The following is a 40,927-nucleotide window of genomic DNA, read 5'->3' as shown; positions in this document are numbered from 1 at the left end:
AATTATGCTAATGGTGAGATAATAAGTGAGTGTGTAATTTCAAATGAAGAGTGTGAAAAGGAATCTGATAGTGGGAAATACCTTTTGACTACTATAATACCGTTGGTTGATGAGCCAAAAAAAATAGTAAGAAAAGTAACCCAAGAACAATTAAATAATTACTTTGAATACTACAACGAATTTGCTGAGTTTATTGTTGAGTTAAAGCCGATAGATTAATTATTTTCAAATGAAAGCATTATATGTGGAGTGGATTTCACTCCCAAAATGAGATATTACTGTATAATTTATCTGAGCTAAGCATTGAGAATCATGATAATAGGTTTGAGTGCCAATCTTTAACCGTGCTGAAGAGCATTCTTGGGACCGCTTACTTCTAAGCTTCCATTGCTACTGGGCAGAACGACAGGGACAGAATATGAAAAACGAGCATTCCTAAGTCAATTATGAAGTCAATCGACAAGTTCTTAGTTTTATCTATCATTCTGGTTCGCATCATCAATGCAGACTTAAGAAGCGAGGCATTTATTAAGCATTGGTATGGGAGTGCCTAGCATTCACATTGTAGTGTTCGATAGGCGAGTGTTGTAATGCTCTTGTAGATGATGGTGTTTATCTAGTGATAGACTACTCATCCCGTTATGGCGTAGCAACATAGTACATTTCAAATTGTGTACATATGAGTGTACATATCTGGCAGGGTAAAGCTGGATAGCGTCTATAACATCATGTAATTAAACGATATTGTATTTCTTCATGTGATCTGTCGTGTGGGTCACCACTGTAGATAAGGAATTATTAATGCCTGTTATTACCCTTCCTGACGGTAGTCAGCGTCATTTCGATCACCCCGTTTCCCCGATGGATGTCGCGCGCGATATCGGCCCTGGCCTGGCGAAAGCCTGTATCGCCGGCCGCGTCAACGGCGAGCTGGTCGACGCCGGCGATCTGATCGAATCGGATGCGCAGCTGGCCATCATCACCATCAAAGATGAGGACGGCCTGGAAATCATGCGCCACTCCTGTGCTCACCTGCTGGGTCATGCGATCAAGCAGCTGTGGCCGGATACCAAAATGGCGATCGGTCCGGTGATCGACAACGGTTTCTATTATGACGTGGATATCGACCGCACCCTGACGCAGGAAGATCTGGATCTGCTGGAAAAGCGGATGCACGAGTTGGCCGATAAGGATTACGACGTCATCAAGAAGAAGGTCAGCTGGCAAGAAGCCCGCGACACCTTCGCTGAGCGCGGCGAAATCTACAAAGTGGCGATCCTGGATGAGAACATCAGCCATGACGATCGTCCTGGCCTGTACCACCACGAAGAATACGTCGACATGTGCCGCGGCCCGCACGTGCCGAACATGCGTTTCTGCCACCATTTCAAGCTGCAGAAAACCTCCGGCGCTTACTGGCGCGGCGACAGCAAAAACAAAATGCTGCAGCGTATCTACGGCACCGCCTGGGCAGACAAGAAGCAGTTGAACGCCTACCTACAACGTCTGGAAGAAGCGGCCAAGCGCGATCACCGCAAGATCGGCAAACAGCTCGACCTGTATCATATGCAGGAAGAAGCGCCGGGCATGGTGTTCTGGCACAACGACGGTTGGACCATCTTCCGCGAGCTGGAAGCCTTCGTGCGTATGAAGCTCAAAGAGTACCAGTACCAGGAAGTGAAAGGTCCGTTCATGATGGACCGCGTGCTGTGGGAAAAAACCGGCCACTGGGAAAACTACAAAGACGCCATGTTCACCACCGCGTCGGAAAACCGCGAATATTGCATCAAGCCGATGAACTGCCCGGGCCACGTGCAGATCTTCAACCAGGGCCTGAAGTCGTACCGCGATTTACCGCTGCGCATGGGCGAGTTCGGCAGCTGCCACCGCAATGAGCCATCGGGTTCCCTGCACGGCCTGATGCGCGTGCGCGGCTTCACGCAGGATGACGCCCACATCTTCTGTACGGAAGAGCAGGTGCGCGCTGAAGTGAACGAATGCATCCGCATGGTGTATGACGTGTACGGCACTTTCGGCTTCGACAAGATCGCCGTCAAGCTGTCCACTCGCCCGGAAAAACGCATCGGCACCGACGACATGTGGACCCGTGCGGAAGAAGACCTGGCCGCCGCGCTGACAGAGAACGGCATTCCGTTTGAATATCAGCCGGGTGAGGGCGCCTTCTACGGACCGAAAATTGAATTTACCCTGCATGATTGTTTGGATCGCGCATGGCAATGTGGTACCGTGCAGCTCGATTTCTTCTTGCCGGGCCGTTTGGGCGCTTCGTATGTTGGCGAAAACAACGATCGCGTCGTGCCGGTAATGATTCACCGCGCCATTTTGGGCTCCATGGAACGTTTCATCGGTATCCTGACCGAAGAATACGCCGGGTTCTACCCGACCTGGATCGCTCCGGTGCAGGTGGTGGTGATGAATATCACCGACAGCCAGTCTGATTACGTCCAGCAATTGACCAAAAAACTGCAGGATGCAGGCATTCGCGTGAAAGCGGACTTGAGAAATGAGAAGATTGGCTTTAAAATTCGCGAACATACTTTACGTCGAGTCCCTTACATGTTGGTGTGCGGCGACAAAGAGGTCGAAGCAGGCAAAGTTGCCGTTCGTACCCGCCGTGGCAAAGACCTGGGAAGCCTGGACGTAAACGAAGTCGTAGACAAGCTGCTGAAAGAGATTCGCAGCCGTAGTCTTCATCAACTGGAGGAATAAAGTATTAAAGGCGGAAAACGAGTTCAACCGGCGCGTCCTAATCGCATTAACAGAGAAATTCGCGCGCAAGAAGTTCGCCTAACCGGCGTCGATGGCGAGCAGATTGGTATTGTCAGTCTGAATGAAGCTCTTGAAAAAGCTGAGGAAGCGGGCGTTGATTTAGTAGAAATCAGCCCAAATGCCGAACCGCCAGTTTGCCGAATCATGGATTACGGCAAATTCCTCTACGAGAAGAGCAAGTCGACGAAAGAACAGAAGAAGAAGCAAAAAGTTATTCAGGTCAAGGAAATCAAATTCCGTCCTGGCACCGATGATGGCGACTATCAGGTCAAACTACGCAACCTGATTCGCTTTCTGGAAGATGGCGATAAAGCCAAAATCACCCTGCGTTTCCGCGGGCGTGAGATGGCGCACCAGCAGATCGGTATGGAAGTGCTTAACCGCGTCCGTAAAGACCTGTGTGAAGATATGGATCTGGCAGTGGTCGAATCCTTCCCTACGAAGATCGAAGGCCGCCAGATGATTATGGTGCTCGCTCCTAAGAAGAAACAGTAAGGCTTACAAGTAATGGAACCCGCGCGGCGCTTGCGCTGTGTGGGTTTTATTCGCCCAACTGATTCGTTGTTTAACAATGCGAAGTGGATTTAATTAAAATGCCAAAGATTAAAACTGTACGTGGTGCAGCCAAGCGCTTCAAAAAAACCGGCAGCGGTGGTTTTAAGCGTAAACATGCCAACCTGCGTCATATTCTGACCAAAAAAGCAACCAAGCGTAAACGTCACCTGCGTCCGAAAGGCATGGTGTCTAAAAACGATCTGGTCCTGGTTACCGCGTGCCTGCCGTACGCATAAGCCATTTTTTTTGAATTTAGAATAAGACTTTAGGAGAGAGCATATGGCTCGCGTAAAACGTGGTGTAATTGCACGCGCACGTCACAAGAAAATTATGAAGCAGGCGAAAGGCTACTACGGTGCCCGTTCGCGCGTATATCGTGTTGCCTTCCAGGCAGTAATCAAAGCAGGCCAGTATGCTTACCGTGACCGTCGTCAACGTAAGCGTCAGTTCCGTCAGCTGTGGATTGCACGTATCAACGCAGCTGCTCGTCAGAACGGTCTGTCTTACAGCAAGTTCATCAACGGCTTGAAAAAAGCGTCGATCGAAATTGACCGTAAGATCCTGGCTGACATCGCAGTCTTCGACAAAGTGGCCTTCGGCGCACTGGTTGAGAAAGCGAAAGCAGCTCTGGCGTAAGTCAGTAGAAGAGGGAGCTTGCTCCCTCTTTTAATCTTTGTTTTCAGCGACAAATATTGACTTTCATTGTCCGCAGCTATATCACTGGTGGGCAATCATCGACAAGGTACCGCAATCATGCACGCAGCTATTTTTCGTTTCTTTTTTTACTTTAGCGCCTGATTTCAGGAGGCTTTGCGCGTAAGAAAAGAAACGAAAAGTAGCGCCTAAGCCTCCCTCGTGGAGGCTTTTTTGTTTTTGGCCATCGTCCCGCCTTGCAACGCGTTGCGGTGAGTACGGCTGGCGTTCAGCTCAGGTGAGCCGCCCGGCCGGCAACGCATTGAAAAGTCTTTGAAGATTGCTCAAAGGCGTGTTCGAATATAGATAACAATTACTTAGGGCCATCCCGGCCAGAGGAAGAGGAAAGCAATGCCACATCTCGCAGAGCTGGTTGCCAATGCCAAGGCAGCCGTAGAAGATGCCCAGGATGTTGCCGCGTTAGATTTGGTGCGCGTCGAATATTTTGGCAAGAAAGGTCATTTCACCTTGCAGATGCAGTCTCTGCGCGACGTCCCGGCGGAAGATCGTCCGGCGGCCGGCGCGGTGATCAACCAGGCCAAGCAGGAGGTGCAAGACGCCCTGAACGCGCGTAAGAACGCGCTGGAAAGCGCTGCGCTGAACGCGCGCCTGGCGGCTGAAACCATCGACGTCTCCCTGCCGGGCCGTCGCATGGAAAACGGCGGTCTGCATCCGGTAACCCGCACCATCGACCGTATCGAAACCTTCTTTGGCGAGCTGGGCTTCTCCGTTGCCACCGGCCCGGAGATTGAAGACGATTACCACAACTTCGACGCGCTGAACATTCCAGGGCATCACCCGGCGCGCGCCGACCACGATACCTTCTGGTTCGACGCCACGCGCCTGCTGCGCACCCAGACTTCCGGCGTGCAGATCCGCACCATGAAGAACCAGCAGCCGCCGATCCGCATCATTGCGCCGGGCCGCGTTTATCGTAACGACTACGATCAGACGCACACCCCGATGTTCCATCAGATGGAAGGGCTGATCGTCGATAAAGACATCAGTTTCACCAATCTGAAGGGCACGCTGCACGATTTCCTGAACAACTTCTTTGAAGAAGACCTGCAGGTTCGTTTCCGTCCGTCCTACTTCCCGTTCACCGAGCCGTCCGCTGAAGTGGACGTGATGGGCAAGAATGGCAAATGGCTGGAAGTGCTGGGCTGCGGCATGGTGCATCCGAACGTGCTGCGCAACGTGGGCATCGATCCGGAAGTTTACTCCGGTTTCGCCTTCGGTATGGGCATGGAGCGCCTGACGATGCTGCGTTACGGCGTCACCGATCTGCGCGCATTCTTCGAAAACGATCTGCGTTTCCTCAAACAGTTTAAGTAAGGCGGGAATATCACATGAAATTCAGTGAACTCTGGTTGCGCGAGTGGGTAAACCCGGCCATCAGCAGCGAAGCATTATCCGATCAAATCACCATGGCCGGCCTGGAAGTGGACGGCGTGGATCCGGTTGCCGGCGCGTTTAACGGCGTCGTCGTGGGCGAGGTGGTCGAGTGCGGCCAGCACCCGAACGCCGACAAACTGCGCGTCACCAAGGTTAACGTAGGCGGCGAACGCCTGCTCGACATCGTCTGCGGCGCGCCGAACTGCCGTACCGGCCTGAAAGTGGCGGTCGCCACCGTGGGCGCGGTGCTGCCGGGCGACTTCAAAATCAAGGCCGCCAAGCTGCGCGGCGAACCTTCGGAAGGTATGCTGTGCTCGTTCTCCGAGCTGGGCATTTCCGACGATCATGACGGCATCATCGAGCTGCCGCTGGATGCGCCGATCGGCACCGACATCCGCGACTATCTGAAACTGAACGACAACACCATCGAGATCAGCGTCACGCCGAACCGCGCCGACTGCCTGGGCATCATCGGCGTCGCGCGCGACGTGGGCGTACTGAACCAGGTTGCGCTGACCGAGCCGGACATGAGCCCGGTGGCCGCCACCATCGACGCCACGCTGCCGATCCGCGTTGACGCGCCGCAGGCGTGCCCACGCTATCTGGGGCGCGTGGTGAAAGGTATCGACGTCAAGGCGCCAAGCCCGCTGTGGATGCGTGAAAAACTGCGTCGTTGCGGCATCCGTTCTATCGATGCCGTGGTAGACGTCACCAACTATGTGCTGCTGGAGCTTGGCCAGCCGATGCACGCTTTCGATCTGGACCGCATCGACGGCGGCATCGTGGTGCGCATGGCGGAAGAAGGGGAAACCCTGACGCTGCTGGACGGCAACGAAGCCAAACTGAGCGCCGACACCTTAGTGATCGCCGATCATCAAAAAGCGTTGGCGATGGGCGGCATCTTCGGCGGCGAGCATTCCGGCGTCAACGGGGAAACTCAGGACGTGCTGCTGGAATGCGCCTTCTTCAGCCCGCTGTCGATCACCGGCCGTGCACGCCGTCACGGTCTGCACACCGATGCGTCTCACCGCTATGAGCGCGGCGTCGATCCGGCGCTGCAGTACAAAGCGATGGAGCGCGCCACGCGCCTGCTGCTCGACATCTGCGGCGGCCAGGCCGGCCCGGTTATCGACGTGACCCACGAAAACGAACTGCCGAAGCGCGCCACCATCACGCTGCGCCGCGAGAAGCTGGATCGTCTGATCGGCCACGTGGTGCCGAGCGAGCAGGTCAGCGACATTCTGCGCCGCCTGGGCTGCCAGGTGACCGAGCAGGGCGACAGCTGGCAAGCTGTCGCGCCGAGCTGGCGTTTCGATATGGAAATCGAAGAGGATCTGGTGGAAGAAGTGGCGCGCGTTTACGGCTACGACAACATCCCGGATGTGCCGGTGCGCGCCGATCTGGTGATGACCCAGCATCGCGAAGCCGATCTGACGCTCAAGCGCGTGAAGACCATGCTGGTCGATCACGGCTACCAGGAAGCGATCACCTACAGCTTCGTCGATCCGAAAGTGCAGGCGCTGCTGCACCCGAATGAAGAAGCGCTGATCCTGCCGAGCCCGATTTCGGTCGAAATGTCGGCGATGCGCCTGTCGTTGTGGACCGGTTTGCTGTCCGCGGTGGTGTATAACCAGAACCGTCAGCAGACGCGTCTGCGCCTGTTCGAAAGCGGCCTGCGCTTTGTGCCTGATAGTGCGGCAGATCTGGGTATTCGCCAGGACGTCATGCTGGCAGGCGTGATCGCCGGCCATACGCACGATGAGCATTGGGATCTGGCGCGCAAGCCCGTCGACTTCTATGATTTAAAAGGGGATCTGGAGTCTGTCCTCGAACTGACCGGTAAATTATCCGAAATTCAGTTCCGGGCGGAAGCCAATCCGGCCCTGCATCCAGGGCAGAGTGCGGCGATTTATTTGCACGGCGAACGCGTAGGTTTCATCGGTGTGATTCACCCGGAACTTGAACGTAAACTGGATCTTAACGGCCGCACCGTGGTGTTTGAACTGGAGTGGAACAAGCTTGCGAGCCGCGCCGTGCCTCAGGCGCGGGAGATTTCGCGCTTCCCGGCAAACCGCCGTGATATCGCCGTTGTGGTGGCTGAAAACGTCCCCGCAGAAGATATTTTGGCCGAGTGTAAGAAAGTTGGCGCAAATCAGGTAGTTGGCGTAAACTTGTTTGACGTGTACCGTGGCAAGGGCGTGGCAGAAGGTGACAAGAGCCTGGCTATCAGTCTGGTATTGCAGGATACCGCTCGTACACTGGAAGAAGAGGAGATAGCCGCTACCGTTGCAAAATGCGTAGAGGCTCTAAAACAGCGATTCCAAGCATCCTTGAGGGATTGAACCTATGGCGCTTACTAAAGCTGAAATGTCAGAACACCTGTTTGAGAAGCTTGGGCTTAGCAAACGGGACGCCAAAGACCTGGTGGAACTGTTCTTTGAAGAGGTCCGTCGGGCCCTTGAGAATGGCGAACAGGTAAAACTGTCGGGTTTTGGCAACTTTGATCTGCGTGACAAGAACCAACGTCCGGGGCGTAACCCGAAGACCGGCGAAGACATTCCGATTACGGCGCGCCGCGTGGTGACCTTCCGTCCGGGGCAGAAGCTGAAAAGCCGGGTAGAAAACGCCAGCCCGAAAGGGTGAGTGACGTGTGATATCAAAAAAGGCCGCTTGCGCGGCCTTTTTCTTTTTGAGGATAAAATTCAGTTTATTCCTAATGGGCAATGTAAGAATTAAAATCCTGCGTTCAAACGCTACGGCGGAAGTTTATTTAAGCTCGATTTAGGAATATTCTTAAATCTTATTTGGTGAGTGGCATTGTTTTCGCTTCAATAACGGCCGTGATAATGGCCAGGGCCATCGCCACGGTGGCCGCCGCCCCAGTGCGGGCCCCAGCAGCAGGCGCTGAGGCTTGCTGTCAGGGCCACAACGGCCAGCAGGCTGCCTATACGTTTAATCATCTTATTATCCTCCGATGGAAATTCGCTTAATTATAATTGCCGCGCCGTTTGAGAGCCGTCAGTTATTCGTTAAGCCTTGTCAGCGATTATGATAATTAAAGGCGAGGGCAAACAGTGTAGGGATTGTGTAAGGCCGTCGAAAACAATCTGAAAATAGGCATCGGTGAGATAGTGGTTAAATAAACGCGCTGATATAACCACTGCAGCAAGAAAAATAGAGTGAGAAGGCAAAATGAAAAAGATCCTGTTGCTGGTGTGTTTCCCGCTGTTGCTGCCGCTGGCGGCGCAGGCCGATGTCTCTGTCGATATCAATGTGCCGGGCGTTTCTCTGCATCTGGGGGATCAGGACCGTCGCGGCTACTACTGGGATGGTTACGACTGGCGTCCACCGCAGTGGTGGCATGCGCATCAGGGCCGCGGTCTGGGTGAGCGCAATGCGCGCGGCATGTACTGGGACGGCGGCCGCTGGCAGCCATCGCCGCCGCGTGGCTACGATCACCGTGAGCCGGCACGCAGCGGCAATCCGTTCCGCGGCGATCGCGATAATCGCGACCACGAGCGCAATCATGACGATCGCGGTGCCTCCGACCGCCGCGATGACGGCCGCGGCCAGCCTTATCCACCGGGCAACGCCGGCCCGCATCGTTAACCCTGAGTTTATCGGCGGCTGGTTTTGCCATCATCGTTGCGATGACGGGCAAGGCCAGCCGCTGCTTTCCTGCGCCATCATCCACGCAAGGCTTCCCCTTGCGGCGTTAACCCCCTAATATTCGACTCAAACGTCAATTATCCGGCCACGACAGCGGCCGGCAGGGAACCGCCGCGCCATGCCAACCAGTCGTACCTTCACCTTATTGTTGCAACATCAACGCTACCGCGATAAACGCCAGATCGGTCTGTTGGCGCTGGGCGTGGCGGTGGCGTTGCTGTTCAGCCTTTGCGCCGGCGACCAATGGATATGGCCGTCAGAGTGGTTCAGCGATCGGGCGCAACTGTTCGTCTGGCAACTGCGTTTGCCGCGCGCGCTGGCGGTGATGCTGGTCGGTGCCGCCCTGGCGGTGGCGGGCGCGGTAATGCAGGCGCTGTTTGAAAACCCGCTGGCGGAGCCTGGTCTGCTGGGCGTCGCTAACGGCGCCGGCGTAGCGCTGGTGCTGACGGTGTTGTTGGGGCAGGGGTTGTTGCCGGTGGCGCTGATGAGCGCCGCCGCGATAGCCGGTGCGCTGGCGATGACCTTCCTGTTGCTGGGCTTCGCTCGCCGCCGACGTCTGACCAATGCGCGGCTGTTGCTGGTCGGCGTAGCGCTGGGCATCGTGTGCAGCGCGCTGATGACCTGGGCGGTCTATTTCAGCACCAGCCTCGATCTGCGGCAGCTGATGTACTGGATGATGGGCGGTTTCGGCGGGGTCGACTGGCGCCAAAAGTGGCTGGTGCTGGCGCTGCTGCCGGTGCTGCTGTGGTTGTGTGGCCAGGGCAAAGCGCTCAACCTGATGGCGCTGGGCGAGGTACAGGCGCGGCAACTAGGGCTGTCGCTGCATCTGTGGCGTAACCTGCTGGTGCTGGCGATCGGCTGGCTGGTCGGCGTCAGCGTGGCGCTCGCCGGGGTGATTGGCTTCGTTGGGCTGGTGATCCCGCATATCTTGCGGCTTATCGGCCTGACCGACCAACGCTATCTGTTGCCGGCCTGCGCGCTGGCCGGGGCCGGGGTGTTGCTGGTGGCCGATGTGGTTGCCCGCATTGCGCTGCTGGCGGCCGAGCTGCCGATCGGCGTGGTGACCGCCACGCTGGGGGCGCCGCTATTTATCTGGTTACTGACCCGGGCAAAAGGCGTAAGGTAGTTCTCTTCATTCACCTGCCATTAAAAAACCAAAGGATGACAACCGATGAGCAAGCCAATCGACAACCTGCCGTTACAAACCATTGAAAATCAGCCGACCACGCTGGGCGCCTACCGGGATAAGGTGTTGCTGGTGGTCAACGTGGCCTCGGAATGCGGCCTGACCAAACAGTACGAAGGGCTGGAAGCGCTGTACGAAGCCTACCGCGATCAAGGGCTGGAAGTCCTCGGGTTCCCGTCCAATGAATTCCTGGGCCAGGAGCCGGGCAGCAACGAAGAGATCCTGGCGTTTTGCCGTGGCACCTTCGGCGTGCAATTCCCGATGTTCGCCAAGATTGAGGTGAACGGCGAACGCCGTCATCCGCTGTACCAGGCGCTGATTGCCGCACAGCCGGAGGCTGTCGCACCGCAGGGCAGCGAGTTTCTGGCGCGGATGACCAGCAAAGGGCGTGCGCCGAAGCACCCCGGCGATATTCTGTGGAACTTCGAGAAATTCCTGATCGCGCGCGACGGCACGGTGATCCAGCGCTTCTCGCCTGACACTACGCCGGAAGATCCGGCGCTGGTGGCGGCGGTGAAACAAGCGCTGGCAGGATAAGACAGATGCTGCAACTCGTTGAGGTTGGGGTGGCGGGGCGCCTGGCGCCTTTTTCGGCACAGATTGACGGCGGGTTGCAGGTTCACCTGATCGGCCCCAATGGCGCAGGGAAGAGCACCCTGTTGGCGCGGGTGGCGGGTATGCTGCCGGGGCTGGGCGAAATCTGCCTGGACGGACGCGCGTTAGCCGATTATCCGGGGAGCGAGCTGGCGCGCCGACGCGGTTATCTCAGCCAGCAACAGCCGCCGGTGTCGCTGATGCCGGTGTTTCAGTATTTGGCGTTGCACCGGCCTGCCGGCGCGGCGCAAACCGAGGTGGAGCACGCCATCCTCTATCTGTGCCAGCGGTTGAAGCTGGTGGATAAGCTGTCACGCACGTTGACGCAGCTTTCCGGTGGCGAATGGCAGCGGGTGCGGCTGGCGGCGGTGTTGCTGCAGGTGTGGCCCAGCGTCAATCCGCACAGCCGATTGTTGTTGCTGGATGAACCGACCAATAGCCTGGATGTGGCGCAAAAGGTCGCGCTGGATCGCCTGCTGCGCGAATTCTGCCAAAGTGGGCGCAGCGCGCTGGTGTGCGCGCACGATCTGAATCATACCCTGCAGCAGGCCGATCGGGTTTGGTTGCTGCACGCTGGGCAGCTGGTGGCGCAGGGCATCACCCGTGAGGTGATGGCGCCCGACCTGTTGTCGCAGATCTATGAAGTGGATTTTCACCTGCAATGGGTGGGGAACCAGCGTTGGATCATGACGCGCACGGCTTAATTCGTCCCGGCAGCATAAATGTAAACGAAAACTAAACGTAGTGAATATAAATAGCCGGGTAATCATCGGCTATTATTGTTCCACCGCTCATTTTATCGTGGGTTTTATTGAAAAACGTCAATGACGTGCTAGGCTTGATTCGGCAAAAATAAAATAAGTAAATAATTATTAATATATATAATAAATTGATTTTCATAGTAAATTTAAATTAATGATGACGGCACCTATCCATCAGTTCTCCCACTGATGACACGTCTCGTCTTAAGGTTTAGTTAAGCTTGCGGCCTTACATTGTCAGTTAATCCACGGAAACGATTCTTCTCTGGCGTTTAATATTCGTTAAACGAAAGGGATTTACAGTGTCATCAAAAGCAGCTCGATACGTTTGGGGTTAACTATGGATCAATTTTTGCCTTTCTCTCGTCCGGCCATCGGCGATGAAGAAATCGCCGCGGTAGAGAAAGTGTTGCGTTCCGGTTGGATCACCACCGGGCCGCAAAACCAGCAACTGGAAAGTGACTTCTGCTCCACTTTCGGCTGTAAGCACGCCATCGCCGTCAGTTCCGCCACGGCGGGCATGCACATCACGCTGATGGCGCTGGGTATCGGCCCCGGCGACGAAGTCATCACCCCTTCGCAAACCTGGGTCTCCACCCTCAACATGATCGAGTTGCTGGGCGCCACGCCGGTGATGATCGACGTTGACCGTGATACGTTGATGGTCAGCGCCGCCGATGTCGAGGCTGCCATCACCCCGAACACCAAAGCGATTGTTCCGGTGCATTACGCCGGTGCTCCCCTGCAAATGGATGCGCTGCGCGCCGTAGCCGCACGCCATCGCTTGCCGCTGATCGAAGACGCCGCCCACGCGGTCGGCACGCGCTACAACGGCGAATGGGTCGGCGCACGCGGCACGGCGATTTTCTCTTTCCACGCGATTAAAAACGTGACCTGCGCCGAAGGCGGCCTGATCGCCACCGACGACGATGCGCTGGCGGATCGCCTGCGTTGCCTGAAGTTCCACGGTCTGGCCGTCGATGCCTTCGATCGCCAGCAGCTTGGCCGCAAACCGCAGGCCGAAGTGGTGGAGCCGGGTTACAAATACAACCTGTCCGACATTCATGCGGCGATCGCCGTGGTGCAGCTGTCGCGCTTTGCTGAGCTGAACGCGCGCCGTAAGGCGCTGGCACAGCGCTACCTGAGCGCGCTGGAAGGCTCGCCGTTCCAACCGTTGGGCGTGCCGGATTATCCGCATGATCACGCCTGGCACCTGTTTATGGTCCGCGTCGATCCCGCGCGTTGCGGCATCGATCGCGACCAGCTGATGGAGCGCCTGAAAGAGGTTGGCGTCGGCACCGGGCTGCATTTCCGCGCCGCGCATACTCAGAAATTCTACCGTGAGCGTTATCCGCAGCTTTCTTTGCCGAATACCGAATGGAACTCGGCGCGGCTGTGCACCTTACCGCTATTCCCTGATATGACCGACGCCGACGTGGATCGCGTGGTCAATGCCTTGTCTTCTGTTGTGGAGTCTTTACGTGCCTCGCGTTGAACCGATTAAAAAAGTCTCGGTAGTCATCCCGGTATACAACGAGCAGGAAAGCCTGCCGGCGTTGCTGGAGCGGACTACTGCCGCCTGTAAGCAGTTATCTCAACCTTATGAAATCATCCTCGTCGACGATGGCAGCAGCGACAACTCCGCTGACATGCTGACTGCGGCGGCGGAAAAGCCGGACAGCCACGTGATCGCCGTCTTGCTGAACCGCAACTATGGCCAGCACTCGGCCATTATGGCCGGTTTCAATCAGGTGACCGGCGATCTGGTGATTACGCTGGACGCCGATCTGCAGAACCCGCCGGAGGAGATCCCACGGCTGGTCAGCGTGGCGGAAGAGGGCTATGACGTGGTGGGCACCGTGCGCGCCAACCGTCAGGACTCCTGGTTCCGCAAAAGCGCCTCGCGCGTGATCAACATGATGATTCAACGCGCCACCGGCAAGTCGATGGGGGACTATGGCTGCATGCTGCGCGCCTACCGTCGTCATATCGTTGAGGCGATGCTGCACTGCCATGAGCGCAGCACCTTTATCCCGATCCTGGCGAATACCTTCGCCCGCCGCACGACCGAGATCGACGTGCGTCACGCCGAACGCGAGTTTGGCGACTCCAAGTACAGCCTGATGAAGCTGATCAACCTGATGTATGACTTGATCACCTGCCTGACCACCACGCCGCTGCGTTTGCTCAGCGTGGTCGGCAGCATCGTGGCGCTGTCCGGGTTTGTGCTGGCGCTGGTGCTGATAGCGCTGCGTCTGCTGCTCGGCCCTGAATGGGCCGCCGGCGGCGTGTTCACCCTTTTCGCCGTCCTGTTCACCTTTATCGGCGCCCAGTTTGTCGGCATGGGGCTACTGGGTGAATACATCGGCCGCATCTATACCGACGTGCGCGCGCGTCCTCGCTATTTTGTTCAGAAAGTGGTCGGTGCACAGCAGGACCACAATACTCAGGAAGAAGAATGATGAAAGCTATTGTATTTGCTTACCATGATATTGGCTGCGCCGGTCTGAAAGCGCTGACTGAGGCGGGTTATGACGTGCAGGCCGTGTTCACGCACACCGACGACCCTGGCGAGAACAACTTCTTCTCCTCCGTGGCCCGTTTGGGCGCCGAATTGGATCTGCCGGTCTATGCGCCAGAGGACGTAAACCACCCGCTGTGGGTTGACCGCATTCGCGCACTGCAGCCGGACGTGATCTTCTCGTTCTATTACCGCCACATGCTGAGCGACGAGATCCTGTCGCTGGCACCGCAGGGCGGTTTCAATCTGCACGGTTCGCTGCTGCCGCGTTACCGTGGCCGTGCGCCGGTGAACTGGGCGCTGGTGAACGGCGAAACCGAAACCGGCGCCACGCTGCACAAGATGGTGAAACGCCCGGACGCCGGCGACATCGTCGGGCAGCAAAAAGTGGCCATCGCCGACAGCGATACCGCGCTGACGCTGCACAAAAAAGTGCTGGAAGCCGCGCAGATCGTGTTGAAAGAGCAACTGCCGAAGCTGAAGAACGGCACCGCCACCTTCACCAGGCAGGATGAGTCCCAGGCCAGCTACTTCGGCCGCCGCAGCGCGGCGGACGGCGAGATCCTGTGGCACAAATCCGCCAAAGAGATCAACAACCTGGTGCGCGCCGTCACCGAGCCGTACCCGGGGGCGTTCAGCTACCTCGGCCAGCGCCAGCTGATCGTCTGGCGCTCTCGCGTGCTGGATACCCAACACGATAAGCAGCCGGGCACCGTGCTGAGCACCTCGCCGCTGGTCATCGCCTGTGGCGAAGGCGCGCTGGAGATCGTCGCCGGTCAAAACGACAGCGGTCTGTACGTGCAGGGCAGCCGCCTGGCGCAGGAAATGGGCATCGTCACCGACGTGCGTCTGGCCGCCAAGCCGAACGCCGCGATGAAACGCCGCACCCGCGTACTGATCCTCGGGGTCAACGGCTTCATCGGCAACCACCTGACCGAGCGCCTGCTGCGCGACGATCGCTACGACATCTACGGTCTGGATATCGGCTCTGACGCCATCAGCCGCTTCCTCGACAACCCGCGCTTCCACTTCGTGGAAGGCGACATCAGCATCCACTCCGAGTGGATCGAGTATCACATCAAGAAATGCGACGTGGTGCTGCCGCTGGTGGCGATCGCGACGCCGATCGAATACACCCGTAACCCGCTGCGCGTGTTCGAGCTGGACTTCGAAGAGAACCTGAAGATCGTTCGCGACTGCGTGAAATACAACAAGCGCATCATCTTCCCGTCCACCTCTGAAGTGTACGGCATGTGCGACGACAAAGAGTTCGACGAAGACCATTCGCGCCTGATCGTTGGGCCGATCAACAAGCAGCGCTGGATCTATTCGGTCTCCAAACAGCTGCTGGATCGGGTGATCTGGGCTTACGGCGCCAAAGAAGGCCTGAAATTCACGCTGTTCCGTCCGTTCAACTGGATGGGGCCGCGCCTGGATAACCTGGACGCGGCGCGCATCGGTTCTTCCCGCGCCATCACCCAGCTGATCCTCAACCTGGTGGAAGGTTCGCCGATCAAACTGATGGACGGCGGCGCGCAGAAACGTTGCTTCACCGACATCAACGATGGCATCGAAGCGCTGTTCCGCATTATCGAGAACCGCGACGGCCTGTGCGACGGCCAGATCGTCAACATCGGCAACCCGACCAACGAAGCGAGCATCCGCGAACTGGCGGAAATGCTGCTGGAAAGCTTCAACAACCACCCGTTGCGCGACCGCTTCCCGCCGTTTGCCGGCTTCAAGGACGTGGAGAGCAGCAGCTACTACGGTAAAGGGTATCAGGACGTCGAGCACCGCACGCCGAGCATCAAAAATGCTCACCGCCTGCTGGGCTGGCAGCCGACCATCGAGATGAAGCAAACCATCGCCGATACGCTGGACTACTTCCTGCGCACTACCGTTCAGGAAGGGAACGGTGCATGAAGAAAGTCGGTCTGCGGGTTGATGTAGATACCTTCAGCGGCACCCGTGAAGGGGTGCCGCAGTTGCTGGATCTGTTCGAAAAGTACGACATTCAGGCCAGCTTCTTCTTCAGCGTGGGACCGGACAACATGGGGCGCCATCTTTGGCGCCTTTTGCGTCCGAAATTTTTGTGGAAAATGCTGCGTTCGAACGCCGCCTCGCTGTACGGTCTGGACATTCTGCTGGCCGGCACCGCCTGGCCGGGGCGCAACATTTCACGCGCGCTGGGGCCGCTGATGAAGCGCACCGCCGAAGCCGGCCATGAGGTCGGGCTGCACGCCTGGGATCACCAGGGGTGGCAGGCCAGGGTCGGCAAGTGGAGCGAGGCGCAGCTGACCGAACAGGTGCAGCTGGGCGTCGACGCCCTGAGCGCCTGCACCGGCCAGCCGGTGAAATGCTCCGCCGTGGCGGGTTGGCGCGCCGATACGCGCGTGCTGGAGGTCAAACAACGCTTCGGCTTCCATTACAACAGCGATTGCCGCGGCACCCATCCGTTCCGTCCGGTGCTGAGCGACGGGCGCCACGGTACGGTGCAGATCCCGGTGACGCTGCCGACCTTCGATGAAGTGATTGGCAGCGAAGTCAGCATGGCCGACTTCAACGACTATATTCTGCGCGCCATCGAGAACGATCGCGGCGTGCCGGTGTACACCATTCACACCGAAGTGGAAGGCATGTCGCAGGCGGCGATGTTCGAACAGTTATTGCAACGCGCACAGCGGCAGGGCATCGAATTCTGTCCGCTGAGCGCGCTGTTACCGCAAGATTTGGCGTCACTGCCGTTGGGCCGCATCAAGCGCGCTCCTTTCCCCGGCCGCGAAGGTTGGCTGGGCTGTCAAACCGATGTGAAGGACGTTACATGAAGGCGCTAAAAGGATCCTGGGCCATTGTGCTGGCCGTTTTTTTTGCTCTGGTTTACCTGATCCCGCTTAACGGCCGCCTGCTGTGGCAGCCGGATGAGACGCGTTATGCCGAGATCAGCCGTGAAATGCTGCAGCGCGGCGATTGGGTCGTGCCGCACCTGCTGGGGTTGCGCTATTTCGAAAAGCCGGTGGCGGGTTACTGGTTCAATAACATCAGCCAGTGGCTGTTTGGCGAAAACAACTTTGCGGTGCGTTTCGGCTCGGTGTTCAGCACCGGCATGACCGCGCTGCTGGTGTTCGCGCTGGCGATGCTGATGTGGCGCAATGCGCGCCGCGCCAGCCTGGCGGCGCTGATGTTCCTGTCGATGGTGCTGGTGTTCAGCATCGGCACCTACAGCGTGCTGGATCCGATGATCTCGCTGTGGCTGGCGGCGGCGATGGTCAGTTATTACCTGACGCTGAAAGCCACCTCGGTCAAAGGCAAGCTGGGCGCTTACGCGTTGCTGGGCCTGGCCTGCGGCATGGGCTTTATGACCAAGGGCTTCCTGGCGCTGGCGGTGCCGGTGATCGCGGTGATCCCGATCGTCATTCAGCAACGCCGCATCAAGGATCTGCTGTGCTATGGCCCGGTGGCGATCGTGACCGCTACGCTGCTCAGCCTGCCGTGGGCGCTGGCGATCGCGCAACGCGAACCCGATTTCTGGAATTACTTCTTCTGGGTCGAGCATATTCAGCGTTTCGCCGAAGATAACGCCCAGCACAAGGCGCCGTTCTGGTATTACCTGCCGGTCCTGCTGGCGGCGGTGCTGCCGTGGCTGGCGCTGCTGCCTGGCGCGCTGCTCAAGGGTTGGCGCGAGCGCGTACAGCGTCCGGAGCTGTTCTTCCTGCTGAGCTGGGCGCTGATGCCGCTGATCTTCTTCAGCATCGCCAAAGGCAAGCTGCCGACCTACATTCTGCCGTGCATGGCTCCGCTGGCGCTGCTGATGACCGCCTATGCGGAAGACTACGCCGCCACGCTGCGCGCCAGGCTGTTCAAGGCCAACGCCTGGCTGAACGGCCTGTTCGGCCTGATCGGCATCGTGGCGCTGGTGGTGTTGAGCGCCGGTCTGCTGCCGAAGGCACATCTGTTTACTCCGCAGGAGTGGCCGAAACTGGTGCTCGGCCTGATCGCCTTCGGCGGCTGGCTGCTGTTCGCGCTGGTTTCCGTACGCGACAACGGCCGCCAATGGCGCTGGGCGGCGGCTTGCCCGGTGCTGCTGTGCCTGGTGATCGGTTACGCCATCCCGCAACAGGTGACCGATTCCAAACTGCCGCAAAACTTTGCCCGCGCCACGATGGCCGAACTGAGCGACAGCCGCTATGTGTTGAGCGACAGCGTCGGGCTGGCGGCCGGCCTGGCCTGGGAGCTGAAGCGCAGCGACGTGCTGATGTACAGCCAGAAAGGCGAGGTGGCCTATGGTCTGGAGTACCCGGATGCCAAGGGGCACCTGATCAGCGATGCCGACTTCCCGCAGTGGCTGGCGCAGGCGCGCAAGCAGGGGAACGTGTCGCTGGTGCTGCAGCTGTCCCGTGGCGAAGCGCTGCCGCAGGAACTGCCCGCCGCAGACAAGGTGGATCGCATGAACCGCCTGGTGCTGATGTGGTATAAACAGCAACCATGATGGGTTTTCTGTTGGTGATTGTGGTCAGCCTGCTCACCTGTGGTGGGCAGCTGTGCCAGAAACAGGCGGCGCACTGTTGGGAACGGGCGGACGAGGCGCGGCTGAAGCTGACGCTGCGCTGGTTGGCGCTGGCGGTGCTGCTGCTGGGGCTGGGCATGGCGGTGTGGCTCAATGTGCTGCAACGCCTGCCGCTCAGCCTGGCTTACCCGATGCTCAGCCTGAACTTCGTGATGGTGACGCTGGCGGCGCGCTGGCTGTTTCATGAGCCGACGACCGCCCGCCACTGGTGCGGCGTAGCGTCGATTATGTTGGGGATCCTGCTGATGAGCGTGCATTCATGAGGGGCTATGCCTGGGGCGCCGCCAGCGTGTTGCTGGTGACGTTGGCGCAGTTGCTGATGAAGTGGGGCATGGTGCAAATCCCGCTGATGTCGTTCGCCGACGTCTCGTTGGTGCTGATCGGCGGCTACTGGCTGCCGCTGTTGGCGGTGGGCGGCGGCATCTGCGGTTATGCGCTGTCGATGCTGTGTTGGTTCTTTGCGCTGCGCCACCTGCCGTTAAACCGCGCTTATCCTCTGTTGAGCGTCAGTTATGCGCTGGTCTATCTGGCGGCGGTGATCCTGCCGTGGTTCAACGAGTCCGCTACGCTGCTGAAAACGCTGGGCACGCTGTTTATTCTGTTCGGCGTCTGGCTGATTAACAGCAAGTCCGAGACTAAATCGCCGGAATAGGGCCAAAACCGGCGATCCTGTCATTATCTCCCTTATGGCGCTTGCCTTTTTCCCCGTGCGGGAGATAAATTAACGCCAAATAGCGCTCTCCTTACGTGGTGCCGGCTTTGCCTCGCAGGCGGTGTGGTGGTGTACCGGATGGCATAATGCGGCAACGTGTTCAATGAAGGGATATTATGCGGATGCGTGTGTGGTTTTTATTAGCCAGTTTGATCCTCGCCGGGTGCAGCAGCCATGCGCCGCCGCCCAGCGGCCGCCTGGCGGACTCTATCGTGGTGGTGGCCCAGCTCAATGAGCAGCTGCGCCAGTGGTACGGCACGCCATACCGTTACGGCGGCCTGGATCGGGGCGGGGTAGATTGTTCCGGCTTTGTTTACCGCACGTTCCGCGATCGTTTTGACATGCAACTGCCGCGTTCGACCGAAGAACAGACCTCGCTGGGCACCAAGGTCTCACGCGATGAGCTGATGCCGGGCGATCTGGTGTTTTTCAAAACCGGCGGCGGTGAGAACGGCCTGCACGTCGGCATTTACGATACCAACGACCAATTTATCCACGCGTCGACCAGCCGTGGAGTGATCCGCTCCTCGCTCGATAACGTCTACTGGAAGCGGGTGTACTGGCAGGCGCGACGCATTTAGCCTTAACCCATTGATTTGGTGTATCATGGCGGCATCTCATGTTTTGGACGGTGCCTGCCATGAACAGCCTGCGTTTACTGATCTCCGACTCCTACGATCCCTGGTTCAACCTGGCGGTGGAAGAGTGCATCTTCCGCGAAATGACCACGCAAAAAATTCTCTTCCTGTGGCGCAATGCCGAAACGGTGGTGATTGGCCAGTCGCAGAACCCCTGGAAAGAGTGCAACACCCGGCGCATGGAGCAGGACGGCATTCGGCTGGCGCGGCGCAGCAGCGGCGGCGGGGCGGTATTTCACGACCTGGGCAATACCTGTTTCACCTTTATGGCCGGCAAGCCGGGCTACGACAAGAGCGTCTCGACCGACATCATTCTGCAAGCGCTGCGGCAGCTGGGCGTCGCGGCTGGCGCGTCGGGGCGCAACGATCTGGTGATGGAAACCGCCGACGGGCCGCGTAAAATATCCGGCTCGGCCTATCGAGAAACCCAGGATCGCGGTTTCCACCACGGCACGCTGCTGCTAAACGCCGACCTGGAACGGCTGGCGAACTACCTCAATCCGGATCCCAAAAAGCTGCAGGCCAAGGGCATCACCTCGGTGCGTTCACGCGTCGCCAATCTGGCGGAGTTTTTGCCGGGCATCAGCCATGAGCAGGTATGCGACGCCATCGTGCAGGCTTTCTTCGCCCACTATGGCGAAACGGCCGAGCCGGAGATCATTTCGCCGGACGTGTTCCCCGATCTGCCCGATTTTGCCGCGCAGTTCGCCAAACAAAGCAGCTGGGAATGGAATTTCGGCAAGGCGCCGGCGTTCAGCCACTTGCTTAACGAGCGCTTTGTCTGGGGCGGCGTAGACCTGTTCTTCGATGTGGAGAAGGGGGCTATCGTTCGCGCGCAGGTGTTCACCGACAGCCTTAATCCCGCCCCGCTGCAGCGGCTGGCGGATATGCTGGTGGGCTGCCCGTATCGAAGCGAGCCCGTTGCCGCCTGCTGTGATCGACTGATGGCGGACTATCCTCAGCAGGCGGCCGAATTAGCCGAACTGCGGCAATGGCTGAGTGAAACGATCCGTTAGCGAAGGCCTGGTGATGAAGGGATGAGCGTGCTCATCCCTTTTTTTATCGCTGAAATCGACGTTTTGCACGGCGGTAGCGCAGATTTTCTGAAAATCAAGGTGGGCATTTTTTTGCGTTTTCAATGCCGAGAATAACGGGCGGAATTGATGCGTTATTAAATTTAATCAGTCATCGTTAACGGCAGGAAAAATCGGCGTTAAGGCGGGAAGATTATTTTACTTTATTTAAGATTTTTCTTAAATAAAACAAAGGAGATAAGTCAAATTTGGCCGTCAATCCATTCTACTTAAGCCAAATACCTTTTCACATAACGCGTTTGGCGGGCGCCATGGCATAAGTTCGGCTGCTTTTCTTTGCGCCTTTCACGATTGTCGTATAGCTTTAATCTATCAATTAAATGATATTTCATGGGTATTTACATTGATATTTCCGATTAATCCCAGAGGGATTGATCGATAAAATATATTGATATACGATGATACGCTAGCCATTCATCCTGTGGCATTAAAATGAACATCCAACTCGAAGCTGACTTTATTAGTAGCTATGTTTTTCAACCTGTTTACTCAATGGAGGGCGGGCTGTTGGCGGTGGAAATGTTGAGCCGATTCAACAGTCTCGACGGTGATTTAGCCATGCCGGCCGAAATTGGGATTAATTTATTGGCGCCTGAACAAAGGATTGAGTTATTTAATGAGCAACTGAAACTTGCGGAGCAGCATGCGGCTTGGTTTACCGGTAACAACGTGCAGTTGACCATCAATATCGAAGAAACCATCGTTGAGCTTATTCTTTCCGATTCGGCGTTGTGCCAACGGATCGGGCAATATCCTTTTATTGCATTTGAAGTGAGTGAGAGTTTTCCGAATCTTTCGGCCGGGAAGAACAACCCGAGCGTGCGGCGATTAAGCGAAATGTTTACGCTGTGGCTCGATGATTTCGGTTCCGGTAAAGCCACGCTGACCGCGTTGTACGATGGTTTGTTTGACTACGTAAAGATAGACAAGCGTTTTTACTGGCAGCTGTTTACCCATCAGGGATATGACGTGGTCATCGACTCGTTGTTAAAGAATATCAACCTGTTATGTAAAGGCGTGATCGTCGGAGGAATAGAGAAAAAAGAGTATTTTAATAAACTCAGGTACGCCGGTGTTTTAGGTCTGCAAGGTTTTTTATGGCCCAGCGTTGGTGTGGATAATCTGCAAGCTTTGCTGGCGACGCCCAGCGAGTTCATAATTAAGAAGTGATATAAAAAATTACACACAATGAGGTAAATCATGCGCGGAGTGAGGTTACCGTGATTCCGCTACCGTTATTGATCCTCGTTGTTGGGCTGATAACACCGTTTATCAGCCGGCATTAAACCGCGCTTCCTCAGCCAGGCGGAACGCCAAACTCCCCGCATCCGTCCTGACGACAGGCGGATGCGTTCTCCCTGCATTCCTTCGGTGTTAATCCGCTCGTTCAGGCTCTACACTACGCTGAAACGGAGGGCCTATGCCGCAGTTCGATAACGCTTACTACCAACAGTTACCCGGCTTCTACACCGCTCTGAACCCGACGCCGCTCAAGGATGCGCGCCTGCTGTACCACAGCGAGCCGCTGGCGCGCGAGCTGGGGCTGGATGAAAGCTGGTTTACTCAGGATAAAACCCCGATTTGGGCGGGAGAAACGCTGCTGCCGGGCATGCAGCCGCTGGCGCAGGTGTACAGTGGCCACCAGTTTGGCGTGTGGGCCGGGCAGTTGGGCGATGGCCGCGGCATTTTGCTTGGCGAACAGGTTCTGGCGGACGGCAGCCATCGCGACTGGCACCTGAAGGGCGCCGGGCTTACGCCGTATTCGCGCATGGGGGACGGCCGCGCGGTGCTGCGTTCGGTTATCCGCGAGTTTCTGGCCTCTGAGGCGCTGCACCATTTGGGGATCCCCACCACCCGAGCGTTGACCATCGTCACCAGCAGGCAGCCGGTATTCCGCGAGCAGCCGGAACGCGGTGCCATGCTGATGCGGGTGGCGGAAAGCCACGTGCGCTTCGGCCACTTCGAACACTTTTACTACCGTAAACAGCCGGAGCAGGTACGGCAGCTGGCGGATTTCGTCATTGCCCGTCACTGGCCGCAGCTGCAGGATCAGGCCGAGCGTTACCTGTTGTGGTTTACCGACGTGGTCGAACGCACGGCGCGCCTGATCGCCCATTGGCAAACCGTCGGTTTCGCGCACGGCGTGATGAACACCGACAACATGTCGACTCTCGGTATCACCATCGATTACGGCCCTTACGGTTTCCTTGACGACTACCAGCCCGGCTATATCTGCAACCATTCCGATCACCAGGGGCGTTACGCCTTCGACAATCAGCCGGCGGTGGCGTTGTGGAACCTGCATCGTCTGGCGCAGACCCTATCGGGGCTGATGACCACCGAACAGCTGCAGCAGGCGCTGGCGGCGTATGAGCCGGCGCTGATGCGCGCCTATGGCGAACAGATGCGCGCCAAACTCGGCTTCTTCACGCCGACGGCGCAGGACAACGACGTGCTCACCGGTCTGTTGAGCCTGATGGCGCAGGAAGGGCGGGACTATACCCGCACGTTCCGCCTGTTGAGCGAGACCGAACAGCAGCAGGCGCAGTCGCCGCTGCGCGACGAGTTTATCGATCGCGCGGCGTTCGACGCCTGGTATCAGCAGTATCGTCAGCGTTTGCAACAGGAGCAGGTGAGCGATGCGGAGCGGCAACGGGCGATGAAGGCGGTGAATCCGCGGCTGATCCTGCGCAACTATCTGGCGCAGCAGGCGATTGAGGACGCGGAGAAAGACGACGTGGGCCGTTTGCAGCGATTGCATCAGGCCCTGCTGCGGCCGTTCGACGATGTGCCGGAGTATGACGATCTCGCCGCGCTGCCGCCGGACTGGGGCAAGCACCTGGAGATTTCCTGCTCCAGCTGAGATGAAGAAAGGGCGCTTGATAGCGCCCTTAAATTTTTTATTGGCGCAGGTAGACCTGCGGCAGCGACACTTCGGGATGATGCACCACGCCGAGATCGGCCTGATACCAGCGGGTGAGGATCTCCGTTTGCAACACTTCCTGCGGCGTGCCGCTCGCCACCAACCGCCCCTGATGCAACAGCAGGATCCGATCGGCGTACAGCGCGGCCAGATTGAGATCGTGCAGCACGCAGCAGACGCCCAGCGGCTGTTGGCGCGTCAGCGAGCGCAGCAGGCGCAGGGTGTGCTGCTGGTGATACAGATCCAGCGCCGAGGTCGGTTCGTCGAGGAACAGCCAGGCGGGGGACGGCTGCGGTTGCCACAGCTGCGCCAACACCCGCGCCAGCTGCACCCGCTGTTGTTCACCGCCGGACAGCTGGCGGTAGTCGCGCTGCGCCAGCGCCAGGCAGTCGGTTTGCGCCATCACCTGTTGGATCGCCTGATGCTCGTCGCGTTTGCCGTGCGGCGAACGCCCCATGCTGACCACTTCTTCCACGCTGAACGGAAACGCCAAATTGCTGTACTGGCGCATCACGGCCCGGACTTTGGCCAACTGTTGCGGCGCCCAGTGTTCCAGTGGGCGGTCAAGCAGCCGACATTCGCCGCAGTTCGGCGTCAAATAGCCAGTCAGCAAGCGCAGCAGCGTCGATTTGCCGGCGCCGTTAGGGCCGATAATCGCCACCATTTCACCGCCGGCAAGGCTGAGCGAAACGTCGTTGATCAACCGGCGCGTACCGAGGCTGTAACGCAGCTCCCGGGCTGTCAGGCAGGCGGCGTTATCCACCGGCTCGCTCCCGCTGGCGCATCACCAGCCACAAGAAATAGGGACCGCCGATCAGGCTGGTCATCAGCCCCACCGGCATTTCGGCCGGCGCCACCAGCGTGCGCGCCAGCGTATCGCTGACCAGCAGCAGGCAGGCGCCGCCCAGCGCGGAGCAGGGCAGCAGCCAGCGGTGATCGCCGCCGAGGCGCATGCGCACCAGATGCGGCACCACCAGGCCGACAAAGCCGATCACACCGCTCATCGCTACCGCCGCGCCGATCAGCAGGGCGCTCAGCAACAGCAGCTGCAGCTTGGCGCGCTGGACGTTCACCCCGAGGTAGTGGGCCTCTTCGTCCCCCAGCTGCAACAGGTTCAGCCGGCGCGCCTGCAGCAGCGTCAGCAGCGCCGCAGGCAGGATCAGCGAGGCGGAAACCGCCAGGGTCGGCCACTGCGACTGGCTGAGGCTGCCCATCATCCACAGCGAGAACTGGCGCAGCTGTTGATCGCTGCTGACGTAAGAGAGCACGCCGATGGCCGCCATGCACAGGGCGTTGATGGCGATGCCCGCCAGCAGCAGCCGCGACAGATTGCCGTGCCCGCTGCGGCTGATGCCGTAGATCAACAATGACACCAGCAGGCTGCCGAGGAACGCCGCCAGCATATGACCGTACAGCGCGATCGTCATCGGCAACGCCAGCGGCATCACGATGAACAGCGCGACAAACAGCGCGCCGCCGCTGCTGATGCCCAGCAGGCTAGGATCCGCCAGCGGGTTGCGGAACAGCCCTTGCATCACGGCGCCGGATACCGCCAGCGCGCAGCCGATCACCACCGCCAGCAGCACGCGCGGCAGGCGAATGTTCAACCAGATGTGCCAGGCTGCGTCGCTGAAGGGCTCGCGCCATAGGGTGCGAAACGACAGCGTCAGCGCGCCCAGGTTGGCGGCGACCAGCGCCAGCAGCGTCAGCAGCACCAGCAGACCGATGATGGCCAGCTGAGGCGAGGTGCGACAGCGCATTACTTTTGCTCCGCCGCGTGGCGCAGCTTGGCCAGCGCCGCCGGCGTTTCCAGACCGAAGCCCAGCAGCGCCATGTCATCGACGATCAGCACGCGGCGCTGCTTGCCTGCCGGCGTCAACGCCAGGCCCGGCAGCGTCCACAGCTGCTGTTCGCCGCCGAGGGTGCGCACGCCGTCGGTGGTGACCAGCAACAGATCCGGCGCGCTGGCGATGACGCCTTCCTGCGACAGCGGCCGGTAGCGGTCAAAGCCCTGCATGGCGTTTTTCAGACCGGCGGCGGCAATCACCGCGTCGGCGGCGGTGTGTTGCCCGGCGGCCATCGGCGTAATGCCGCCGTGGCTCATCACGAACAGCACCTTGACCGGCAGCGGGGAGGTATCCACCGCCGCCAGCTGTTGTCGATAGCGCTCGCTCAGCTGTTTGCCTTGCTCAACGCGCTGCAGCGCGGCGGCGATCGTAGCGATTTTCTGCGGCACCGCCTGCAGGGTGGTGTCACCCGGCACGCTGACCACGTTGACACCGCTGTCCGCCAGCTGTTTGAGCACCAGCGCCGGCTGTGCCAGCTCGGTCGTCAGCACCAGAGTCGGCTTCAGCGCCAAAATGCCTTCGGCGTTCAGCTGGCGCATGTAGCCGACGTCCGGCAGCTTTTTCACCGCTTCCGGATGCAGACTGGTGCTGTCGCGGGCGATCACCTCGTCGCCGGCGCCGAGCGCGAAGGCGATTTCCGTCACGTCGCCGCCGATCGAGACGATGCGCTGCGCCGCTGCGGCGGTGAGCGGCAGCGCCAGCGACATCATCAACGCCAGGCGGCGGATCAAGGAAGATTTCATGCGGCGATGTCCTTGGCGGCGAGCGCGGCAACCTGCTCGCGCCACTGGGTTTGTTCCGGCTGGCCTTCGGTGCGCTGGCCATACAGCTGCGCAATCTGCGTGCCGTCGGCGGCGAACAGCTCCAGGCTGGTGACGATGCCGTCCTTGGTCGGTTTGCGGGTGATCCAGCTTTCGGCGATGGCGTCTTCAATCAGGTGCAGCGTGAAGCGGCGGTTGAACACGTTGATCCAGCCTTCCTGCGGCATCAAACGTTCGATCTGGCCGGTGAAGATCTGCACGCAGCCGCGGTTGCCGACAAAGATCATGATCTCGTTTTGCTGTTGCTGCGCCGCTTCGAGCAGCTGCGACAGCGCGCTATTGTCCACCTGGTAGGCCAGATCGTTGCCGACGGCGCGGAAGGCCTGTTGGCGCGTCAGCTTGTTGCGGCTCAGCAGCTGGAAGAACTGGTGAACGTCGGTCATCGCGCGCCACTCACCGTCGATTTTGGCATGATCCTGCGTCGTTTCATCGGTGGTTGCCGCCTCGGCGGGCTGCAGCGCCAGCGCCGGGTTTTCTTCGCTCAGGTGGCGCTCCACCAGCGCCATCCAGGCCGGCAGATCGGTTTCCTCGGTGGTGTAGACCTTGTGCAGCGCATCGCCCTGTTGGTCGAAGAACTGAATGCTGTGGCGCACGCCGCGCTTGTTGGTTTCGCTCATGGCGAAGACGCTGGTCCAGTGGTTGAGGAACAGGCGCAGATCCAGCTCGCGTGGGTTGAGGATCAGCCCGGCGTGGCCGTTGAGGTGCTGGTTGCGGTAGCGGCCCATCTGCTCATGCACCGCATAGCTGTTGCGGGTGATGGACTTGGTGACGCCGACCTGCTCAAGCTCGGTCAGCAGGGTGCGCGCGTCGGCCTGCAGGCGGCGGGTGTCGTGGCCGACGCGGGCGTGCGTCAGCTCCGCTTCGCTGACGCCGAGGATCGCCGCCAGATCGCGGGCGTATTTACCGGGGTGATCGATTTTAGCCTGTTGGTAGCGTTCGTATAGGGTGTTGCTCATGCGGGATTCTCCTGCGCTGTAATGCGAACGGCGGACAACCGGGTTGTCCGCCAGATAGTCAAATGATTACCACTGGTAGCTGACCAGCAGTTTGGCGTTGCGGCCATCCTGCGGGACGCCCTGCGGCGAGTAATATTCCTTGTCGAAGGCGTTGCCCAGCACCACGGTGGTGGTCATGCCCTGCAGCCGATCGCGGCCCTTGTAGCTCAGATAGAAGTCGTTGACGCCATAGCCGGCTTGTTCGGCCGTGCCGGTCTCCACGCGCGTCGCGCGTTCGGCGAAGGTGGCGACCCAGCCGGCGGACAGGCCGGTTTCGCCCAGCGGCACGTCCAGCGAACTGGTGACGGTGTCTGGATTGATGCTGCTTAACCAGTCACCGGTTGCTTCATTTTTGCCACGGGTGCGGTTATAAGCCAAATCCCAGCCGAACCATGGTGTTTTATAGCTGAGCGTAGCGTCCCAACCCCAGATTTTGGCGCGATCGATATTGGTCGAGAATGTGGTGCAACTGATGCAATAAGGACCTCGCGAACCGCGTCCCAGTTCCATCGTGACATCGGTGGTGATGTAGTCCTTGGCTTTGGTATCGAAATAGCTGGCTTTGAACTGCAGACTGTCATCGGCCAGCATCAAATCATCGAAACGCAGACCAAACCCGTACTCTTGGGTTTCGTTGGTTTCCGGTTTCAAATTCGGGTTAGGCACCCAATAGTTGGTGATGGTGGTTGGTCCCATTGGAATTGAGAAGTGCTTGGAGTCGTTGTACATCTCACCCATCGTCGGCGCGCGGAACGCCTGAGAATAGGAGCCGAACAGCATCAGCCAGTCGGTAGGCGTAATACTGACAGCACCGCGAGAGGACCATTTGTCCGCATCCACATCGGCATAGCCGTCGCTTGAGCCCTTGTAATTGTCATAGCGGGTGCCGGCGAGCAGAGTGACAGGCAGATCGCGCAGCGTGATTTCATCCTGCAGCCAGCCTGAAGCGAAATTGATTTTTGCGTGTGGGAAACTTTCGGTAGCGCCGCCCGGTGTTTGTTCCTGTTTGTAGGCCTCGGTGCCGTAGGTCAGCAGGTGCGAGGCGAAAGTATCCGCAAACAGGCGCGTTCGGTTTTCGAGTTTGGCGCCTTTCGTGGTTTGTTTGCGTGCTTCATCTTCGCTGCCATTGGCGTGAGCGTTAATTTTTACGTCTGAATAATACACTTTCGCTTCCGCATCCAGCCAATCCTGGCCGGCGGGTTTCAGTTTGTAACTCAGTGCCGCGTCGCGTTGAATCGTCGAACGATCGGTCATTAAGTTTCCACTGGAGCTGGCTGGCGTTTGCGGGTTTTTCGGCTCCTGCGCGCTGTTATTGTAGTAACGAAGATTGCCGCTCAGCGACTGATTGTCGTCGAGCTTCCAGGTGCCTTTGGCCAGCACGTTGCTGATGGTTTCGTCGTTAGGCGCATCGAAGCCGTTGCCCTGACGCAGATCGCCGACGTCGCGAGTGCCGAAAGACAGCAGGCCGTCGAGGTTATCGGTCTTGCCATAGGCGCTGGCGCCCATGCCCAGGCTGTGATCGCCGGTGCCGGCGGTGCCGTAGACGCGGAACCCGCTATCGTGGCCCGGCAGCAGCAGATCGGCGGCATCGACGGTCTCATAAGACACTACACCACCCAACGCGCCGCTACCGTACAGCAACGCGGAGGGGCCGCGCACGACTTCAATGCGTTTCACTAACGCAGGATCCAAAAATGTGCCGTTAATATGGCCGGTATCGGTCCCCTGACGGATGCCGTCGACCAGCGTCAGCACGCCGCGTCGGTCGTAACCGCGCATCATGAGATCCTGCCCATTGCTGCGCCCGGAACCCGTGACGGTAATGCCCGGCACGCGGCGCAGCATATCGGCGGCGGTGCCTGCAGTTTGGCTTTCCGGCGAGTTGCCTTCGATGACCGTGACCATCATCGGCGCTTCAAAGCTGCTGCGTTGGTTGCCGGTGGCGACCACGGTCATGGTCTCGTCGGCGGCTTTGGCTTTTTTAGCCGGCGCCGCGTTGGAAGAGGCCGCGTTGGAAGAGGATGTTGTGCTGGTGTTTTGTGCCAAGGCCACCGTAGGCAGAGCGCAGGCAATCGCCAGACTCAAAGCGGAAAAACGCAGCCGGGTGGAAAATGTCAGAGGCATGGTGCAACTCTCCGTATGTAATAAAACATATCAATAGATTTGCTGGCTGCCTGGATCAAAAGATCGGGGTGGCTGGCGTTTGAGGGTTCTGTGGTTATTTGGTCAGGATCAATTTTCCGGCTTTGGTCTGCCGCAGCTGATAGCGCTGGCCCTGATGGGTAATGAACGCGATGCCGTCGGCGCCGAGCAGCTGTGCGCTGTCGTAGCTGGGCGGCGCGTTTGCGCTGTGCTCGGTCGGGGCCGCGGCGGCGGGGGTAGGCGTGTTGGCAGTATCCATTATCATTGTGCTTATAAAACAGACCATTAAATGGTAATTAATATCAAACTGAGAATCATTATCATGTGAAGGAAAGGTTACATCAAGGAAAATTTTCTTACCGATGGAACCTTTTTGTCGAATGGACATCCGGCGGCGGGCCGAGCGTACCCGGCCCGTGTAAAAGGGGCGTTATTTCAGCAGGGTTTCGATGCGGTCAAACAGACGCTCGGGCTTGGTGATCGGCGCAAAGCGCGTGACGCGCTGGCCGTCGGCGGTGAGCAGGAACTTGGTGAAATTCCATTTGATGCGGCGGCTGCCCAGAATGCCGGGCGCCAGGCGTTTCAGCTCATTGAACAGCGGGTGCGCGCCGGGGCCGTTAACGTCTATCTTGCTGAACAGCGGGAAACTGACGCCGTAGTTGAGGCTGCAAAAGTTGGCGATCTCCAGCGGGCTGCCCGGCTCCTGAGAACCAAACTGGTTGCAGGGGAAGCCGAGCACCACTAGGCCGCGTTCGCGATAGTATTGCCACAAATTTTCCAGCCCGCGGTATTGCGGGGTGAAGCCGCACTTGCTGGCGGTGTTGACCACCAGATAAGCGCGCGCCGGGTAATCGCCCAGCGTTTTTTGCTCGCCCTGCAGCGTGACGCAGGGGATGGATAACAGAGAGTGAATCATGCCGTGGCTCCAGGTGCGTTTCGGCGGGTGCTAAAGCGTTGCAATCAGTATAGATGAGCGGGACAGAAGGGATAAAGCCGGGGCGAGGCCCCGGCCTCTAGTGCGTCAGAAACGGCTATCGACCGCATCCGCCAGCATCGCCAGCAACTGTTCGCTGTCGGACCAGCTCAGGCAAGGATCGGTGATTGACTGGCCATAGGTCAGCGGCTGGCCGGCGACGATCTTCTGCGTGCCTTCCACCAGGAAGCTTTCCGCCATCACGCCGGTGATGGCGGCGGAGCCGGCACGGATCTGTTGGCAGACGTTGTCGGCCACTTCCAGCTGGCGGCGGTGCATTTTCTGGCAGTTGCCGTGGCTGAAGTCGATCACCAGGTGTTCCGGCAGATCGAACTCGCGCAGGCTGTCGCAGGCAGTGGCGATGTCGCTGGCGTGATAGTTCGGCGTTTTGCCGCCGCGCATGATGATGTGGCCGTACGGGTTGCCGCTGGTCTGGTAGATGGTCATTTGGCCATGTTTGTCCGGCGACAGGAACATGTGCCCGGCGCGCGCCGCGCGAATGGCGTCGATGGCGATGCGGGTGTTGCCGTCAGTGCCGTTTTTGAAGCCGACCGGGCAGGAGAGCGCCGAGGCCATTTCACGGTGGATCTGGCTTTCGGTGGTGCGCGCGCCGATGGCGCCCCAGCTGATCAGATCGGCGATGTATTGGCCGACCACCATGTCCAGGAATTCGGTGGCGGTCGGCAGGCCGAGCTGGTTCACTTCCAGCAGCAGGCGGCGCGCCATTTCGATGCCGCGGTTGACCTGGAAGGTGCCGTCCAGCGCCGGATCGGAGATCAGGCCTTTCCAGCCGACGACGGTGCGCGGTTTTTCGAAATAGGTGCGCATCACGATCTCCAGGCGATCCTGGTAGCGTTCGCGCAGGGCGTTCAGCCGGCCAGCGTAATCGACGGCGGCGTCGAGATCGTGGATGGAGCAGGGGCCGATCACCACCAGCAGGCGGCGGTCTTCACCGGTGAGGATTTTTTCAATGCGTTTTCGTGACGCGGTCACGTTGTCGGCGACGGCCGCCGAGATCGGCAGCTTGTCCGCCAACGCTTGCGGCGTGACGAGGCTGTCGATGCGCGCGGTCCGCAGTTCATCTGTTTTGTGCATGTTGTTCCCTGGAAACTGTTCTTCTCTGCGGCAGGAGTGCCGGGAAGTGATGGCGATCACAATAACGCAAAAAGCGCTGAATTCAACCGTAGAGATTGTGTTCTGTTGATCAAAGCCGCGAAAAAAAGCACAAAAAAATCAGCGGCTGCTGAAATAAACGGCAGGTGGCGGGGCGCGGCGACCCCGCGAGGAAAAAGTCAGAACATGCGGCGGCTCATGCCGAGGATGTCGAGGATTTTGGTGGAGATCTCTTCGACCGAATAGTTGGTGGTATTGAGGTAGCGGATCTGATTTTTGCGGAACAGCGCCTCGACTTCGGCGATCTCCATACGGCACTGGCGCAATGAAGCGTAACGGCTGTTTTCACGCCGTTCCTCGCGGATCGCCGCCAGGCGTTCCGGATCGATGGTCAGGCCGAATAATTTATGCTGAAACGGTTTCAGCGAGGCCGGCAGGTGCAAATTGTCCATATCGTCGGCGATAAACGGGTAGTTGGCGGCGCGGATGCCGAACTGCATCGCCAGATAAAGGCTGGTGGGGGTTTTGCCGCAGCGCGACACGCCGAGCAGGATCACCTGCGCCTGATCGAGGTTGCGCAGCGAAATGCCGTCGTCGTGCGCCAGCGTATAGTCGATGGCGGCAATGCGCGCGTCGTACTTGCCGAGGTTGCTGGCGGTCAGACCGTGGGTGCGGTTCGGCACCGGCGTCGGCTCCACTTCCAGCTCGCCCTGCAGCGGGCCGACCAGCGCCTGCACGATATCCTGGCAGAAGCCCTGGCTCTGCACGATCACATCGCGCACTTCCGGCGAGATGATGGAGTAAAACACCAGCGGCCGCACGCCGGTTTCATTATAGATATCATCGATTTGTTGGCGAACTGCGCGAGCGCGCGCCTCGGTTTCGACAAACGGCAGGGTATAGGTGGTCGCCGTGACCGGGAACTGCGACAGCACCGCGTGTCCCAGCACTTCGGCGGTGATCGCCGTACCATCCGAAATATAAAAAACGCTTCTTTCCACCCGAGGCTCCTTACCTGAAAACGGTGTTACTGCTGTCATCACTGTCAATATCATGAGCCGCAGACGATCCGCCGGTAAAGGGGCGAGGGGAAAAATTGTGACGGCGGGGCGGTAAAGCGCCTTGCGGCGGCGCGTGAAGAAAAGCGCGTTTTGCCGGCGGTAAAAATCGCGGCGCGGCGACGCTTTTCGATCCGAAACGTAAATTTGTCGCTATTTTCACCAAAAACGGTAGCGTTTGCGTGGTCATTAAAACAGAAGTTTAAAAAGAGCGTAATTTGTTGAGAACTAAGCTTTTCGTGCGATTGGGAACGGTTCCCAGGCAAATCAGCCGGTTAGGACATTCTCTTAAAAACCACTTTCTTCAGTGGGTTGATCGATTCACCTTTCCATTTTCCCCGGATCAGTGTGCTAGTCTGATTCGGCTCCGTGTTAGCGGCGCCGTAAAGCAAGCGAATTAAATCCGTCTTTACCCTACTGATAGCAATAAGGATTGTCTCGATGTCCAACAATGGCCCAGACTTGCGTAATGTGCTTTGGTACAACCAGCTTGGCATGCACGACGTTGACCGTGTCGGCGGCAAAAACGCCTCCCTCGGTGAAATGATCACCAATCTTTCCGATTTGGGCGTGGCCGTGCCGAACGGTTTTGCCACCACCGCACAGGCGTTTAACGATTTCCTCGAACAAAGCGGTGTTAACCAGCGCATCTATCAGCTACTGGATCAGACCGACGTTGACGACGTTGCACAACTGGCCAAGGCCGGCGCCCAGATCCGCCAATGGGTGATCGACACGCCGTTCCACGCCGAGTTCGAACGCGAAATTCATCAGGCTTACCAACAGCTCGCCGACGGCGAACCGGAAGCTTCCTTCGCGGTGCGCTCCTCCGCCACGGCGGAAGACATGCCGGACGCGTCCTTCGCCGGCCAGCAGGAAACCTTCCTCAACGTGCAGGGCATCGACGCCGTAATGGTGGCGATCAAGCACGTGTTCGCATCGCTGTTCAACGACCGCGCCATCTCTTATCGCGTGCATCAGGGCTATGACCACCGCGGCGTGGCGCTGTCGGCGGGCGTACAGCGCATGGTGCGCTCGGATTTGGCCTCTTCGGGCGTGATGTTCACCATCGATACCGAGTCCGGCTTTGATCAGGTGGTGTTTATCACCTCCGCCTTCGGCCTGGGTGAAATGGTGGTGCAGGGCGCAGTGAACCCGGATGAGTTCTACGTGCACAAACCGACGCTGCAAAACGGCAAGCCGGCGATCGTGCGCCGCAACCTGGGTTCGAAAAAGATCCGCATGGTGTACGCGCCGTCGCAGGATCACGGCAAGCAGGTGCGCATCGAAGACGTGCCGGAAGCGCAGCGCAGCCGTTTCTCGCTGACGGATGACGAAGTGCAGGCGCTGGCGCAGCAGGCGATCCTGATCGAAAAACATTACGGCCGCCCGATGGATATCGAGTGGGCGAAAGACGGCCATACCGGCAAGCTGCTGATCGTGCAGGCGCGCCCGGAAACCGTGCGCTCCAACGAACAGACCATGGAGCGCTACCAGCTGAACGGCTCCAGCCCGGTGCTGGTGGAAGGCCGCGCCATCGGCCACCGCATCGGCGCCGGTCCAGTGAAAGTGATCCACGACATCAGCGAAATGGATCGCATCCAGCCGGGCGACGTGCTGGTCACCGACATGACCGACCCGGACTGGGAACCGATCATGAAGAAGGCCGCCGCGATCGTCACCAACCGCGGCGGGCGTACCTGTCACGCGGCGATCATCGCCCGTGAACTGGGGATCCCGGCGGTGGTGGGCTGCGGCCACGCCACCGACGTGCTGAAAGATGGCCAGAAAGTCACCGTCTCCTGCGCGGAAGGCGACACCGGCTTCGTTTACAGCGATATGCTGGATTTCAGCGTGCAGAGCTCCGAAGTGACCGAGCTGCCGGATCTGCCGCTGAAGATCATGATGAACGTCGGCAACCCGGATCGCGCCTTCGACTTTGCGCGTTTGCCGAACGAAGGCGTGGGCCTGGCGCGGCTGGAATTTATCATCAACCGCATGATCGGCGTGCACCCGCGTGCGCTGCTGGAGTTCGATCAGCAGACGCCGGCGCTGCAAAACGAGATTCGCGCGCTGATGCAGGGTTACGATCATCCGGTCGAGTTCTACGTCGGCCGCCTGACCGAGGGCATCGCGACGCTGGGCGCCGCCTTCTGGCCGAAGCGCGTGATCGTGCGCCTGTCCGACTTCAAATCCAACGAGTACGCCAACCTGGTGGGTGGCGACAAGTATGAACCGCACGAAGAGAACCCGATGCTGGGCTTCCGCGGCGCCGGCCGCTACGTTGCCGACAGCTTCCGCGATTGCTTCGCGCTGGAGTGCGAGGCGGTGAAACGCGTGCGTAACGAAATGGGGCTGACCAACGTCGAAATCATGGTGCCGTTCGTGCGCACCGTGGCGCAGGCGGAAGCGGTGGTGGCCGAGCTGGCGCGTCAGGGGCTGAAGCGCGGCGAAAACGGGCTGAAAGTGATCATGATGTGCGAGATCCCGTCCAATGCGCTGTTGGCGGATCAGTTCCTCGAACACTTCGACGGCTTCTCCATCGGCTCCAACGACATGACCCAGTTGGCGCTGGGGCTGGATCGCGACTCCGGCGTGGTGTCGGAGCTGTTCGACGAACGCAACGACGCGGTGAAAGCGCTGCTGTCGATGGCGATTCAGGCGGCCAAGCGCCACGGCAAATACGTCGGCATCTGCGGCCAGGGCCCGTCCGACCACGAAGACTTCGCCGAGTGGCTGATGGAGCAGGGCATCGACAGCCTGTCGCTTAATCCGGACACCGTGGTGCAGACCTGGATCAATTTGTCGAAAAAGAAATAATGTCTCGGCCTCGCTGAGGCATTAACGCTGGGCCGCAGTTAACGCTGCGGCCTTTTTATTTCTGAATGTAAATAACGGCGCGTAAAATAATCAATTCGACGAAAAAAGAATAAAAAAAAGCCCACCGTAGGAGATGGGCAAAGACTACACACAGCAATTCACATGTATGGCATTACATTGTTCAGAAAGGTTGCTTTAAAATCAGTGATTTGAAGCAATAGATGGCCATAATACTAGATTTTTGAACGCGACTAGTCATTAAGAATCATCCTAATCGATAGCGGCATCACATTTTATTTGCGGGAGTTATCTCTTTTTGCCGTTTGCAACAAACAGGGATTTACATTGCACCTTTCATTCGCGGTGCCGTAATCAATATATGGCGGCATTATATTGGGCGGAGATATTACTCGAATGAGGTAGGAATAACGGCAGGAGTGAAAAGTTCCGCCCGACGATGCGGGCGGAAAGGGGGAATTAGCGTTTTTCCAAATCTTCGATGACTTGCTCCGGCGCGGTGGTCGGCTCCGGCGCTTCATCCATCCAGGCGGTCAGCAGGCGATAAGATACCGCCAACACCACCGGGCCGATGAACAGGCCAATCATGCCGAAGGCCAGCAAGCCGCCGATAACGCCGGACAGGATCAGCAGCAGCGGCAGATCGGCGCCCATGCGGATCAGCACCGGGCGCAGCACGTTATCCAGCGTAGCCACCACGCAGCTCCAGACCAGCAGCACGGTGCCCCAGGTGGTATCGCCGTGCCAGTACAGCCAGATGATGGCCGGCACCAGCACCAGCAGCGGCCCCAATTGCGCCACGCAGCAGATGAAGATCAGCATCGTCAGCAGAGTGGCGGCCGGAATGCCGCTCACCGCCAGACCGATGCCGCCCAGCACCGACTGCACCAGCGCCGTCACCACCACACCCAGCGCGACGGCGCGGATCGCCTGGCCGCCCAGCAGCACCGCCGCATCGCCGCGCGCAGAGCCGAGGCGCACCGCAAAGTGGCGGATACCCAGCGCCACCTGCTCGCCGCGCGCATACAACAGGGCGCTGAACAGCAGCATCAGCGCGCAGTGCAGCAGCAGACGGCCGATATGCGCGGCCTGCGCCACGAACCAGGTGGCGGTTTGGCCGAAGTACGGCTGCACCTTCGCCAGCAGCGCGGCGCCGCCGGCGTTAACCAGCGTATGGTAGCTGGTATAGAGCCTGTCGCCGATCATCGGCACGGACTGCAGCCAGGCGAGATCGGGAATATGCAGTTTGCCCGGCGAGCTAGCCCAGGCGATCAGCGGCGCACTGTTATCCACCACGCTGCTGATCAGCAGAGAGATAGGCAAAATGAACAGCAGGATCAGCAGCAGGGTCATCACCAGCACCGCCAGCGAGCGGCGGCCCCACAGCAGCTTTTGCAGTTTGAGCAGCAGCGGCCAGGTGGCGATCACCACCATTCCCGCCCAGGCGAAGCCGAGAATGAACGGTTGGATCACCCAAAAACAGGCGACGATCATGATGGCGATAAACAGCACGCCGAAAATAATTCGCGGTAAGTCGTAACGCGATTGCGGGAGTGGCATCAGTGGCTTCTCATCCTGGTCAATTAAATCCCTGGCACCGGCGAATCGGGTGCCTGTCGGTCGGTTTATTACCGCCGGGCGGCCGCCTGTGGCGGCGTTCGCAGGGCGGTAATAATGTGAATGCCTTCACTAAACGAGTATGTTAGTTTTTAGTGTCACTAAAAAATAGGGTGGGTCTGAATTAAAGGCCCGATTCAGCGTACATCAGCGCATAAAAAATAGACGGACAGGGTCAAAAAAGCGAATGATCCCACAGATTTCTCAGGCACCCGGCCTCGTTCAACGGGTGCTCGACTTTTTGGAAGCACTGAAGCAAAACGGATTCAACGGCGATACCGCCACCAGCTATGCCGACCGGCTGACGATGGCCACCGACAACAGCATCTATCAGCTGTTGCCCGATGCGGTGGTGTTCCCCCGTTCCACCGCCGACGTGGCGCTGATCGCCCGCCTGGCCGGGGAAGAGCGATTCAATGCGCTGACCTTCAGCCCGCGCGGCGGCGGCACCGGCACCAACGGCCAGTCGCTCAATACCGGCATCGTGGTCGATATGTCGCGCCATATGAACCGCATACTGGAGATCAACGTTGAACAAGGCTGGGTAAAAGTCGAAGCCGGGGTGATCAAGGATCAGCTGAATCAATATCTGCGGCCGTTCGGCTACTTCTTCTCGCCGGAACTGTCCACCAGCAACCGCGCCACCCTGGGTGGCATGATCAATACCGACGCCTCCGGCCAGGGTTCGCTGGTGTACGGCAAAACCTCCGATCACGTGTTGGGCCTGCGGGCGGTGCTGCTGGGCGGCGAGATGATCGATACCCGCGCCATGCCGACGGCGCTGGCGGAAACGATTGCTCTGGACGAGACCGCCGAAGGGCGTATCTACCGCACGGTGCTGAACCGCTGCCGCGAGCAGCGCGCGCTGATCCTGGAGAAATTCCCCAAGCTCAACCGCTTCCTCACCGGTTACGATCTGCGCCACGTGCTGAGCGACGATCTGCAAACCTTCGATCTGACGCGCATCCTGACCGGCGCCGAAGGCACGCTGGCGTTTATCACCGAGGCGCGGCTGGACATCACGCCGCTGCCGAAAGTGCGCCGTTTGGTTAACGTAAAATACGACTCCTTCGACTCGGCGCTGCGCAATGCGCCCTTTATGGTCGAAGCCAAGGCGCTGTCGGTGGAAACCATCGATTCCAAGGTGCTGAACCTGGCGCGTGAAGACATCGTTTGGCACTCGGTGAACGAACTGATCGCTGACGTGCCGGATAAAGAGATGCTCGGGCTGAACATCGTCGAGTTCGCCGGCGACGATCGCGCGCTGATCGACGGCCAGATGGAAAACCTGTGTCAACGGCTGGACGAATTGATCGCGCAGCGGCAGGGCGGCGTGATTGGTTACCAGATCTGTGGCGATCTGGCGGGCATCGAGCGCATTTACAACATGCGCAAGAAGGCGGTCGGGCTGCTGGGCAACGCCAAAGGGCGCGCCAAGCCGATTCCGTTCGCCGAGGACACCTGCGTGCCGCCGCAACACCTGGCGGACTATATCGTCGAATTTCGCCAACTGCTCGACGACCATAACCTGAGCTATGGCATGTTCGGCCACGTCGACGCCGGGGTGCTGCACGTGCGCCCGGCGCTTGATATGTGCGACCCGCAGCAGGAAGTGCTGATGAAGCAGATCTCCGATCGGGTGGTGGCGCTGACCGCCAAATACGGCGGCCTGCTGTGGGGTGAGCACGGCAAGGGCTTCCGCGCGGAATACAGCCCTGAATTCTTCGGGGAAACGCTGTATGAGGAGCTGCGCCGCATCAAAGCGGCGTTCGATCCGGATAACCGTCTGAACCCGGGCAAGATCTGTGCGCCGCTGGCGGTGGATGCACCGATGATGCAGGTGGACGCGGTCAAACGCGGCACCTTCGATCGCCAGATCCCGGTCGAGGTGCGCACCTCGTTCCGTGGCGCGCTGGAGTGTAACGGCAACGGCCTGTGCTTCAACTTCGACGTGCGCAGCCCGATGTGCCCGTCGATGAAGATCAGCGGCAACCGCATTCATTCACCGAAAGGGCGGGCGACGCTGGTGCGCGAGTGGCTGCGTCTGTTGGCCGAGCAGGGCGTCGATCCTTTGGCGCTGGAGAAACAGCTGCCGCAGCAGCGAGTCAGCCTGCGCGGTTTGATCGAAAAGACCCGCAACAGCTGGCACGCCGGCAAGGGCGAGTACGACTTTTCGCACGAAGTGAAAGAGGCGATGTCCGGTTGCCTGGCCTGCAAGGCCTGCTCCACCCAGTGCCCGATCAAGATTGACGTGCCGGGATTCCGTTCGCGCTTCCTGCAGCTCTACCACACCCGCTATCTGCGCCCGGTAAGCGACTACATGGTCGCCGGCGTGGAGAGCTATACCCCATTGATGGCCCGAGCGCCGAAGGTGTTCAACTTCTTCTTCCGCCAGCCGTGGCTGCGGGAGATGAGCCGCAACGCCATCGGCATGGTCGATCTGCCGCTGCTGTCCAGCCCGACGCTGCGTCAGCAGCTGTCCGGCCACCGCGCGACCACGCTGACGCTGGAGCAGCTGGAAGGGCTGAGCGCCGAGCAGCGCGCAGAACACGTGCTGATCGTCCAGGATCCGTTCACCAGCTATTACGACGCCAAAGTGGTGGCGGACTTTGTCCGGCTGGTGGAGAAGCTCGGCTATAAACCGGTGCTGCTGCCGTTCTCGCCGAACGGCAAGGCGCAGCATGTGAAAGGTTTCCTGACGCGGTTCGCCCGCACCGCGCGCAAAACCGCCGATTTCCTCAACCGCGTGGCGCAGCTCGGCATGCCGCTGGTGGGCGTCGATCCGGCGCTGGTGCTGTGTTACCGCGACGAATACCGCGAGATCCTCGGCGCCGAGCGCGGCGATTTCCAGGTGCAGCTGGTGCACGAATGGCTGCAGCAGCGGATCGCGGATCGCGCCGAACAGCCGGCGACCGGCGAACCCTGGTATCTGTTCGGCCACTGTACCGAAACCACCGCGCTGCCGGCCAGTGGCCAACAGTGGGCGGCGATCTTCGCGCGCTTCGGCGCCAAACTGGAGAACGTCAGCGTCGGCTGCTGCGGCATGGCGGGCACTTACGGCCATGAAGCCAAGAACCTGCAAAACTCGCTCGGCATTTATGAGCTATCATGGCACCCGACACTGCAGCGTTTGCCGCGGCAGCGCTGCCTGGCGACCGGCTATTCCTGCCGCAGCCAGGTGAAACGCATCGAGGGCAATGGCGTGCGCCACCCCTTACAGGCACTTCTGGAGATGATTGAGTGAAATTGTGGAAACGTGAAACATCGCTGGAGCAGCTGAACCGCGCCGGCGACGGCTGCATGGTCAGCCATGTGGGCATCGAGTTTACCCAGCTGGGCGAGGATTTCCTCGAGGCCACCATGCCGGTCGATGGCCGCACCCGGCAGCCGTTCGGGCTGTTGCACGGCGGGGCGTCGGTGGTGCTGGC

General features: G+C 59.1%; 37 protein-coding genes, 1 other RNA gene, 1 pseudogene and 1 other annotated feature (1 of these 40 cut by a window edge). Of the genes and pseudogenes, 27 read left to right on the top strand and 12 right to left on the bottom strand.

Features of this window, described 5'->3' with window-relative positions; genetic code table 11:
• The 9 genes and pseudogenes from ACJ8MK_RS18870 to ihfA all read left to right on the top strand — a co-directional run.
• Positions 1-219 (top strand): annotated as a pseudogene (locus ACJ8MK_RS18870) (hypothetical protein); the annotation flags it as partial.
• 582 nt (positions 220-801) lie between these two features.
• A complete protein-coding gene (thrS, locus tag ACJ8MK_RS18865) occupies positions 802-2,730 on the top strand; it encodes a threonine--tRNA ligase (protein WP_025159696.1) in 1,929 nt (642 codons plus the stop codon).
• Between the two features lie 3 nt (positions 2,731-2,733).
• A complete protein-coding gene (gene infC / locus ACJ8MK_RS18860) occupies positions 2,734-3,285 on the top strand; it encodes a translation initiation factor IF-3 (protein ID WP_048233542.1) in 552 nt (183 codons plus the stop codon).
• 98 nt (positions 3,286-3,383) lie between these two features.
• Positions 3,384-3,581 (top strand): 50S ribosomal protein L35, encoded by a 198-nt coding sequence (gene rpmI, locus ACJ8MK_RS18855; protein WP_004931418.1) that lies wholly within the window; start codon positions 3,384-3,386, stop codon positions 3,579-3,581.
• Positions 3,582-3,624: 43 nt separating this feature from the next.
• On the top strand, positions 3,625-3,981 hold the full coding sequence (rplT, locus tag ACJ8MK_RS18850) for a 50S ribosomal protein L20 (RefSeq protein ID WP_004931417.1): 357 nt from the start codon (positions 3,625-3,627) through the stop codon (positions 3,979-3,981).
• Positions 3,982-4,094: 113 nt separating this feature from the next.
• Positions 4,095-4,217 (top strand) — a sequence feature (Phe leader region).
• On the top strand, positions 4,099-4,143 hold the full coding sequence (pheM, locus tag ACJ8MK_RS18845) for a pheST operon leader peptide PheM (protein ID WP_121626058.1): 45 nt from the start codon (positions 4,099-4,101) through the stop codon (positions 4,141-4,143). It overlaps the preceding feature by 45 nt.
• Positions 4,218-4,389: 172 nt before the next feature.
• On the top strand, positions 4,390-5,373 hold the full coding sequence (gene pheS / locus ACJ8MK_RS18840) for a phenylalanine--tRNA ligase subunit alpha (protein WP_004931416.1): 984 nt from the start codon (positions 4,390-4,392) through the stop codon (positions 5,371-5,373).
• A gap of 14 nt (positions 5,374-5,387) precedes the next feature.
• Positions 5,388-7,775 (top strand): phenylalanine--tRNA ligase subunit beta, encoded by a 2,388-nt coding sequence (gene pheT / locus ACJ8MK_RS18835; protein ID WP_442517974.1) that lies wholly within the window; start codon positions 5,388-5,390, stop codon positions 7,773-7,775.
• A gap of 4 nt (positions 7,776-7,779) precedes the next feature.
• Complete coding sequence (gene ihfA, locus ACJ8MK_RS18830) at positions 7,780-8,076, top strand: integration host factor subunit alpha (protein WP_004931414.1); 297 nt, start codon at positions 7,780-7,782, stop codon at positions 8,074-8,076.
• A gap of 185 nt (positions 8,077-8,261) precedes the next feature.
• Here ihfA and ACJ8MK_RS18825 read toward each other — a convergent pair whose 3' ends face one another.
• Entirely contained in the window at positions 8,262-8,393 is a 132-nt protein-coding gene (locus ACJ8MK_RS18825) for a hypothetical protein (protein ID WP_033653919.1), read from the bottom strand.
• A gap of 232 nt (positions 8,394-8,625) precedes the next feature.
• Here ACJ8MK_RS18825 and ACJ8MK_RS18820 point away from each other — a divergent pair, with 232 nt between their 5' ends.
• From ACJ8MK_RS18820 to ACJ8MK_RS18750, 15 genes are all read left to right on the top strand, one after another.
• A complete protein-coding gene (locus ACJ8MK_RS18820) occupies positions 8,626-9,042 on the top strand; it encodes a DUF2502 domain-containing protein (RefSeq protein WP_033638328.1) in 417 nt (138 codons plus the stop codon).
• 178 nt (positions 9,043-9,220) lie between these two features.
• A complete protein-coding gene (gene btuC / locus ACJ8MK_RS18815) occupies positions 9,221-10,228 on the top strand; it encodes a vitamin B12 ABC transporter permease BtuC (protein ID WP_033638330.1) in 1,008 nt (335 codons plus the stop codon).
• A 45-nt stretch (positions 10,229-10,273) separates the two neighbouring features.
• Positions 10,274-10,825, top strand: coding sequence for a glutathione peroxidase (locus tag ACJ8MK_RS18810; protein WP_308885859.1), 552 nt, complete (start codon positions 10,274-10,276; stop codon positions 10,823-10,825).
• A gap of 5 nt (positions 10,826-10,830) precedes the next feature.
• Positions 10,831-11,586, top strand: a complete 756-nt coding sequence (gene btuD, locus ACJ8MK_RS18805) for a vitamin B12 ABC transporter ATP-binding protein BtuD (RefSeq protein ID WP_033638333.1) — start codon at positions 10,831-10,833, stop codon at positions 11,584-11,586.
• Positions 11,587-11,983: 397 nt separating this feature from the next.
• Positions 11,984-13,138, top strand: a complete 1,155-nt coding sequence (gene arnB, locus ACJ8MK_RS18800; RefSeq protein ID WP_033638335.1) for a UDP-4-amino-4-deoxy-L-arabinose aminotransferase — start codon at positions 11,984-11,986, stop codon at positions 13,136-13,138.
• Positions 13,095-14,105, top strand: coding sequence for an undecaprenyl-phosphate 4-deoxy-4-formamido-L-arabinose transferase (gene arnC, locus ACJ8MK_RS18795; protein WP_202637380.1), 1,011 nt, complete (start codon positions 13,095-13,097; stop codon positions 14,103-14,105). Before arnB ends, arnC begins: the two co-directional genes overlap by 44 nt.
• On the top strand, positions 14,105-16,087 hold the full coding sequence (arnA, locus tag ACJ8MK_RS18790; RefSeq protein WP_049196158.1) for a bifunctional UDP-4-amino-4-deoxy-L-arabinose formyltransferase/UDP-glucuronic acid oxidase ArnA: 1,983 nt from the start codon (positions 14,105-14,107) through the stop codon (positions 16,085-16,087). Before arnC ends, arnA begins: the two co-directional genes overlap by 1 nt.
• Positions 16,084-16,989, top strand: a complete 906-nt coding sequence (gene arnD, locus ACJ8MK_RS18785; RefSeq protein ID WP_049234258.1) for a 4-deoxy-4-formamido-L-arabinose-phosphoundecaprenol deformylase — start codon at positions 16,084-16,086, stop codon at positions 16,987-16,989. The genes arnA and arnD overlap by 4 nt, the downstream gene beginning before the upstream one ends.
• Positions 16,986-18,650, top strand: a complete 1,665-nt coding sequence (gene arnT / locus ACJ8MK_RS18780; protein ID WP_103773982.1) for a lipid IV(A) 4-amino-4-deoxy-L-arabinosyltransferase — start codon at positions 16,986-16,988, stop codon at positions 18,648-18,650. The genes arnD and arnT overlap by 4 nt, the downstream gene beginning before the upstream one ends.
• Positions 18,647-18,991, top strand: a complete 345-nt coding sequence (arnE, locus tag ACJ8MK_RS18775) for a 4-amino-4-deoxy-L-arabinose-phosphoundecaprenol flippase subunit ArnE (protein ID WP_033653923.1) — start codon at positions 18,647-18,649, stop codon at positions 18,989-18,991. Before arnT ends, arnE begins: the two co-directional genes overlap by 4 nt.
• Positions 18,988-19,380, top strand: a complete 393-nt coding sequence (gene arnF / locus ACJ8MK_RS18770) for a 4-amino-4-deoxy-L-arabinose-phosphoundecaprenol flippase subunit ArnF (protein ID WP_041034867.1) — start codon at positions 18,988-18,990, stop codon at positions 19,378-19,380. The genes arnE and arnF overlap by 4 nt, the downstream gene beginning before the upstream one ends.
• Positions 19,381-19,556: 176 nt before the next feature.
• A complete protein-coding gene (locus ACJ8MK_RS18765) occupies positions 19,557-20,021 on the top strand; it encodes an NlpC/P60 family protein (protein WP_016927954.1) in 465 nt (154 codons plus the stop codon).
• Between the two features lie 59 nt (positions 20,022-20,080).
• Positions 20,081-21,094: a lipoate--protein ligase A gene (locus ACJ8MK_RS18760; protein WP_047571639.1), complete on the top strand. Its 1,014-nt coding sequence runs from the start codon at positions 20,081-20,083 to the stop codon at positions 21,092-21,094.
• Between the two features lie 510 nt (positions 21,095-21,604).
• Complete coding sequence (locus ACJ8MK_RS18755; RefSeq protein ID WP_060424296.1) at positions 21,605-22,342, top strand: EAL domain-containing protein; 738 nt, start codon at positions 21,605-21,607, stop codon at positions 22,340-22,342.
• Between the two features lie 250 nt (positions 22,343-22,592).
• Entirely contained in the window at positions 22,593-24,035 is a 1,443-nt protein-coding gene (locus tag ACJ8MK_RS18750; RefSeq protein ID WP_103773983.1) for a protein adenylyltransferase SelO, read from the top strand.
• A gap of 37 nt (positions 24,036-24,072) precedes the next feature.
• Here the strand turns inward: ACJ8MK_RS18750 and ACJ8MK_RS18745 are convergent, their stop codons facing one another.
• The 9 genes from ACJ8MK_RS18745 to ppsR form a co-directional block, all read right to left on the bottom strand.
• On the bottom strand, positions 24,073-24,858 hold the full coding sequence (locus tag ACJ8MK_RS18745; RefSeq protein WP_442517973.1) for a heme ABC transporter ATP-binding protein: 786 nt from the start codon (positions 24,856-24,858) through the stop codon (positions 24,073-24,075).
• Positions 24,851-25,855, bottom strand: a complete 1,005-nt coding sequence (locus ACJ8MK_RS18740) for a FecCD family ABC transporter permease (protein WP_164099055.1) — start codon at positions 25,853-25,855, stop codon at positions 24,851-24,853. The genes ACJ8MK_RS18745 and ACJ8MK_RS18740 overlap by 8 nt, the downstream gene beginning before the upstream one ends.
• The gene (locus ACJ8MK_RS18735; RefSeq protein ID WP_033638352.1) at positions 25,855-26,685 is read right to left on the bottom strand and encodes a heme/hemin ABC transporter substrate-binding protein; all 831 of its coding nucleotides are present in this window, start codon (positions 26,683-26,685) and stop codon (positions 25,855-25,857) included. Before ACJ8MK_RS18735 ends, ACJ8MK_RS18740 begins: the two co-directional genes overlap by 1 nt.
• A complete protein-coding gene (locus ACJ8MK_RS18730; protein ID WP_049196148.1) occupies positions 26,682-27,719 on the bottom strand; it encodes a hemin-degrading factor in 1,038 nt (345 codons plus the stop codon). The genes ACJ8MK_RS18735 and ACJ8MK_RS18730 overlap by 4 nt, the downstream gene beginning before the upstream one ends.
• A gap of 66 nt (positions 27,720-27,785) precedes the next feature.
• Positions 27,786-29,882: a TonB-dependent hemoglobin/transferrin/lactoferrin family receptor gene (locus ACJ8MK_RS18725; protein WP_442517972.1), complete on the bottom strand. Its 2,097-nt coding sequence runs from the start codon at positions 29,880-29,882 to the stop codon at positions 27,786-27,788.
• 94 nt (positions 29,883-29,976) lie between these two features.
• A complete protein-coding gene (gene hemP, locus ACJ8MK_RS18720) occupies positions 29,977-30,159 on the bottom strand; it encodes a hemin uptake protein HemP (protein ID WP_016927944.1) in 183 nt (60 codons plus the stop codon).
• 171 nt (positions 30,160-30,330) lie between these two features.
• Positions 30,331-30,816 carry a glutathione peroxidase gene (locus tag ACJ8MK_RS18715; RefSeq protein ID WP_033646302.1) on the bottom strand — a complete coding sequence of 162 codons (486 nt, stop codon included), beginning with the start codon at positions 30,814-30,816 and terminating at the stop codon, positions 30,331-30,333.
• Positions 30,817-30,921: 105 nt separating this feature from the next.
• Complete coding sequence (locus ACJ8MK_RS18710; protein WP_039566394.1) at positions 30,922-31,968, bottom strand: 3-deoxy-7-phosphoheptulonate synthase; 1,047 nt, start codon at positions 31,966-31,968, stop codon at positions 30,922-30,924.
• A gap of 197 nt (positions 31,969-32,165) precedes the next feature.
• Positions 32,166-33,026: a posphoenolpyruvate synthetase regulatory kinase/phosphorylase PpsR gene (gene ppsR / locus ACJ8MK_RS18705; protein ID WP_049234269.1), complete on the bottom strand. Its 861-nt coding sequence runs from the start codon at positions 33,024-33,026 to the stop codon at positions 32,166-32,168.
• A 459-nt stretch (positions 33,027-33,485) separates the two neighbouring features.
• Here ppsR and ppsA point away from each other — a divergent pair, with 459 nt between their 5' ends.
• Complete coding sequence (ppsA, locus tag ACJ8MK_RS18700; protein ID WP_041034881.1) at positions 33,486-35,864, top strand: phosphoenolpyruvate synthase; 2,379 nt, start codon at positions 33,486-33,488, stop codon at positions 35,862-35,864.
• Between the two features lie 109 nt (positions 35,865-35,973).
• Here ppsA and rprA read toward each other — a convergent pair.
• Together rprA and ydiK are read right to left on the bottom strand one after the other, a co-directional pair.
• Positions 35,974-36,083: antisense sRNA RprA (gene rprA / locus ACJ8MK_RS18695), an RNA gene on the bottom strand.
• Between the two features lie 258 nt (positions 36,084-36,341).
• Positions 36,342-37,442 (bottom strand): AI-2E family transporter YdiK, encoded by a 1,101-nt coding sequence (gene ydiK, locus ACJ8MK_RS18690; RefSeq protein WP_033646299.1) that lies wholly within the window; start codon positions 37,440-37,442, stop codon positions 36,342-36,344.
• A 244-nt stretch (positions 37,443-37,686) separates the two neighbouring features.
• On the opposite strand from ydiK, the gene ydiJ reads away from it, so the two are divergent.
• The gene (gene ydiJ / locus ACJ8MK_RS18685; protein ID WP_164038289.1) at positions 37,687-40,743 is read left to right on the top strand and encodes a D-2-hydroxyglutarate dehydrogenase YdiJ; all 3,057 of its coding nucleotides are present in this window, start codon (positions 37,687-37,689) and stop codon (positions 40,741-40,743) included.
• Positions 40,740-40,927 carry the 5' end (the start) of a 1,4-dihydroxy-2-naphthoyl-CoA hydrolase gene (gene menI, locus ACJ8MK_RS18680; protein WP_016927938.1) on the top strand. 229 nt of this gene lie beyond the right edge of the window, so only the first 188 of its 417 coding nucleotides appear in the window; the start codon lies at positions 40,740-40,742; the stop codon falls past the right edge of the window. Before ydiJ ends, menI begins: the two co-directional genes overlap by 4 nt.

Source organism: Serratia sp. CY38905, from assembly GCF_052168875.1.
In the GTDB taxonomy this organism is placed as follows: domain Bacteria; phylum Pseudomonadota; class Gammaproteobacteria; order Enterobacterales; family Enterobacteriaceae; genus Serratia; species Serratia sarumanii.
Note: the sequence above shows the minus strand (reverse complement) of the source record. Positions and strands in the feature narration are given on the sequence as shown.

What these genes read in the sequence shown, in the direction of transcription:
- thrS (WP_025159696.1), top strand. Translation starts at nt 802, where the DNA reads ATGCCTGTTATTACCCTTCCTGACGGTAGTCAGCGTCATTTCGATCAC.
- rplT (WP_004931417.1), top strand. Translation starts at nt 3,625, where the DNA reads ATGGCTCGCGTAAAACGTGGTGTAATTGCACGCGCACGTCACAAGAAA.
- ppsR (WP_049234269.1), bottom strand. Translation starts at nt 33,026, where the DNA reads ATGACAGCAGTAACACCGTTTTCAGGTAAGGAGCCTCGGGTGGAAAGA.
- ACJ8MK_RS18715 (WP_033646302.1), bottom strand. Translation starts at nt 30,816, where the DNA reads ATGATTCACTCTCTGTTATCCATCCCCTGCGTCACGCTGCAGGGCGAG.
- ppsA (WP_041034881.1), top strand. Translation starts at nt 33,486, where the DNA reads ATGTCCAACAATGGCCCAGACTTGCGTAATGTGCTTTGGTACAACCAG.
- ihfA (WP_004931414.1), top strand. Translation starts at nt 7,780, where the DNA reads ATGGCGCTTACTAAAGCTGAAATGTCAGAACACCTGTTTGAGAAGCTT.
- pheS (WP_004931416.1), top strand. Translation starts at nt 4,390, where the DNA reads ATGCCACATCTCGCAGAGCTGGTTGCCAATGCCAAGGCAGCCGTAGAA.
- rpmI (WP_004931418.1), top strand. Translation starts at nt 3,384, where the DNA reads ATGCCAAAGATTAAAACTGTACGTGGTGCAGCCAAGCGCTTCAAAAAA.
- arnA (WP_049196158.1), top strand. Translation starts at nt 14,105, where the DNA reads ATGAAAGCTATTGTATTTGCTTACCATGATATTGGCTGCGCCGGTCTG.
- ACJ8MK_RS18755 (WP_060424296.1), top strand. Translation starts at nt 21,605, where the DNA reads ATGAACATCCAACTCGAAGCTGACTTTATTAGTAGCTATGTTTTTCAA.
- ACJ8MK_RS18725 (WP_442517972.1), bottom strand. Translation starts at nt 29,882, where the DNA reads ATGCCTCTGACATTTTCCACCCGGCTGCGTTTTTCCGCTTTGAGTCTG.
- ACJ8MK_RS18750 (WP_103773983.1), top strand. Translation starts at nt 22,593, where the DNA reads ATGCCGCAGTTCGATAACGCTTACTACCAACAGTTACCCGGCTTCTAC.
- arnB (WP_033638335.1), top strand. Translation starts at nt 11,984, where the DNA reads ATGGATCAATTTTTGCCTTTCTCTCGTCCGGCCATCGGCGATGAAGAA.
- arnF (WP_041034867.1), top strand. Translation starts at nt 18,988, where the DNA reads ATGAGGGGCTATGCCTGGGGCGCCGCCAGCGTGTTGCTGGTGACGTTG.
- btuC (WP_033638330.1), top strand. Translation starts at nt 9,221, where the DNA reads ATGCCAACCAGTCGTACCTTCACCTTATTGTTGCAACATCAACGCTAC.
- ydiJ (WP_164038289.1), top strand. Translation starts at nt 37,687, where the DNA reads ATGATCCCACAGATTTCTCAGGCACCCGGCCTCGTTCAACGGGTGCTC.
- arnC (WP_202637380.1), top strand. Translation starts at nt 13,095, where the DNA reads ATGCCTTGTCTTCTGTTGTGGAGTCTTTACGTGCCTCGCGTTGAACCG.
- ACJ8MK_RS18820 (WP_033638328.1), top strand. Translation starts at nt 8,626, where the DNA reads ATGAAAAAGATCCTGTTGCTGGTGTGTTTCCCGCTGTTGCTGCCGCTG.
- hemP (WP_016927944.1), bottom strand. Translation starts at nt 30,159, where the DNA reads ATGGATACTGCCAACACGCCTACCCCCGCCGCCGCGGCCCCGACCGAG.
- ACJ8MK_RS18740 (WP_164099055.1), bottom strand. Translation starts at nt 25,855, where the DNA reads ATGCGCTGTCGCACCTCGCCTCAGCTGGCCATCATCGGTCTGCTGGTG.
- pheT (WP_442517974.1), top strand. Translation starts at nt 5,388, where the DNA reads ATGAAATTCAGTGAACTCTGGTTGCGCGAGTGGGTAAACCCGGCCATC.
- arnD (WP_049234258.1), top strand. Translation starts at nt 16,084, where the DNA reads ATGAAGAAAGTCGGTCTGCGGGTTGATGTAGATACCTTCAGCGGCACC.
- ACJ8MK_RS18810 (WP_308885859.1), top strand. Translation starts at nt 10,274, where the DNA reads ATGAGCAAGCCAATCGACAACCTGCCGTTACAAACCATTGAAAATCAG.
- ACJ8MK_RS18735 (WP_033638352.1), bottom strand. Translation starts at nt 26,685, where the DNA reads ATGAAATCTTCCTTGATCCGCCGCCTGGCGTTGATGATGTCGCTGGCG.
- btuD (WP_033638333.1), top strand. Translation starts at nt 10,831, where the DNA reads ATGCTGCAACTCGTTGAGGTTGGGGTGGCGGGGCGCCTGGCGCCTTTT.
- ydiK (WP_033646299.1), bottom strand. Translation starts at nt 37,442, where the DNA reads ATGCCACTCCCGCAATCGCGTTACGACTTACCGCGAATTATTTTCGGC.
- ACJ8MK_RS18765 (WP_016927954.1), top strand. Translation starts at nt 19,557, where the DNA reads ATGCGGATGCGTGTGTGGTTTTTATTAGCCAGTTTGATCCTCGCCGGG.
- arnT (WP_103773982.1), top strand. Translation starts at nt 16,986, where the DNA reads ATGAAGGCGCTAAAAGGATCCTGGGCCATTGTGCTGGCCGTTTTTTTT.
- ACJ8MK_RS18825 (WP_033653919.1), bottom strand. Translation starts at nt 8,393, where the DNA reads ATGATTAAACGTATAGGCAGCCTGCTGGCCGTTGTGGCCCTGACAGCA.
- ACJ8MK_RS18760 (WP_047571639.1), top strand. Translation starts at nt 20,081, where the DNA reads ATGAACAGCCTGCGTTTACTGATCTCCGACTCCTACGATCCCTGGTTC.
- ACJ8MK_RS18710 (WP_039566394.1), bottom strand. Translation starts at nt 31,968, where the DNA reads ATGCACAAAACAGATGAACTGCGGACCGCGCGCATCGACAGCCTCGTC.
- ACJ8MK_RS18730 (WP_049196148.1), bottom strand. Translation starts at nt 27,719, where the DNA reads ATGAGCAACACCCTATACGAACGCTACCAACAGGCTAAAATCGATCAC.
- arnE (WP_033653923.1), top strand. Translation starts at nt 18,647, where the DNA reads ATGATGGGTTTTCTGTTGGTGATTGTGGTCAGCCTGCTCACCTGTGGT.